The organism is Microbacterium sp. A94, from assembly GCF_051842855.1.
Classification (GTDB): Bacteria; Actinomycetota; Actinomycetes; order Actinomycetales; family Microbacteriaceae; genus Microbacterium.
This window is the reverse complement of record NZ_JBPXMU010000004.1, coordinates 283123-338071: the sequence shown is the minus strand read 5'-3', so window position 1 is coordinate 338071 and position 54949 is coordinate 283123. Positions and strand designations below refer to the sequence as shown.

General features: G+C 64.7%; 59 protein-coding genes and 1 tRNA gene (2 of these 60 running past the window's edge). 20 read left to right on the top strand and 40 right to left on the bottom strand.

The features are described 5' to 3' along the window. Window positions 1-377, top strand: the 3' portion of a protein-coding gene (locus ACSU1L_RS12895) for an ABC transporter ATP-binding protein (protein WP_439256062.1). It extends 397 nt beyond the left edge of the window; the window shows 377 of its 774 coding nt (coding positions 398-774); its start codon lies off the left edge, out of view; the stop codon is at window positions 375-377. Beyond that, window positions 374-1726 carry a hypothetical protein gene (locus tag ACSU1L_RS12890; RefSeq protein ID WP_439256061.1) on the top strand — a complete coding sequence of 451 codons (1353 nt, stop codon included), beginning with the start codon at window positions 374-376 and terminating at the stop codon, window positions 1724-1726. Before ACSU1L_RS12895 ends, ACSU1L_RS12890 begins: the two co-directional genes overlap by 4 nt. A 25-nt stretch (window positions 1727-1751) precedes the next feature. On the opposite strand, the gene ACSU1L_RS12885 is transcribed toward ACSU1L_RS12890, so the two are convergent. From ACSU1L_RS12885 to ACSU1L_RS12845, 9 genes are all read right to left on the bottom strand, one after another. After that, on the bottom strand, window positions 1752-2660 hold the full coding sequence (locus ACSU1L_RS12885; protein ID WP_439256060.1) for an endonuclease/exonuclease/phosphatase family protein: 909 nt from the start codon (window positions 2658-2660) through the stop codon (window positions 1752-1754). 119 nt (window positions 2661-2779) lie between these two features. Then, on the bottom strand, window positions 2780-3160 hold the full coding sequence (locus ACSU1L_RS12880; protein WP_439256059.1) for a hypothetical protein: 381 nt from the start codon (window positions 3158-3160) through the stop codon (window positions 2780-2782). 130 nt (window positions 3161-3290) lie between these two features. Then, window positions 3291-5789 carry a phenylalanine--tRNA ligase subunit beta gene (gene pheT, locus ACSU1L_RS12875; protein ID WP_439256058.1) on the bottom strand — a complete coding sequence of 833 codons (2499 nt, stop codon included), beginning with the start codon at window positions 5787-5789 and terminating at the stop codon, window positions 3291-3293. After that, window positions 5789-6829 (bottom strand): phenylalanine--tRNA ligase subunit alpha, encoded by a 1041-nt coding sequence (gene pheS / locus ACSU1L_RS12870; protein WP_438255195.1) that lies wholly within the window; start codon window positions 6827-6829, stop codon window positions 5789-5791. Before pheS ends, pheT begins: the two co-directional genes overlap by 1 nt. 42 nt (window positions 6830-6871) lie before the next feature. Continuing rightward, window positions 6872-7798: an amino acid ABC transporter permease gene (locus tag ACSU1L_RS12865; protein ID WP_438255194.1), complete on the bottom strand. Its 927-nt coding sequence runs from the start codon at window positions 7796-7798 to the stop codon at window positions 6872-6874. Beyond that, window positions 7795-8451, bottom strand: coding sequence for an amino acid ABC transporter permease (locus ACSU1L_RS12860; RefSeq protein WP_438255193.1), 657 nt, complete (start codon window positions 8449-8451; stop codon window positions 7795-7797). The genes ACSU1L_RS12865 and ACSU1L_RS12860 overlap by 4 nt, the downstream gene beginning before the upstream one ends. Before the next feature lie 64 nt (window positions 8452-8515). Further along, entirely contained in the window at window positions 8516-9427 is a 912-nt protein-coding gene (locus ACSU1L_RS12855; protein WP_438255192.1) for a glutamate ABC transporter substrate-binding protein, read from the bottom strand. A gap of 34 nt (window positions 9428-9461) precedes the next feature. Continuing rightward, the gene (locus ACSU1L_RS12850) at window positions 9462-10211 is read right to left on the bottom strand and encodes an amino acid ABC transporter ATP-binding protein (RefSeq protein WP_438255191.1); all 750 of its coding nucleotides are present in this window, start codon (window positions 10209-10211) and stop codon (window positions 9462-9464) included. A gap of 102 nt (window positions 10212-10313) precedes the next feature. Further along, complete coding sequence (locus tag ACSU1L_RS12845) at window positions 10314-11126, bottom strand: TrmH family RNA methyltransferase (protein ID WP_438255190.1); 813 nt, start codon at window positions 11124-11126, stop codon at window positions 10314-10316. A 94-nt stretch (window positions 11127-11220) separates the two neighbouring features. Between ACSU1L_RS12845 and ACSU1L_RS12840 the strand changes: the two genes are divergently transcribed. Continuing rightward, entirely contained in the window at window positions 11221-11640 is a 420-nt protein-coding gene (locus tag ACSU1L_RS12840) for a DUF2809 domain-containing protein (RefSeq protein WP_439256056.1), read from the top strand. A gap of 79 nt (window positions 11641-11719) precedes the next feature. Here the strand turns inward: ACSU1L_RS12840 and rplT are convergent, their stop codons facing one another. The 3 genes from rplT to infC form a co-directional block, all read right to left on the bottom strand. Further along, window positions 11720-12106, bottom strand: a complete 387-nt coding sequence (gene rplT / locus ACSU1L_RS12835) for a 50S ribosomal protein L20 (RefSeq protein WP_438255188.1) — start codon at window positions 12104-12106, stop codon at window positions 11720-11722. Between the two features lie 33 nt (window positions 12107-12139). Further along, window positions 12140-12337, bottom strand: coding sequence for a 50S ribosomal protein L35 (gene rpmI / locus ACSU1L_RS12830; protein WP_087133207.1), 198 nt, complete (start codon window positions 12335-12337; stop codon window positions 12140-12142). 71 nt (window positions 12338-12408) lie between these two features. After that, complete coding sequence (infC, locus tag ACSU1L_RS12825) at window positions 12409-13044, bottom strand: translation initiation factor IF-3 (protein WP_438255242.1); 636 nt, start codon at window positions 13042-13044, stop codon at window positions 12409-12411. A 244-nt stretch (window positions 13045-13288) separates the two neighbouring features. Between infC and ACSU1L_RS12820 the strand changes: the two genes are divergently transcribed. Continuing rightward, a complete protein-coding gene (locus ACSU1L_RS12820) occupies window positions 13289-13675 on the top strand; it encodes a DUF1844 domain-containing protein (RefSeq protein WP_438255240.1) in 387 nt (128 codons plus the stop codon). Between the two features lie 93 nt (window positions 13676-13768). Here ACSU1L_RS12820 and ACSU1L_RS12815 read toward each other — a convergent pair whose 3' ends face one another. Continuing rightward, the gene (locus tag ACSU1L_RS12815) at window positions 13769-14563 is read right to left on the bottom strand and encodes an SseB family protein (RefSeq protein ID WP_439256053.1); all 795 of its coding nucleotides are present in this window, start codon (window positions 14561-14563) and stop codon (window positions 13769-13771) included. Then, window positions 14547-15293 carry a bifunctional 1-(5-phosphoribosyl)-5-((5-phosphoribosylamino)methylideneamino)imidazole-4-carboxamide isomerase/phosphoribosylanthranilate isomerase PriA gene (gene priA / locus ACSU1L_RS12810; protein WP_438255185.1) on the bottom strand — a complete coding sequence of 249 codons (747 nt, stop codon included), beginning with the start codon at window positions 15291-15293 and terminating at the stop codon, window positions 14547-14549. Before priA ends, ACSU1L_RS12815 begins: the two co-directional genes overlap by 17 nt. 156 nt (window positions 15294-15449) lie before the next feature. Between priA and ACSU1L_RS12805 the strand changes: the two genes are divergently transcribed. Then, entirely contained in the window at window positions 15450-16640 is a 1191-nt protein-coding gene (locus ACSU1L_RS12805; RefSeq protein WP_439256051.1) for an AAA family ATPase, read from the top strand. A 14-nt stretch (window positions 16641-16654) separates the two neighbouring features. Here the strand turns inward: ACSU1L_RS12805 and hisH are convergent, their stop codons facing one another. The 4 genes from hisH to ACSU1L_RS12785 are packed head-to-tail and all read right to left on the bottom strand — an operon-like array spanning window position 16655 to window position 19358. Beyond that, complete coding sequence (gene hisH / locus ACSU1L_RS12800) at window positions 16655-17290, bottom strand: imidazole glycerol phosphate synthase subunit HisH (protein WP_438255182.1); 636 nt, start codon at window positions 17288-17290, stop codon at window positions 16655-16657. Further along, window positions 17287-17892 carry an imidazoleglycerol-phosphate dehydratase HisB gene (gene hisB, locus ACSU1L_RS12795; protein WP_438255181.1) on the bottom strand — a complete coding sequence of 202 codons (606 nt, stop codon included), beginning with the start codon at window positions 17890-17892 and terminating at the stop codon, window positions 17287-17289. The genes hisH and hisB overlap by 4 nt, the downstream gene beginning before the upstream one ends. Continuing rightward, window positions 17889-18974 carry a histidinol-phosphate transaminase gene (locus ACSU1L_RS12790; protein ID WP_438255180.1) on the bottom strand — a complete coding sequence of 362 codons (1086 nt, stop codon included), beginning with the start codon at window positions 18972-18974 and terminating at the stop codon, window positions 17889-17891. Before ACSU1L_RS12790 ends, hisB begins: the two co-directional genes overlap by 4 nt. 21 nt (window positions 18975-18995) lie before the next feature. Next, window positions 18996-19358: a LysM peptidoglycan-binding domain-containing protein gene (locus ACSU1L_RS12785; RefSeq protein ID WP_438255179.1), complete on the bottom strand. Its 363-nt coding sequence runs from the start codon at window positions 19356-19358 to the stop codon at window positions 18996-18998. 264 nt (window positions 19359-19622) lie between these two features. Between ACSU1L_RS12785 and lexA the strand changes: the two genes are divergently transcribed. Beyond that, window positions 19623-20309 carry a transcriptional repressor LexA gene (gene lexA, locus ACSU1L_RS12780; protein ID WP_438255178.1) on the top strand — a complete coding sequence of 229 codons (687 nt, stop codon included), beginning with the start codon at window positions 19623-19625 and terminating at the stop codon, window positions 20307-20309. 108 nt (window positions 20310-20417) lie between these two features. On the opposite strand, the gene metE is transcribed toward lexA, so the two are convergent. Both metE and ACSU1L_RS12770 read right to left on the bottom strand, forming a co-directional pair. Then, window positions 20418-22733, bottom strand: a complete 2316-nt coding sequence (gene metE / locus ACSU1L_RS12775) for a 5-methyltetrahydropteroyltriglutamate--homocysteine S-methyltransferase (protein ID WP_439256049.1) — start codon at window positions 22731-22733, stop codon at window positions 20418-20420. Between the two features lie 23 nt (window positions 22734-22756). Next, the gene (locus ACSU1L_RS12770; protein WP_439256047.1) at window positions 22757-23701 is read right to left on the bottom strand and encodes a methylenetetrahydrofolate reductase; all 945 of its coding nucleotides are present in this window, start codon (window positions 23699-23701) and stop codon (window positions 22757-22759) included. 222 nt (window positions 23702-23923) lie between these two features. Here ACSU1L_RS12770 and ACSU1L_RS12765 point away from each other — a divergent pair, with 222 nt between their 5' ends. Next, window positions 23924-25816, top strand: a complete 1893-nt coding sequence (locus ACSU1L_RS12765) for a prolyl oligopeptidase family serine peptidase (RefSeq protein WP_439256046.1) — start codon at window positions 23924-23926, stop codon at window positions 25814-25816. Between the two features lie 4 nt (window positions 25817-25820). On the opposite strand, the gene smpB is transcribed toward ACSU1L_RS12765, so the two are convergent. The 3 genes from smpB to ftsE all read right to left on the bottom strand — a co-directional run bounded on the left by smpB (window position 25821) and on the right by ftsE (window position 28309). Continuing rightward, a complete protein-coding gene (smpB, locus tag ACSU1L_RS12760) occupies window positions 25821-26297 on the bottom strand; it encodes an SsrA-binding protein SmpB (RefSeq protein WP_438255172.1) in 477 nt (158 codons plus the stop codon). Between the two features lie 84 nt (window positions 26298-26381). After that, entirely contained in the window at window positions 26382-27296 is a 915-nt protein-coding gene (gene ftsX, locus ACSU1L_RS12755; RefSeq protein WP_438255171.1) for a permease-like cell division protein FtsX, read from the bottom strand. After that, window positions 27293-28309: a cell division ATP-binding protein FtsE gene (ftsE, locus tag ACSU1L_RS12750; RefSeq protein ID WP_439256044.1), complete on the bottom strand. Its 1017-nt coding sequence runs from the start codon at window positions 28307-28309 to the stop codon at window positions 27293-27295. Before ftsE ends, ftsX begins: the two co-directional genes overlap by 4 nt. A gap of 178 nt (window positions 28310-28487) precedes the next feature. Between ftsE and ACSU1L_RS12745 the strand changes: the two genes are divergently transcribed. Further along, window positions 28488-29258 carry a DUF2510 domain-containing protein gene (locus tag ACSU1L_RS12745; RefSeq protein WP_438255169.1) on the top strand — a complete coding sequence of 257 codons (771 nt, stop codon included), beginning with the start codon at window positions 28488-28490 and terminating at the stop codon, window positions 29256-29258. A 58-nt stretch (window positions 29259-29316) separates the two neighbouring features. Here the strand turns inward: ACSU1L_RS12745 and prfB are convergent, their stop codons facing one another. Further along, on the bottom strand, window positions 29317-30429 hold the full coding sequence (prfB, locus tag ACSU1L_RS12740) for a peptide chain release factor 2 (RefSeq protein ID WP_438255167.1): 1113 nt from the start codon (window positions 30427-30429) through the stop codon (window positions 29317-29319). A gap of 109 nt (window positions 30430-30538) precedes the next feature. Here prfB and ACSU1L_RS12735 point away from each other — a divergent pair, with 109 nt between their 5' ends. Beyond that, a complete protein-coding gene (locus ACSU1L_RS12735; RefSeq protein ID WP_439256081.1) occupies window positions 30539-31768 on the top strand; it encodes an MFS transporter in 1230 nt (409 codons plus the stop codon). Here the strand turns inward: ACSU1L_RS12735 and ACSU1L_RS12730 are convergent. Genes ACSU1L_RS12730 through ACSU1L_RS12700 form a run of 7 tightly spaced genes read right to left on the bottom strand, consistent with a single transcriptional unit; the run spans window position 31765 to window position 36177 of the window. Next, a complete protein-coding gene (locus tag ACSU1L_RS12730; RefSeq protein WP_439256043.1) occupies window positions 31765-32184 on the bottom strand; it encodes a pilus assembly protein TadG-related protein in 420 nt (139 codons plus the stop codon). The two genes, ACSU1L_RS12735 and ACSU1L_RS12730, sit on opposite strands and share 4 nt — an antisense overlap. Beyond that, window positions 32181-32636, bottom strand: coding sequence for a TadE/TadG family type IV pilus assembly protein (locus ACSU1L_RS12725; RefSeq protein WP_439256042.1), 456 nt, complete (start codon window positions 32634-32636; stop codon window positions 32181-32183). Before ACSU1L_RS12725 ends, ACSU1L_RS12730 begins: the two co-directional genes overlap by 4 nt. Beyond that, entirely contained in the window at window positions 32605-33006 is a 402-nt protein-coding gene (locus ACSU1L_RS12720) for a TadE/TadG family type IV pilus assembly protein (protein ID WP_439256041.1), read from the bottom strand. Before ACSU1L_RS12720 ends, ACSU1L_RS12725 begins: the two co-directional genes overlap by 32 nt. 1 nt (window position 33007) lies before the next feature. Continuing rightward, complete coding sequence (locus ACSU1L_RS12715) at window positions 33008-33205, bottom strand: hypothetical protein (RefSeq protein WP_439256040.1); 198 nt, start codon at window positions 33203-33205, stop codon at window positions 33008-33010. Between the two features lie 31 nt (window positions 33206-33236). Continuing rightward, window positions 33237-34175: a type II secretion system F family protein gene (locus tag ACSU1L_RS12710; RefSeq protein ID WP_439256039.1), complete on the bottom strand. Its 939-nt coding sequence runs from the start codon at window positions 34173-34175 to the stop codon at window positions 33237-33239. After that, a complete protein-coding gene (locus ACSU1L_RS12705) occupies window positions 34172-35038 on the bottom strand; it encodes a type II secretion system F family protein (RefSeq protein WP_439256038.1) in 867 nt (288 codons plus the stop codon). Before ACSU1L_RS12705 ends, ACSU1L_RS12710 begins: the two co-directional genes overlap by 4 nt. Then, complete coding sequence (locus ACSU1L_RS12700; RefSeq protein WP_439256037.1) at window positions 35035-36177, bottom strand: CpaF family protein; 1143 nt, start codon at window positions 36175-36177, stop codon at window positions 35035-35037. The genes ACSU1L_RS12705 and ACSU1L_RS12700 overlap by 4 nt, the downstream gene beginning before the upstream one ends. 164 nt (window positions 36178-36341) lie before the next feature. Between ACSU1L_RS12700 and ACSU1L_RS12695 the strand changes: the two genes are divergently transcribed. Then, window positions 36342-36423 (top strand) — tRNA-Leu (locus ACSU1L_RS12695). Window position 36424: 1 nt separating this feature from the next. After that, window positions 36425-37099, top strand: a complete 675-nt coding sequence (locus ACSU1L_RS12690) for a DedA family protein (protein WP_439256035.1) — start codon at window positions 36425-36427, stop codon at window positions 37097-37099. Between the two features lies 1 nt (window position 37100). Here ACSU1L_RS12690 and ACSU1L_RS12685 read toward each other — a convergent pair whose 3' ends face one another. Continuing rightward, window positions 37101-37907: a non-homologous end joining protein Ku gene (locus tag ACSU1L_RS12685; protein ID WP_438255152.1), complete on the bottom strand. Its 807-nt coding sequence runs from the start codon at window positions 37905-37907 to the stop codon at window positions 37101-37103. 59 nt (window positions 37908-37966) lie between these two features. Between ACSU1L_RS12685 and ACSU1L_RS12680 the strand changes: the two genes are divergently transcribed. Next, window positions 37967-40300: an ATP-dependent DNA ligase gene (locus tag ACSU1L_RS12680; protein WP_439256033.1), complete on the top strand. Its 2334-nt coding sequence runs from the start codon at window positions 37967-37969 to the stop codon at window positions 40298-40300. 2 nt (window positions 40301-40302) lie between these two features. On the opposite strand, the gene ACSU1L_RS12675 is transcribed toward ACSU1L_RS12680, so the two are convergent. The 4 genes from ACSU1L_RS12675 to murI all read right to left on the bottom strand — a co-directional run bounded on the left by ACSU1L_RS12675 (window position 40303) and on the right by murI (window position 43508). Further along, window positions 40303-41220 carry a cation diffusion facilitator family transporter gene (locus ACSU1L_RS12675; RefSeq protein ID WP_439256032.1) on the bottom strand — a complete coding sequence of 306 codons (918 nt, stop codon included), beginning with the start codon at window positions 41218-41220 and terminating at the stop codon, window positions 40303-40305. Window positions 41221-41307: 87 nt separating this feature from the next. After that, entirely contained in the window at window positions 41308-41904 is a 597-nt protein-coding gene (gene rdgB, locus ACSU1L_RS12670) for an RdgB/HAM1 family non-canonical purine NTP pyrophosphatase (protein ID WP_439256031.1), read from the bottom strand. A gap of 4 nt (window positions 41905-41908) precedes the next feature. Next, a complete protein-coding gene (gene rph / locus ACSU1L_RS12665; protein ID WP_438255146.1) occupies window positions 41909-42646 on the bottom strand; it encodes a ribonuclease PH in 738 nt (245 codons plus the stop codon). Beyond that, window positions 42639-43508, bottom strand: coding sequence for a glutamate racemase (gene murI, locus ACSU1L_RS12660; protein WP_439256030.1), 870 nt, complete (start codon window positions 43506-43508; stop codon window positions 42639-42641). The genes rph and murI overlap by 8 nt, the downstream gene beginning before the upstream one ends. A gap of 64 nt (window positions 43509-43572) precedes the next feature. Between murI and ACSU1L_RS12655 the strand changes: the two genes are divergently transcribed. After that, window positions 43573-44898 (top strand): nicotinate phosphoribosyltransferase, encoded by a 1326-nt coding sequence (locus ACSU1L_RS12655; protein ID WP_439256029.1) that lies wholly within the window; start codon window positions 43573-43575, stop codon window positions 44896-44898. 6 nt (window positions 44899-44904) lie between these two features. Here the strand turns inward: ACSU1L_RS12655 and ACSU1L_RS12650 are convergent, their stop codons facing one another. The 3 genes from ACSU1L_RS12650 to ACSU1L_RS12640 are packed head-to-tail and all read right to left on the bottom strand — an operon-like array spanning window position 44905 to window position 48080. Further along, window positions 44905-45171 (bottom strand): DUF3039 domain-containing protein, encoded by a 267-nt coding sequence (locus ACSU1L_RS12650; protein WP_438255143.1) that lies wholly within the window; start codon window positions 45169-45171, stop codon window positions 44905-44907. Window positions 45172-45222: 51 nt separating this feature from the next. After that, complete coding sequence (locus ACSU1L_RS12645; protein WP_439256027.1) at window positions 45223-46752, bottom strand: hypothetical protein; 1530 nt, start codon at window positions 46750-46752, stop codon at window positions 45223-45225. A gap of 11 nt (window positions 46753-46763) precedes the next feature. Continuing rightward, window positions 46764-48080, bottom strand: coding sequence for an ABC transporter ATP-binding protein (locus ACSU1L_RS12640; RefSeq protein ID WP_439256026.1), 1317 nt, complete (start codon window positions 48078-48080; stop codon window positions 46764-46766). Between the two features lie 13 nt (window positions 48081-48093). Between ACSU1L_RS12640 and ACSU1L_RS12635 the strand changes: the two genes are divergently transcribed. The 4 genes from ACSU1L_RS12635 to ACSU1L_RS12620 all read left to right on the top strand — a co-directional run bounded on the left by ACSU1L_RS12635 (window position 48094) and on the right by ACSU1L_RS12620 (window position 50690). Beyond that, window positions 48094-48333, top strand: coding sequence for a hypothetical protein (locus ACSU1L_RS12635; protein ID WP_439256025.1), 240 nt, complete (start codon window positions 48094-48096; stop codon window positions 48331-48333). 236 nt (window positions 48334-48569) lie between these two features. Beyond that, window positions 48570-49262 carry an NTP transferase domain-containing protein gene (locus tag ACSU1L_RS12630; RefSeq protein WP_438255140.1) on the top strand — a complete coding sequence of 231 codons (693 nt, stop codon included), beginning with the start codon at window positions 48570-48572 and terminating at the stop codon, window positions 49260-49262. 93 nt (window positions 49263-49355) lie between these two features. Continuing rightward, entirely contained in the window at window positions 49356-50309 is a 954-nt protein-coding gene (locus ACSU1L_RS12625) for a hypothetical protein (protein WP_438255139.1), read from the top strand. Window positions 50310-50384: 75 nt separating this feature from the next. Next, window positions 50385-50690, top strand: a complete 306-nt coding sequence (locus ACSU1L_RS12620) for a hypothetical protein (RefSeq protein WP_439256024.1) — start codon at window positions 50385-50387, stop codon at window positions 50688-50690. Window positions 50691-50711: 21 nt separating this feature from the next. On the opposite strand, the gene ACSU1L_RS12615 is transcribed toward ACSU1L_RS12620, so the two are convergent. Beyond that, the gene (locus ACSU1L_RS12615) at window positions 50712-50978 is read right to left on the bottom strand and encodes a helix-turn-helix domain-containing protein (RefSeq protein ID WP_438255135.1); all 267 of its coding nucleotides are present in this window, start codon (window positions 50976-50978) and stop codon (window positions 50712-50714) included. 484 nt (window positions 50979-51462) lie between these two features. Here ACSU1L_RS12615 and ACSU1L_RS12610 point away from each other — a divergent pair, with 484 nt between their 5' ends. The 3 genes from ACSU1L_RS12610 to ACSU1L_RS12600 all read left to right on the top strand — a co-directional run. Continuing rightward, window positions 51463-53169, top strand: a complete 1707-nt coding sequence (locus ACSU1L_RS12610) for a DUF222 domain-containing protein (protein ID WP_439256022.1) — start codon at window positions 51463-51465, stop codon at window positions 53167-53169. A gap of 155 nt (window positions 53170-53324) precedes the next feature. Beyond that, window positions 53325-54923, top strand: a complete 1599-nt coding sequence (locus ACSU1L_RS12605; protein ID WP_438255132.1) for an acyl-CoA carboxylase subunit beta — start codon at window positions 53325-53327, stop codon at window positions 54921-54923. Continuing rightward, window positions 54920-54949, top strand: the 5' portion of a protein-coding gene (locus tag ACSU1L_RS12600) for an acyl-CoA carboxylase subunit epsilon (protein WP_438255130.1). It continues 189 nt past the right edge of the window; only the first 30 of its 219 coding nucleotides appear in the window; its start codon is at window positions 54920-54922; the stop codon falls past the right edge of the window. Before ACSU1L_RS12605 ends, ACSU1L_RS12600 begins: the two co-directional genes overlap by 4 nt.

Here is a 54949-nt window from a genome sequence, read left to right as displayed (position 1 = left end):
CCGCGCTGGCCGCTGTCGGGTTGGCGGATCACGGCAGGAAGCTGCCCGGGGCACTGTCGGGCGGTCAGCAGCAGCGAGTTGCCATCGCACGCGTGCTCGCCGCACAACCGGATGTCGTTTTCGCCGATGAGCCCACCGGAGCTTTGGACACGGCGACGGGCGTGCAGGTACTGGATCTCCTGCGCGAGCACGCGAGCGGTGATCGCAGCGTCGTGCTGGTGACGCATGATCTGGATGCCGCGGCTCGCGCCGACCGCACCCTCATACTGCGCGACGGCGTGATCGTGGCGCCGTTGGTTCAGGCCACGGCGTCAGAGATCCTGTCCGTGATGCAGGCGCCAATCGGCGCAGCCGATGTCGCTGGGGTCGTCGCGTGACCCGGTTGCTGTGGGCGGAGCTGCGACGCGGATGGGCCAGTTGGGCAGGGCTCATCGCCGTGACAACCATCAGCGCGCTGACGTTCTCAGTGGCCATCGCGATGTTGGAGCGCGGACTGCGCGAAGGCGGAGAGATTCTCGAGGCATCGACAAGCTTCCTGTCGGTCCTGCTCATATTCAACATCCCCGGCGGCGCGATCGTGATCGCTGCGATCGCACGCCTCGCTGTCGATCTGCATCGCCCGGTGTACGCGCGCTGGCAGCTGAGCGGTGTCGGGCCCGCACAGACATCGACCGTTGTCCTCGTGCAGCTGGCGTGCATGGGTGTCATCGGCGGAGTTCTTGGTTACGCTGCATCGATTGCGATCGTTCCCGCGTTCCTGAACGCCGTTTTCGCCCAGGACACCGGCTGGTGGGCCGATGCCACGATCACCCCGGGGACCTTCACTGCCTGCATCGTCATCCCACTCACAGTGATCGTCACGCTCCTGGGCGGATTGCGCGCAGCGGTGTCCGCCGGGCGCACACCCCCGCTCGCGGCACTGCGCGATCCTGAACCGCAGGCGAAGCGGATGCGGTGGTGGCGATGGGTGCTGTTTCTCATCGTGCTCTTCGCTGCAGGAGCCGGAGTGATCGCGCCGCTTCGGGCTGAGGCACGCAGTACCGTGATCTCGCAGTTTCCGCTGCTGCCTGCGTTTTTGATGATGATCGTCGCTGCAGCAGGCCCGGTGCTGTACCCGCTCGTGCTGCGGGGCTGGACCGCCGTCATCCCCGCACGTGCCTCGACATCGTGGTATCTCGCTCGCCATCAGGCCCGTTACCATCTGAGTCGCAGCACCGCGTCGATCACCCCGCTGTTCGTCGGCGCTTCCCTGCTGGGCGGTCTCATGACGATGTCTGCCACGACGAATGCCGCCATGGATGCCGCCGGCCTCGGCGGAAACTTTGATCTGGACATCATGCAGGTGATGCTGCTGGTCGGCGGACCGGTGCTGCTCGGAACAGTCGGCGCGGCCGTGGTGATCTTCATGAGCAACCGCACTCAGGGCGCCGAGCAAGCACTGCTGCGGGCGAGCGGGGCGACCGAGCGCACAGTCCTCGCGTCAGCACTGTGGCAGGGCGTCATCCATGTGGTGACCGCGTGTCTGCTCGCCGGTCTCGTCCTCGTCGGCACCGCTGTTGTGGCGGCCACCGCGCTGGCTCGGTTCATCCCCGCAATTCCCGTGGTCGATGTCGGTGCCGCATCGCTGTTGGCTGCGCTCGGTCTGGTGCTCACGGCATCCGCCACGGTGTTGCCTGGGCTTGTGCGCCTCAGGGAACCCGTCGCGCGCCAGCTGGCCGCGGCGTGATACTGCCATGTAGCGGCTCTGTCCGTTATCTCGCGTCGAGTACCGCGACGATGGGGCGATGATCGGCGCCCGCCTCGTCCAGTGATGTGACGACTTGGACTCCCCGAACGGTCCACGCGGCTCCAAACAGCACGTGATCGATCGGTGCTGCGAGCCAGGCCGGCGCGGACGTTGGCCAGGTGCCTATCGCTCCGGCGCCGGCCATTACCGCCGCGTCCTGGCAGTCGCCGACGAGCGCATCTCCGGTACCTAATCCGGACAGATGGTCGACAGTCGCGTTGAGGTCGCCCGCGACGATCACCTCGGGAGCGTCGCATTGCGCGGCGATCCACTGCAGCCCTGATCGCCATTCATCCATGCTCTCGGGAAGTGGAGGCGACGGGTGAGCTGCGACGATCGTCGGCCCGGTTCCGTCCACGGAACGCCACACGGCGCTCGGTAACCCGGGCGTCGAGCCCGCCGACGTGTCGACTCGATAGTCGCCGAGGTCATCGTGGATGAGCACGGATGTAGGGATCCACGAATCGCCAGTTTCTCCGTACGTGGTCGCGGCCTTCATCTGGTGTCCGTCTTTCGCCACCAGCCGCGCCACTTCCGACGCTGCGAGATCATCCATCTCGGGCAAGCTCACGATGTCTGCCTCGGTCGCCAGTATGAGTCGCGCGACGCTCTTCGGGGATGCAGCGCCACCCTGGGTATTCCACGCGATGACGGTCAGATCACCGTCCGGAATCGCGGCCTCGAACCCACGGGAGAGCAAGATACCGCCATTGGCGACTGATGCCAGACCGAGAACGATTGCGACTCCCGCGGCGATTCCGCACTGTCGTCTGAACACATCGACCGTTGCGACAAGAACAGCTCCGATCCCGAGAAGCAGTGCGAGCGGCGCACGGAATGCGATGAGCTGCGCCACGGGGAGCGACGTCTGCATCCCGAAAGCCTGCGGCCACGCAAGAAACACGGCGACGGGGGCGCCGACCAGCAGAGTCACACCGAGGCGGAGCGGGCGTATCCGGCGTGGCCTTTCGCCTCTAGACGCTGTGCGACGCTTCATGGGAGGTATTGGCCGCACGCGTTCCTCACGTCGACGCCCGCGTCGACATAAGCGACAGCGTCAGCGGAACTCACCGGGTTGTCAGTCGTACTGCCATCGGCCGCAACTGCCAGCGCGTCAGACCAGTCCGCCACCGCGTTGCCCAGCGACGTCGCAGCGATCTTGACGTCTCCCTCGGCGTCAATGCTTCTGGCGTCATCTGCGAGCTGATCAAGCTGAGCTGATGCCTCAGGCGATTCGCCCACGAGCAGGTCAAGTTCACCCTGGATGTTCAGCAGGTCCCGACAGGCGTCAGTGTTGTTCGAAGTCCCACTGCACCCGGTCATCGTGAGAGCCAGAACCACGACGACGAGTATCGAGCTCGTGCGATTCCTCATCTTGGCACTTTACCTCGGTCATCAGGCGCGACTATCCGCTTGCGGAACCTCGACCAGACAGGAGCGCCGGCATCCCTCACGGAACACCGGCGCTCATCATCTCAACCCGAGAGTCACTCCAAAACGAGAGTCACTCGCGCAGAGTCGCGCCGAACCGCTCGGTCGCCACAGCGACTCCGGCGAGCTTCGCTTCGGTTGCTTCGGCGGCGGTCAGCGTACGGTCGGCGCGGAAGCGCAGCGCGAATGTCAGGCTCTTCTGCCCGTCATCGACGCCCGGACCGCGGTAGTCGTCGACCAGACGCAACGATTCGAGCAGTTCACCCGCACCTTCCACGAGAGCTGCACGCAGTTCGCCCGCGGTCACCGTTGCCGGGACGACGAGCGATACGTCCTGCGTTGCCGCAGGATACGTCGACAGCGACTCGGCGACAACGCGCGAACCCGCGAGCGACAGAATGCGGTCGAGATCGAGCTCGAGCACGACGGCGCGGCCGGGAAGATCCGCGTCAGCTGAAACATTCGGGTGCAGCTCACCGACGTAGCCCACCTCGGTGTCACCGACGCTGAGCACGCCCGTGCGCCCGGGATGCAACGCCGCACGCTCACCCTGCGCGACGTCGATCTCCACTCCGGCAGCAACAGCGATCACGCGGACAGCATCCAGAGCATCCGACAGGCCAGCCGGCTCGGCATCGCGACCCGGCTGGCGTGCGGACACGTTGCCGGTGAAGAGTGCTGCCACGTGACGGTGCTGCGGCGGGATGGAGGCGTTCAGCGCGGCCAGTGTCTCATCCGAGGGTCGTACGCCCAACGGCGGCACCTCATCGGTGCCGTAGACGACGCCGGCTTCGGGAAGGAACACCAGGCCGGTCTCGAAGATCGCGAGATCGGTCAGACCGCGCGCGATGTTGCGGTGCGCAATCTGAAGCAGACCAGGCACCAACGAACGGCGCAGGAACGGCGACTGTCCATCCAGCGGGTTCGCCATTCGGATGCTGGGCAGGTGCTCCCCCGACGCCGACCCGTGCAGGTGATTCTGCTGCTCGGTCGTGAATGGGAAGGCCGGCGTCTCGACGAGACCCGCCGCCGCTAGCGCGTTCGCGACACGACGACGGCCCTGCTGGAGCACGGTGAGTCCTCGACCGGACGGCGGCGTCGGCAGCACCGATGGAATGCGGTCGAGGCCATGGATACGCGCAACCTCTTCGGCCAGCGTCCACTTGTCGGTGAGATCGGGTCGCCAGCTCGGCGGGATGACCTGCCAGCCCTCAGCGGTCTCAGTGACCTCTGCACCGATCGTCTCGAGTGCGCCGACGATCTCCTCATCGGTGTAGTCGACACCGATGAGGTCGGGGACGAACTCGGCGGGAAGATCGATGCCATCGATGGAGACGTCAGAGAACAGTGCCCCACCGACCTCATCGATTCGTCCACCGGTGAGGGAGACCATAAGGTCGGCGACCCGGCGAGCGGCCACGAAGGGCACCAGCGGGTCGACACCGCGTTCGAAGCGCTTGGATGCTTCGCTGGGAAGCTTGTGACGACGGGCGCTGCGCGCGATCGAGATGGGATCGAAGATCGCCGCTTCAACGAGTACGTTGCGCGTTTCAGCGCCCATCTCCGTCGTGCCGCCGCCCATGACGCCGGCGAGGCCGATCGGGCCCGAGTCGTCTGTGATGAGCAGGTCTTCGACGTGGAGGGTGCGTTCCTGACCGTCCAGCGTCTTCATCGTCTCGCCATGCTGCGCGCGACGCACAGTGATACCGCCGGAGAGCTTGTCGAGGTCGTAGCCGTGGATCGGGTTGCCGAGCTCGAGCATCACGTAGTTGGTGATGTCGATCAGCACACCGAGCGAGCGGATGCCGGCGAGCGACAGCCGCGCGATCATCCACGGCGGCGTGGGACGAGACGGATCGACATCGCGCACGATGCGCACGACGAACTCCTGCACCGCAGGGTTCTCGCGCAGCGGCTGGGCATCGACCGCAAGCGGGAAGCCGGTGCCGGGCTCGACGTCGGCCCATTCGTGCTCAGCCGGATCGCGGAAGTCCGTGCCGGTTGCATGCGAGTATTCGCGAGCAACGCCGCGGATGGAGAATGCGTAGCCGCGGTCAGGGGTGACGTTGATCTCGACGGCGACGTCGTCCAGGCCGAGAAGCTCGATCGCGTCCGTGCCGACAGGAGCGTCGATATCCAGCGAGGCCAAGACGAGGATGCCGTCGTGCTCATCCCCGAGCCCCAGCTCGCGGGCCGAAGCGATCATGCCGTCAGAAACGTGACCGTAGGTCTTGCGCGCCGCGATCGGGAATGGGCCGGGCAACACAGAGCCGGGCAACGTCGCGACGATCTTGTCGCCGACGGCGAAGTTGCTCGCACCACAGACGATGCCGCGGATACCTCCGTTATCGAGGCCGACGTCCACCTGGCACCAGCGGATCGTCTTGCCGTTGGACTGCGGCTCTTCTTCGAAGGAGAGCACCTGCCCCACGACGACGGGGCCGGAGATCTCGAAACCGTGGATCTCCTCCTCTTCGAAGCCCACCGACACCAGAGTCTCGAGAACATCCTCAGGAGTGGCATCCGGTGCCACATCCACGTACTCACGCAACCACGAAAGCGGGACGCGCATCACACCACCATCCCGAACTGTTCGCTGAAACGGACATCGCCCTCGGCCATGTCGCGCATATCTTGTACGTCGCTGCGGAACATCAGCGCACGCTCGACGCCGATGCCGAATGCGAAGCCGCTGTAAACGTCTGGGTCGATTCCCGCTGCGCGCAACACATTGGGGTTGACCATGCCGCAACCACCCCACTCGATCCAGCGGGCACCGCCCGTGAACGTCGGGTGCCACAGATCGAACTCGGCCGAGGGTTCGGTGAACGGGAAGAAGTTCGTACGCAGACGGGTCTTCGCCTCCTCGCCGAACAGCTGCTTGGCGAGGTGATCGAGCGTGCCTTTGAGGTGGGCCATCGTGATGCCCTTGTCTACGACCAGTCCCTCGACCTGCGTGAACACCGGCAGGTGCGTGGCGTCGAACTCGTCGGTGCGGTAAACCCGACCGGGGCACAGCACATAGATCGGCACCTCACGGTCGAGCATCGAGCGCACCTGCACGGGGCTCGTGTGCGTGCGCATGACGAGATGACGATCGACCGGATCGACGAAGAAGGTGTCCTGCATCTGGCGTGCGGGGTGATCGACGTCGAAGTTGAGCGCGTCGAAATTGAACCACTCGTGCTCGAGCTCTGGTCCTTCCGCGACCTCCCAGCCCATGCTGACGAAGATGTCGGAGATGTCATCCTGCAACTGCATGAGCGGATGCCGCGCGCCGACGCGCGTGCGTGACGAAACAGCAGTGATGTCCACGCGCTCTGACTCGAGGCGGGCAGCCGTCTCCAGCTCGGCGAGTTCTGCTTCACGAGCCGCGAGCGCCTTCGTGACCTGACCGCGGCCCTGTCCCACGAGTTTGCCAAAAGCGGCCTTGTGCTCGGGTGCGACCTGACGCATCGAAGCGTTCAAAACCGCCAGCGGCGATCCCTCGGCGACGTGCGCGGAACGAGCTGCTTTCAGCTCTGCGGTACTGGCAGCGGCGCCGATGGCAGCGAGTGCGGCTGCCACGGCGGTTTCCACCGCCTCGGGCGTGATTTCAGGAGCGTCAGACACAAGACATGAGTCTACTGGCGTGCATGGGATCCGATGGCCGAACTAGCGGGTGCCGCCGAGCCCGGATCCACCTTGATCGAAGTCCGTCGCCGGCTTCTGCGCTGCGATGAGCTCGGTATCAGTGCCCTCGTGCATAACCGCTGCGTTGTCGGCCGCGAGCGCCTTGAGCTTCGGCGAGTGGCGCGTTTTGATCTCTGCCCACTTCGCAATGCCCGACAGGATCAGACACATCACGATGTAGATGCCACCGATGACGAGGGCCGCCTGCAGAATGGGACGCCCCGGCTGAGAGCTGAGGAGCTTCGCGTAATACAGCAGTTCTTGGTAGGTGATGATGAACCCCAGGGCGGTGTCCTTCATCGTCACAACCAGCTGCGCCACGATCACGGGCAGCATGGCGCGCACTGCCTGCGGCAGCAGGATCAGCGTCATCACACCGCTCTTGCGCAGTCCGATCGAGAAACCGGCTTCTTTCTGCCCACGGGGCAGAGATTCGATGCCGGCACGCAGTGCCTCGGCGAGCACTGAGCCGTTGTAAACCATGAGCGCGACCACGACCGCCCAGTACGGATCCACCTTCACACCGAGCGTGGGCAGACCGTAGTAAAGAATCATCATCATGACGAGCACGGGCACCGCACGGAATGCTTCCGTGATCACCGTGACCGGCACGCGCACCCAGGAGTGATCGGACATGCGCCCGATCGCCAGCACGAATCCGAGCGCGAGGCTCAACACGGCAGCGAGTGCGAACGCGCGAAGCGTGTTCAGCAGCATCTCGCCGATCGAGACCCACACAGCGGTGTAGGTGAACACGCTCCATTTCGTGGCACTGAACTGATTGGTCAGCGAAAGGCGCCAGATGAGGAACGCGATGACCGCGACGACGAGGCCGACCGTCGCGATCGCGAGGATCATGTTTCGACGACGGGCGCGGGGGCCGGGGACGTCGAAGAGAACGGAAGTCATCGGACGATCCTCCAGCGATTCTCAAGAGTTCGTTGCAACCAGGTCAACAGCATGACCAGAGCGACGAAGATGGCGGCGACCCAGAGCAAAACTTCCATCGGGGTACCCGGACGCGTGTGCGAGTTGGAGATCGTCGCCTGCAGCTGCGGCAGCACTGCGATCGAGAACCCAGCGGCGACGGTGGTGTTCTTCAGCAGAGCGATGAACACGCTCATCATCGGAGGCACGACCGACCGGAAAGCCTGGGGAAGAACAACCTGAGTCATGACCTGACCGAACGGCAACCCGATCGCGCGAGCAGCCTCGGCCTGCCCGACCGGCACAGTGTTGATGCCTGCGCGCAGGGTTTCGGCGACGTAGGTCGCCGTGTACGTGCCGATCGCCAGAATGCCGAGCACGGTATTGGACAGCGTGGGCAGCGCAAGCGCGCTGTAACCGAAAACGAAGAAGAAGAAGACGAGCGTGAGTGGGGTGTTGCGCACTAACGTGACGTACGCCGTCCCGACGGCACGCGCGACCGGCACAGGCGAGACGCGCATCGCGCCGACGATGGTGCCCAGCACCAGCGCGATGATCCCGCCGAAGAAGAACACCAACAGCGTGTTCGCTATACCCTCGCGCCACAAGTCGAGGTTGCCGAAGATGGCGTCCACGCGCCCTCCTTCTTAAATATCAGGTGCGGGGCGGCCTGTGGGACCGCCCCGCATCAGGCGATCGTCAGTCGACGGCCGGCTGCTCGACAGAGATGCCCGACTGACCGAGGGTCGCGTCGAAGATCGCCTGCCAGGTGTCGCCACCGTCGGTGAACAGCGTGTTGATGTGATCCAGCAGAGCGGTGTCGCCCTTCGGGATGCCGACGCCGTAGCGCTCTTCGGTGAACAGGCCATCGAGCACCGTCAGCTCATCGGGGTTCTGCGCCGCGTAGCCGATGAGGATCGCCGCGTCCGTGGTGACCGCGTCGACCTTGCCTGCGAGCAGGTCCTCGACGCACTGGGAGTAGATGTCGTACTCCTGCGTCTTAATCTCGGGGAAGTTCTCCTTGATGTTCGAGATCGGCGTGGACCCCGTCGCCGAACAGACCATCATTCCGTTGAAGTCGGAGACGTCGTTCACCTCGGTCATCTCACTGTCGGCTGAGACCAGGAAACCCTGCCCTGTGATGAAGTAGGGACCGGCGAAGTCGATCTGCTCCTTGCGGGAGTCGGTGATCGAATAGGTGCCGACGTAGTAGTCGATGTCGCCGTTGACGAGCGCCTGCTCGCGGTTGGCAGAGGCGATCGGCTTGTATTCGATGTCGCTCTCTTCGAAACCGAGCGATGCCGCGATCCAGCGAGCGATCTCAATGTCGAAACCGCTGCGCTCGTTGGTGGTGGCGTCGAGGTAACCGAGGTTGGGCTGGTCCTCCTTGACGCCGATCACCGGTCCCCCGTTCTCGACCATCGCGTCGAATGTCGGGCTGCCTTCGAGAGTAACGTCCTGGGCGACCTCGAACAGCGCGTCGCCGCTACCACCGTCGCCACCATCGCCGCCACCGGCGGGTGTGCTCGGGCTTCCGCTGTTGCAGGCGGTCAGGGCGAGCAGCGTGACCGCCGCGATCCCGATTCCTGCCAGTGTCCGTGTACGTCGCATGAGCGTCTCCTTCGTTTGCTGTGTATGAAGTAAGTCAGTGAGTGAGGAGCTTCGAGAGGAAGTCCTTGGCGCGGTCGCTCTTCGGGTTCGTGAAGAACTCCTCCGGAGTGTCTTCTTCGACGATGTGCCCGTCCGCCATGAACACGACACGGTCGGCGGCCTTGCGCGCGAAACCCATCTCGTGGGTGACAACGATCATGGTCATGCCTTCTTTGGCGAGCTGAATCATCACGTCGAGGACCTCGTTGATCATCTCGGGGTCGAGTGCGCTGGTCGGCTCATCGAACAGCATGACCTTCGGATGCATCGCCAAGGCGCGTGCAATCGCAACGCGCTGCTGCTGACCGCCGGAGAGCTGCGCGGGAAGCTTCGAGGCCTGCTGTGCGACACCGACGCGCTCAAGAAGCTGCATCGCTTCTTTGTCAGCATCCGCTTTCTTGAGCCCACGAACCTTGATCGGCCCGAGCGTCACGTTCTCGAGGATCGTGAGGTGCGCGAAAAGATTGAACGATTGGAACACCATGCCGACATCCGCACGAAGGGTAGCCAAAGCCTTGCCCTCAGCAGGAAGCACCTTGCCATCGATTTTGATGGTGCCGCTCGTGATCGTCTCCAGACGATTGATCGTGCGGCACAGCGTCGACTTTCCGGAGCCTGAGGGCCCGATCACCACAACGACTTCGCCCTTGTGGACGGTGAGGTCGATATCGGTCAGCGCCTGGAACTCGCCGTAATGCTTTTGAACGTTCTCCACCACGACAAGGGGTGCACCAGTCTCGGTCATGACCCCACACTAGGAGTACACGGACCCCGGAGCCAGCACTAAGCTCGTCGGGTTATCGAGTTGTAACCGACCAGAAACATGCGGCGGCAGCGGCTCGAGCGCTCAAACCCCGTCAGCCGCCCGCTGCGTGAACGCGCTTTCGTACAGGCAGACGCTCGCTGCCGTTGCGAGGTTGAGCGATTCAGCCCGTCCGAAGATCGGCAGTTTGAGCACGTGATCGGCAAGCTCGAGAGCATCCTCATCCAGCCCGCGCGCCTCATTGCCGAACAGCCACGCCGTCGGCTGGGCAAGCACACCCTCAGCGCGCGCCTGCAACAGATCGTCGCCCTTTACGTCCGCGGCCAGCACGGAGAGTCCGGCCGCGCGTGCCCGCGTGATCGCGTCTTCGAGTTCGCCCCCGACCGAAATTGGCAGATGGAACAGCGAGCCCGTCGTCGAACGGACGACCTTGGGGTTGTACAGATCGACCGTACGTCCGGTGAGCACCACGGCATCCGCGCCCGAGGCATCCGCCGCCCGGATAATGGTGCCGAGGTTGCCCGGATCCCGAATCTCGTGACAGATCGCGATCAGGCGCGGAGATCCTTCGAAGATGTCTCGCACCGACGCTGGCGTCTGCCGAGCGACGGCGACCACGCCCTGCGGGGTGACTGTGTCGGCAATCGCATTGAGAACTTCTTCGGCGACGTATTGAACCTGAACGCTATTCTCGGCCGACGCTGCACGCAGATCCGGATGTCTCTCCCACCCGGACGGTGTGGCGAAGAGTTCGACGATCGCCTCAGGATGGTAAGCCAGTGCCTCGCGAACCGCTTGCGGCCCCTCGAGGAGGAACAGACCCGTCTCCGTACGCGCGCTGCGCTTGGTCAGCTTCGCTACGGCTCGGACACGGGGGGACCGGGGATTCTCGAGCACGCTCCCAGTCTAGGGACATCGACCTCGCTCGCGCGCATCTGTGCCCCCGTCGCCATCCCGGCGATCACGCAGTTTGCCGGATTAGAGTTCCCGCGTGCCTGCGCCCGATCCTCGTTCCTCGACTCCCCGTCGCCTCATCGTGGGCACCGTCGCCGTGCTGACCGTCGCGGTCGGGCTCATCGTGCACGAGCTCGGCAGTGGCATCCCCGGTGACATCGCCGGAGACGCGCTGTACGGCGTTCTGATCTACCTGCTGTTCGTCTTCCTCATCCCGCGCAGTGCCCGCTCTCTTCCTGCGGCGCTGGCGATCATCTTCTGCACCGGGATCGAGTTCCTGCAGCTCACCGATATCCCCGCGCGGGCCGCGGCCGCGTTTCCCCCGGCTGTTCTCGTCCTGGGTGCCGGTTTCGATCAGCGCGACCTTCTCGTCTACGCGTTCGCCATCATCAGCGCCATGATCGTGGATGTTGCGATCTCGAGGGCGATGCGGCGCCGGAGTGCCGATCGCAGCTGACGACCGTCCCGGCGAATGTCCCCCAGAACACAGAAACGGGCGCCTCCCCGAGGGGAAGCGCCCGTTATCCGAAAGATGCTTACGCAGCCGACTTCGGAGCGTTGACGTCCGAAGGCAGAGCCTTCTTAGCCGTCTCGACGAGCGAAGCGAAAGTCGCCGGCTCGTTGACCGCGAGCTCAGCGAGCATACGACGGTCAACCTGGACTCCGGCGATGCCGAGGCCCTGGATGAAACGGTTGTACGTCATGCCGTTCTGGCGTGCAGCAGCGTTGATGCGCTGGATCCACAAGCGACGGAAATCACCCTTGCGCTTGCGACGGTCACGGTACGAGTAGACGAGCGAGTGGATGACCTGCTCTTTGGCCTTGCGGTAGAGGCGCGAACGCTGACCGCGGTAACCCTTGGCGCGCTCGAGGATGACCCGACGCTTCTTGTGGGCGTTTACCGCCCGCTTGACTCTTGCCATTTTCCTGTGTTCCTATTCGTGCTTGCGTCGCGCTTAGCCGCGACCGAGAAGCTTGTTCGCGACCTTGGTGTCAGCCTTCGACAGCACCTGGTCCTGGTTGAGGCGGCGGGTGCGGCGGCTCGACTTGTGCTCGAGGTTGTGACGCATGCCGGCCTGCTGCTTCTTCAGCTTGCCGCTTCCGGTGATCTTGAAGCGCTTCTTAGCACCCGAGTGGGTCTTCTGCTTCGGCATCTTCTCTTCCTTCGTGTGGCGCCTTTTCAGGCGACGGTTTCAACCCGCGGTGCGGGAGTGCGTGGGCGGAATTATTCCGCGGGCTTCTCAGCCGGGGCATCCGCTTCGTGTGAACTGCGCGCGGCCTGCTTGGTCGCAACGCGGACAGCGTTCTGCTCGGCCTTCGCATCAGACTTGTTCTTCAGCGGGGCGACGACCATGACCATGTTGCGTCCGTCGATCGTCGGGTTCGACTCGACAATGCCGAGTTCGGCGACGTCCTCAGCGAACTTGCGCAGCAGACGAACGCCCTGCTCGGGGCGAGACTGCTCGCGTCCGCGGAACAGGATCATGGCCTTGACCTTGTCGCCAGCCTTCAAGAAGCCCTCAGCGCGCTTGAGCTTCGTCGTGTAGTCGTGTGCTTCGATCTTCAACCGGAAGCGGACTTCCTTGAGGATCGTGTTCGCCTGGTTACGGCGAGCTTCCTTCGCCTTCTGGGCAGCCTCGTACTTGAATTTGCCGTAGTCCATGATCTTGACCACAGGCGGCTTCGAGTTGGGTGCGACCTCGACGAGGTCAAGATCGGCTTCCTGCGCAAGGCGCAACGCTGCCTCGATGCGGACGACGCCGATCTGCTCACCCGCGGGACCGACGAGGCGGACCTCGGGGACGCGGATGCGCTCATTGGTACGGGGATCGCTGATGCGGAACTCCTTAAACGATGGGATCTGGCCACCATGACGCTGACTGCATCACGGGCGAAATCGGAATCGTTCCCCACCCACCGGTATTCAGACACCGGCTTCGCACCCTGAACTCCGGACAGTGTCCGGTCTACCGACGTGAGCCGGTGGAGTGCAAGACCCGGTAGCCTGGAACGGCAAGCGCGGGTGGGAAGTGAATCCTCTTTCGTTTCAGAGCGTACTGCTCTGAAGCCCGACAAAGTCTAACAGAAGGCAAGGCAAAGTGACGATTCCGGTTCAGGGCGACGGCCACGATGAGCGCCACGAGCGCTGGCAGCAACAAGAAGAGGCTGCTGCATCAGCTACGCGAGACATTGCGGATGTCCCCGCGGTCGAGGTGATCACCACCGCGGCCGTACATCTCATGAGCGCAGCGGCTGTGAAGGTGGGCCTCGCCGACGACCCGGGCACCGAGATGGATCTCGATGAGGCGCGAAAGCTGATCAATGCCCTAGCCGGCCTGATCACCGCTGGAGCTCCCGAGATCAGCGACATGCACGCGCGCTCCCTGCGCGATGGACTGCGTTCGCTGCAGCTCGCGTTCCGCGAAGCATCCGTCATCCCCGACCCGATCGGCAAGGGTCCCGGCGAAAAGTACACCGGCCCGGTCAACTGAGCCGCGAGCTAACCGACGTCGAGAAATACTTTCCCGCATGAGAAAGGTGCTCCTACGCCCTGTTTCATGCGGGAAAGCATTTCTCGCGGCGCGCTACGCGCTGCGTGTGAGCTTCACAGACAGCGAGTCCGCGAGCACCGCGATGCGGTCATCGCCGGCCCAGCGCTGAGCCAACCGCGCCAGCACGGCGTCGAGAGTGTCGCGCTCCAGGCCGTCCATGAGTTCGAGAATGACCACCAGTTCGGGGCCCTCTAGGCGCGCGTCCGGATCACCGGATGCCACCGACACGTCGATCACAGCAAGCTCATGCGCGACGCTCTCCTGAAGTGCAGCGAAGACCTCGGGCGAATGGAAGCTCGGCTCCCACGCCAGCCCCTGCGCAATCGCCCAAACCGCCGGGCGACGGAGGATGAACTCGGTTTCGGAAGTCGGGTCCACAACGATGAGATCGGTATCCTCCGAGGATGCCGCCAGCGCTGCGCGCACAGCCTCAACGGGGATCGGCCGGGCCGAGGTATCCCATTTCTGCATCGCAGTGACCGAGGAGAACACCGGCTGCACCGTGCGCCCGTCGGGCGCGGCAACCGTGACGATCGAGAGCTCCTGCGTCTTGTCGACGGCGAGCCCGTGCGGCCCAACGCCCTCCTCGCCCTTCTCAGCGATGAGCGGGATCAGCACCCGCGCCGAGCGAAAGGCGTCGACCACCTCGACCTGACTGCCCTCCCCTGCACGGAAACGCAGCAGCGCCGCGAGCAGCGCAGGGTCGGCAGAACCGTCATCGCCGGCGTGCGGGTTGGACTCGAAGCTGCGCCCCTCCCAGGGAACACCCGCCGAATCACCCGGCGTCTCGGCACCGTGGCCGCAGGCGTCGTCAGTCTCCTGCGACATCCAGAGCCTCAGCCAGTGTGAACGCACCGGCGTAGAGCGCCTTGCCGACGATCGCACCTTCAACACCGAGGTGCACAAGTTCGCGCAGCGCCGCGATGTCATCGAGGTTGGCAACGCCACCGGATGCGATGACCGGCTTCGGCGTACGCGAAGTCACCTCACGCAGCAATTCGAGGTTCGGGCCGCGCAAAGTACCGTCCTTGGTGACATCGGTGACGACGTAACGGCTGCAGCCGGCGTCCTCGAGGCGCTCGAGCACCTCCCAGAGGTCACCACCCTCCTTCGTCCAGCCGCGCGCCGCCAGCGTCGTGCCGCGCACATCCAGCCCGACGGCGACGGCCTCGCCGTAACGAGCGATGACGTCAGCGGACCACTCCGGATTCTCCAGTGCCGCGGTGCCGAGGTTGATGCGACTGGCTCCGCTTTCCAGGGCTGCCTCGATGCTCGCATCATCACGGATGCCGCCGGAAAGTTCGATGTTCACGCCGCGGAACTGCTTGATGACCCGGCGGAGGATCGCGGTGTTGTTGCCACGGCCGAATGCGGCGTCCAGATCGACCAGGTGGATCCACTCAGCACCCTGATCGACCCATTCGCCGGCCGCATCGAGCGGATCGCCGTAGCTGGTCTCGGTGCCGGCCTCGCCCTGTGTCAGACGGACCGCCTTGCCGTCGGCGACATCGACCGCCGGAAGAAGGGTGAGTTTAGGTGTGGACGCGAAGTCGTTCATGTCATCCTCGGGTGGGGTGAAGAGCGCCGTAGACGGGCACGAGAACTGAGGCTACCCCGCGCCCGAGCACGCTTCAAATGCGAGACGCTCGGTGACGCGCAGATGACGTGGATTTATGCAGGCGTAGTGCAGGCCGGAGCGGTAGGCTCTCAGGCGATGTCTGGTGATACTGAAGCAGCAAAGCCTGCCGGCGAACTTCCGATTCGAGTGGGCGGCGACGATTATGCCGTCATCAGCTCCGTCCCGCTTGCGGAGTCGCCCCTCCCTCCCGCTCCGACGCAGCCACGGGGCGAGGCATCCAGCATCCCGCAGTACCGCAGGAGCAGCTCGTTGCCCGAGCCAGCCGACGCGGAGACCCTCGGAGCCGGTCCGGCCGATTCTTCGGTTTCGGATGCCATGCCACCGTCACGGCGCGAACGACGCGAAGCCCGCGAGCGGCAGTCCTTCCTGCAGACCGACCGACCAGAAGAGCCGGCGCGCCACGGTGCACGCGGAGCACTGAACAAGCTGGGGTTCAAGGTCTCCCCCAACGCCACCGAGCAATCCGAGCGCGATGATGAGACGGCCGTCAGCCGCCACTGGCCAGGCCCCCGCACGATCGCCGTTGTCAACGGCAAGGGCGGCGCAGGAAAAACCCCGACGACGATTCTGCTGTCCGCGGTCTTCGCTCGCTACGGCGGTGCGGGCGTTCTCGCCTGGGACAACAACCAGACGCGAGGCACGCTGGGCTGGCGCACCGAGGCAGGCGCCCACGACCGCACCCTGCTGGAGATGCTGCCGGAGACCGAGCGTCTGCTCGGCACTGGAGCACAGTCGGCAGACTTGGCGCATTTCGTTCACCATCAGCCGCGTGAGAAGTACGATGTGCTTCGGTCGAAGCCGATCCGGCTCGCGCATGAGAACCGTCTGCATCCGCAGGACGTCGACGCCATTCACGCGGTTGCCGCGAAGTTCTACCGACTGATCATCATCGATTCCGGTAACGACGAATCCGACCCGATGTGGCTGCGCATGATCGACCAGGCCGATCAGATCGTCGTGGCGACCACGACGCGCGATGACCACGCCGAAGCCGGCGCGCTGCTCCTGGAAGCCCTCGAAGATCGCGACGAGCGTTCCGCACGCCTCGCCGAGCAGTCGATCGTCGTCGTGTCGCAGGCAGACCCGAAGGCGACGGCCGCGGACGTCGATCACATCGTCAATGGCTACCAGGAACTCGCCCGCGAAGTCGTCAGCATCCCCTTCGATCACGAGATGGTCGACGGGCACCTGCACTACGGTTCCCTGGCCAAGCGCACTCAGCGCGCCTGGCTGTCAGCTGCAGCAGCAGTTGCGCGCGGGCTCTGACGCCAGCGCCCTGATCAGAGGTTGTTGACCCAGTTCGTCAGCAGACGGATGCCGGCATCGCCGGACTTCTCCGGATGGAACTGTGTCGCAGAAAGCGGCCCGTTCTCCACGGCTGCCAAAAACGGCTTGCCGTATGTGGTCCAGGTCAGCTTCGGCCCGGGAAACGGCGGGATGACGTCGAGTTCCCACTGCTGCGCAGCATACGAGTGAACGAAATAGAACCGTTCGTCGGCAATGCCGTCGAAGAGCACGCTGCCGGCGTCGGGTGTCACCGTGTTCCAGCCCATGTGCGGCAGCACCGGCGCCTCAAGCTCAGTCACCGTTCCCGGCCATTCGCCGAGACCGTCGACGTACTGGCCCCGCTCGACACCGTGCGAGAACATCACCTGCATGCCCACGCACACACCGAGCACGGGACGCCCGCCGGCGAGGCGGCGGTCAATGATCTCGTCTCCGCCCTGGGCAACGAGAGCCTCACGCACCGCTGCGAACGCGCCCACCCCGGGCACGAACAGACCATCCGCCGCGAGGGCTTCGGTGCGATCACCTGTGAGAGTCGCATCGGCTCCAGCCGCGATCAACGCTTTGACCGCGGAGTGGACGTTTCCTGACTCGTAGTCGTAGACCGCAACAGTGGGTCTGCGCGTCACAGTGCGCCCTTTGTCGACGGAATACCCGACACCAGCGGATCATGCGCCTTCGCCTGACGGAACGCGCGAGCGAATGCCTTGAACTCCGCTTCAGCGATGTGGTGCGGGTCGCGGCCGCCCAGCACACGAACGTGCACGGTGAGTGCCGCGTTGTAGGTGATCGCTTCGAAGACGTGTCTGACGAGTGACCCCGTGAAGTGACCGCCGATCAAGTGGTGCTCGAAACCGACTGGCTCTCCGGAGTGCACCAGGTACGGACGGCCGCTGATGTCGACGACGGCCTGGACGAGCGCCTCGTCCAGGGGAACGAGCGCATCGCCATAGCGGGAGATGCCCGCTTTGTCGCCCAGAGCCTCGCGAATCGCCTGGCCGAGGACGATCGAGATGTCCTCCACCGTGTGGTGTGCATCGATGTTCGTGTCACCGGTCGCGCGCACCGTCAGATCAGTCAGCGAGTGCTTCGCGAATGCGGTGAGCATGTGATCGAAGAATGGCACAGAGGTGTCGATCTGGCTCTGGCCCGACCCGTCGAGGTTCAGTTCAATCTCGACGGTCGATTCGGAAGTGCTGCGGCCACGGCTCGCGATACGGGAAGCGGTCATAACGCTGATTCTATCGAGGCCAGAGCGTCGAGGAACGCCGTGGTCTCGGTCTCGGTGCCGGCGGTGACGCGCAAGTGGTTCGGGATGCCGACATCACGCACGAGGATGCCCCGTTCATACAGCGCCTGGAACGTCGCCTGCGGGTCGGCCACTCCCCCAAACAAGACGAAGTTCGACCACGATTCATGCGGTGTGTAACCGAGAGCTTCTAGAGTCGCTGTGATGCGGTCACGCTGTTCAACGATCTCGTCGACCATGCCCAGCATGGTAGACGCGTTGCGCAACGCTGCCACGGCAGCCGCCTGTGTCAGAGCACTGAGGTGATAGGGCAGGCGTACCAACCGCAGTGCATCGATAAAGGCAGGGTCCGCTGCCAGGTAGCCCACCCGAGCCCCGGCGAATGCGAACGCTTTGCTCATCGTGCGCGATACCGCCAAGCGGGGACGCCCAGGCAAAAGAGTGAGGGCAGACTGCGCTTCGCGAGGCGCGAACTCCCAGTAGGCCTCATCGACGATGACCACGCCACGGGCAGACTCGTAGACCGCTTCGATCACGTCAAGACCGAGAGGAGTTCCCGTCGGGTTGTTGGGGCGGCACAGCAGCACGACGTCGGCGTCTGCCTCGCGGACCTGCGCTGCGGCATCTTCTGCCGTCAACGTGTAGTCGGGTTCGCGGGTGCCCGTGACCCAGCGTGCCCCGGTGCCCTGCGCGAGCAGCGGATACATCGAGTACGTCGGTGCGAACCCGAACACGGTGCGTCCAGGACCTGCGAAGGCCTGCATGATGTGCTGCAGCACCTCATTGGAGCCGTTACCAGCCCAGATCTGCGTGGCGTCGAGTCCGTGACCGAGATACTCGGCGAAACCCTCACGCAGCGTCGTGAACTCGCGATCGGGGTACCGGTTCACGTCGCGCAATGCGACAGCGATGTCATCGAGGATGTCGCTGGCCACCTCGTCGGGAACGGGATGAGTATTCTCATTGACGTTCAACGCAACCGGAAGCGGAGCCTGAGGTGCGCCGTAGGGTGTCAGCCCGCGAAGATCGTCACGAAGAGGTAAGTCGTCAAGAGAAGCAGTCACCCTCCCATGCTAATGCTGGGTTCAGTTGGTGTACTGCGCGGGGATGGCCAGGCTCTGACCCGACTGCAGCGATCCGCCGCCCAGCAGGTTCAGCTGCTGGATGTCATCGATCACCGTACGCGGATCGGCACCCGGTGCGATTGACTCCGCGATCGACCAGAGAGTGTCACCGGGCAGCACTGTCACACTCTCGAACTGCACGGGCTCGGCGGCTTCTCCGGATGCGAGCGCTGATCCTCCGCTGAGCGCGGCGAATCCGATCCCGGCGGCCAGCGGCAGGGCAGCAAGAGCAAGCAGCACGCGGCGCCCGCGCGTCGTCAGCCGCAGGCGCGTCGTGGCGCGGACGGGGCGGACTGCGGGGGCGGTAATGCTGATGGTGCTCATGAGTTTCTCCTCTGCCTCTTTGGCGTAGCGTTCGCATTCACCACTCGGCCGGGAGCGGCGAATGCGAAGCTACGTACCGAATGTATCTTCGAATTCGAACATCTGTCAAGACTTATTCGAAACCTCACCGTGAATTTCACCGACACGCTCGAACGGATCTTCCGAATGTGACCGTTTCTCGGATACGGTTTCGATAGAGACACACCATCACGGACCTCAGACATTCGAAGACGAGCACCGACAGCGCGCACAAAGGAGCCACTCATGAGCGATAACTCAGCCCCTGACCCGGGGGCACCGCGCACACGTCGGCGCAAGAATCTCAGCCCGAAGCAGCTGGCGATCCTCGAGGTCATTCAGACCTCGATCGCAAAGCACGGCTACCCGCCGAGCATGCGAGAGATCGGCGATGCCGTGAACCTCAAGTCACTCTCGAGCGTCACGCATCAGCTGGGCCAGCTCGAGCTCAGCGGCTACCTACGCCGCGACCCCGGTAAGACGCGCGCGATGGAGGTGCTGATCGATCTGCCGGGTACCAGCAGCGAGAGCCCCGCAGATACGAGCACGCCCGTCGGTGATGCCGCGATGGTTCCTCTGGTCGGCCAGATCGCCGCCGGCGTGCCGATCACCGCCGACCAGCAGGTGGAGGAGATCTTCCCGCTCCCCCGTCAGCTCGTAGGCAAGGGCGACCTGTTCATGCTCAAAGTTTCCGGCGAGTCGATGATCGACGCCGCCATCTGCGACGGCGACTGGGTTGTCATCCGCACGCAGAACACCGCGGAGAACGGTGAGATCGTGGCCGCAATGCTCGACGGCGAAGCGACCGTCAAGACGTTCCGCCAGCGCGATGGCCACACCTGGCTGCTCCCTCGTAACTCCTCCTTCGAGCCCATCCTCGGCGACGACGCCGTCGTGCTCGGCAAGGTCGTGGCGGTGCTGCGCGCGGTCTGAGCCGCTCATCTGATCCACAACGCAGAGACCGCCCTTCCCCGGCCTGGGGAAGGGCGGTCTCTGCGTTCTCGGTGCAGCAAGACTCCAGAGAGCGCGGACTATCCGGCGTCAGGCGGTCACCGCTACCTCGGCGCGCACGCGGCGCGTCGCCTCGACGATGTTTTGCAGCGACTGGGTCGTCTCCTCGTAGCCACGAGTCTTCAATCCACAGTCGGGGTTGACCCACAGTTGACGCGTCGGGATCTCATCGACGGCCCGACGCAGCAACGATTCAATCTCGTCGGTGGTGGGAACACGGGGTGAGTGGATGTCGTACACACCCGGCCCGATGCCGTGGGTGAATCCCACCTCGGCGATGTCTGTCACCACATCCATCCGGCTGCGGGCCGCCTCGATCGAGGTGACATCAGCATCCAGTGCACGAATCGCATCGATCACCACGCCGAACTCCGAGTAACACAGGTGCGTGTGCACCTGTGTCGCTGGCGCCGCCCCACCGGTCGCCAAACGGAACGATGCCACCGACCATTCCAGGTACGCCGCCTGGTCATGCTTCTTCAGCGGCAGCAGTTCCCGCAGCGCGGGCTCATCGACCTGGATGATCCGGATTCCGGCGTGTTCCAGGTCGCTGATCTCATCACGGAGAGCCAATGCGACCTGGTTGGCGGTCGCCTGCAGCGGCTGGTCGTCGCGAACAAACGACCACGCGAGAATCGTCACCGGGCCGGTGAGCATCCCCTTGAGGTGCTTCGCCGTCTTCGACTGCGCGTAGCTTGACCATCCCACGGTGATCGGGGCAGGACGCGACACATCGCCCCAGAGGATCGATGGCCGGGTGGCGCGCGAGCCATACGACTGGACCCAGCCGTGCTCGGTCACTGCGAAGCCGTCGAGGTTCTCCGCGAAATACTGCACCATGTCGTTGCGTTCTGGTTCTCCATGCACCAGCACATCCAACCCCAGGTTCTCCTGCAGCTCGATGACCGTGTCAACCTCGCGGCGTAGGAACTCTTCGTACTCATCATGCGAAAGCTCGCCGCGAATGTACTGCGCACGGGCACGTCGGATGTCACCGGTCTGCGGGAAGGAGCCGATCGTCGTCAGCGGCAGTGCCGGCAGGCCGAGTGCTTCGTCCTGCGCGCTCTCACGCTGTTCGTACGGCACCCGTGAGAAGTCGCCTTCGGCGAGTTCACGTGAGCGCACCACACCGTCTCGTACCCCCGGAGCATCTCCACGGTCGGCAAGGGCTGCGGATGCAGCATCCAACGCGTCCTGGATCGCGGCGCGCCCCTCGGAGAGTCCGCGAGCCAGCGTCACCACCTGCTCGACCTTCTGGTCGGCGAATGCGAGCCAGCTCACCAGACGGTCATCGAGCTTCGATTCGTCGGCGATATCGTGCGGAACGTGCAGCAGCGACGTCGACGTGGATGCGATGACCTGCCCAGCACCGAGCGCCCCCAGAGCCTCGAGCTTGTCGAAAGCGGCGGAGAGGTCACCGCGCCAGATGTTATGGCCGTCGATGACGCCGCCGACGAGCGCCTTGCCGGAGAGACCATCGACAGCTGCGGGTATATCCCCGCGCACCAGGTCGATTCCGATCGCTTCGATCGGTGCAGCGGCCAATACGGCGAAATTCGCGTCGAGCGCGGCGTAGGGAGCCGCAACGAGGATCGACGGGCGATCAGCTGCGGCGCCGATGACCGCCAGCGCACGCGCGGCAGCATCCCCCAGCTGCTCCACCGAAGCGGGCAGCGATTCGCTGACCAGCGCCGGCTCATCCAGCTGCACCCATTCCGCGCCGGCGGCACGCAGGCGGGCGAGCAGGTCGACGTACACCGGCACGAGATCATCCAAGCGCGACAGCGGGTCAAAGCCCTCCGGCGCGGCATCCGACGCCTTCGCCAACGCCAGCAGCGTGACCGGACCGACGATCACCGGACGGCTGACGTAGCCTGCGCTGATGGCTTCGGCGACCTGCTGAACCAACCGGTCGCTGGACAGCGAGAACGTCGTCTCCGGGCCGATCTCCGGCACCAGGTAGTGGTAATTCGAGTCGAACCACTTCGTCATCTCCAGCGGCGCCCGCTCACCCTCGCCGCGGGCGATCGTGAAGTACGCCGGCAGTCCGATCGATCCGTCCGCTTCACGCAGACCCTCGAAACGAGCGGGGATCGCACCGACGGTGACGGCGGCGTCGAGCACCTGGTCGTAGAACGAGAAGGATTCCGGAATGGCGGAATCGGCGCGACCCAATCCACGTGCTGTCAGTCGCTCCCGCGTTGCAGCGCGCAACTGTGCTGCGGTGGACTCGAGTGTGTTCAGATCGCTGCGGCCTGACCAGAATGCCTCGACAGCCTTCTTGAGTTCGCGTCGGGGTCCGATGCGCGGATAACCGAGGATCGTCCCCTGTGGGAGTGCGGTCATGATGTTTCCTTTCGGGGATGGGTTCAGCGACGCAGAGCAGGAGTCACGCCTGCTTCTGCCAGGACGGTGAGCACGGTTTCGTGCTGGTTGAAGGCGTACAGATGGACGCCCGGTGCGCCGCCGTCGACGACTTCGCGGGTCAGCCGGGCTGCCCATTCGATGCCGATCTCGCGACGCCCCTCGACGGTGGGTTCCACTTCCAGCGCGATGGACAGCTCGCTCGGCAGGTCCTCGCCGGTGAGCTCGAGCACCCGGTTCAGCCGAGCGGGAGACGTGATCGGCATGATGCCGGGGAGAATCGGGATGGTGATTCCTGCAGTGCGCGCCCGTTCGACGAATGCCAAGTAGTCGTCGGCATGGAAGAACAGCTGGGTGATCGCGAAGGTGGCACCGGCCGCCTGCTTCGCCAGCAGGGCTTCGACGTCCTGCGTACGGTGTGCTGAGCGCGGATGCCCCTTCGGGAAGGCTGCCACGGCGATGTCGACCCTGCGGCGCGGAGCGACTTGAGCGGCGCCCGGGATGCCCGGAACAGGCGTCTCCTCATAGGGGGCATGCTCTGCCTGGACCCGATCTATGAGCTGCACGAGTTGCGCAGAGCTCTCCAGATCGCCGAGGAACCCTTCCGGCTGATCGTGCGGTGGATCCCCGCGCAACGCGAGGAAACTGCGGATGCCGGCATCCAGGAACTCGCGGATCAACGTGGCCGCTGCGGCGTACGTGTTGCCCACGCAGGTGAGGTGCGCGAGAGGCTCGACGTCGGTGTTCTCCCGGATGAAGCGAAGAACCTCAAGCGAGCGCCCGCCAGTGGAGCCACCCGCGCCATAGGTGACCGACAGGAATGCCGGCCCGCTCTCAGCCAGTCGCAGGACCGTCTCGCGCAGCGCATCGTTACTCGCGGAGGAGCGTGGCGGGTAGAGCTCGAAGGAGAACGGCACGCGCGCGGCGGCGGGTGAGGACTCAGAAAACATGGTGCTCCTGGATGACAGAGTGGGCAGTGCACAGCCACGAATGACGCCGGTGGATCCGGACCGTTCGCGGGCGGGTGCCGGGCTCGGCTGTCGCTCCACAGCCAGGGTGAACCGGCCGTTTCCACGAATTTATGGCACCGGCACCCGGACGCGCACTGTGTGTGACGCCATGTGTCGAAGCCTCAGCTCCGCGCGCCCGGCGGCACCGCCTAGGCTCGAAGAATGCAGCCGTACGGTACTTGGCCATCGCCCTTTCGAGCCGCTGACATCGCGTCCGCCACCCCGCGCATCGACGGCGCGCGATTCGTGGGCGAGGAGATCTGGTGGGGCGAGTCCGTTCCCGACGAGGGGGGCCGCTTCACGGTGCGAAGCTCGAGCGGTGAGGTGCTGCTGCCGGCACCCTGGAGCGCTCGCTCTCGCGTCCACGAGTACGGCGGCGGAGCGTGGACGGCGGATGCCGAAGGCACGCTGTTCTTCGTCGACGCGCGGGACCAGCGGGTGTATCGGATGCGCCGGGGCGAGCGCCCGCAGCCGTTGACGCCGGCGGGCCCCAGTCACGGTGGATTGTCAATGCAGCAGGGGCGCCTGCTCGCCGTCCGCGAAGACCTCACCGTGCAGCCGCATCTGCGGGCGCTCGTTCAGATTCCCACCGACGGCTCTGCCGCCACCGAGGCGTCGGCGGTCCATGTGTTCGTACAGGGCACCGCTTTCTTCGCGCACCCGGCGCTTTCCCCCGATCGCACACGGATCGCGTGGGTGGAGTGGTCCGGCCGGCAGATGCCCTGGCAGAGCGCCCTGCTACGCATCGCGACGGTGGGCGACGACGTGTTCGCCGATGTCCGCACGCGTGCAGCCCTGCAGCCGGAGTGGGTCAGCGATTCCGAACTCCTCTACGCCGATGATCCGAGCGGGCGATGGGCGCTGTTCCGGCTCCGCATCGACGGCCTCGATGCGGCAGAGCCCGAGCCCGTTGCCGCATCCGATGCCGACACCGGCTACGGGCTGTGGGTGCTCGGCAACCGGTGGTATCGTCCGCTTGCCGACGGACGGATCGTTGCCGTGCGTACCAATGGCTCTGATGAGGTCGTCGTGATCCAAGCCGACGGCACGGTCGACACGCTGGACACACCGGCAAGCGGGCACGTCAGCGTCGACGATGTCTCCGGCAGCCGCGTGCTGCTCACGGGCGGTAGCGCGACCGCCGCTGCTGGGCTGTGGTGCGTCGATGTGGATTCCGGCGTCGTGACGAGCATTCGCGGCGGCACCCCGGCAGATCCGGCATGGATGCCACCGGCCACGCCCGTCCGTTTTGCAGGCGCGTACGGCTCGGTGCATGCGTTCGACTACGCCCCGGCCAACCCCGATGCCACGGCCCCGGCTGATGAGAAGCCGCCCTATGTCGTGTTCGTGCACGGCGGCCCCACCGCGCACGTGACCGGTGCCGCGTCCGCTGCGATCGCGTATTACACCAGTCGTGGAATCGGCGTGCTCGATGTCAATTACGGCGGATCCACTGGCTACGGTCGCGCCTTCCGCGAACGCCTCGACGGCGAATGGGGCGTCGTCGACGTGGACGATGTGCTCGCCGCTGCGCGCGGCCTCGCCGAATCCGGACGCGCACACCCGGAGCGAATCGCTATCCGCGGCAGTTCAGCAGGCGGCTGGACCGTGCTCTCCGCCCTCGTACGCGGTGGCGTGTTCGCCGCGGGTATCAGCCGGTACGGCGTCACTGATCTGCGGATGCTGGCACAGGACTCGCCCGACTTCGAGAAGTACTACATCGACGGACTCGTCGGCCGGCTTCCCGACGCCGAGCAGCTCTACATCGACCGCTCGCCGCTCACCCACGCGGAACGGATCGACGTGCCGGTACTGCTGTTGCAGGGTGCAGATGACCGGGTCGTTCCGCCGTCACAGTCCGAAGCGATTCGCGATGCGCTTGCCGCCGGTGGAATCGACCACGAGTACGTGCTGTATCCCGGTGAGGGGCACAGCTTCCGCCGAGCCGAGACAATCGTGGATGCACTGGAGCGGGAACTGACGTTCCTGGGCCGGGCCTTCGGGTTTACCCCGTCGATCCCGGCGCCCCGCTCAGGGAGTGAATCCGACGCCTGACGTTCTACTCGCCGGTGCGGTTACGCAGGCGCATGGCACGTTCGGCTTCGCGCGTGTCCTGACGTTCGCGCAAGGTCTGACGCTTGTCGAACTCGCGCTTGCCCTTAGCGAGAGCGATTTCGACCTTGGCGCGGCCGTCGAGGAAGTAGAGCTTCATCGGAACGAGCGTGTATCCGCCCGCCGAAACGGCATGATCGAGCTTCTGGATCTCTTCGCGGTGCATCAGCAACTTGCGGATGCGCTTGGCCGAATGGTTCGTCCAGTGCCCCTGCGAGTACTCCGGAATGTGCACGGAGTCAAGGAAGATCTCCTTGCCCTTGATGAAGGCGTAGCCGTCGGACAGGTTCGCCCGCCCCTGCCGCAATGACTTCACTTCGGTGCCGGTGAGCACCAACCCCGCCTCGTACGACTTTTCAATGTTGTAGTCGTGACGTGCGCGACGATTGGTCGCGATGACCTTCTCCCCGCGTTCCCTGGGCATGATGGTTCCTAACTTCCGGTGAACAGCCCTTCAGCCTACCGTCCGATCGCTGAGCTTGTCGAAGCGGCGGGAGCGGCCGTTGGATCAGGTGCGCAGCCAGCGACGGATCGCGAAGCCGGCCGACAGCGCTGCCAGGATCACACCGATGCCGATGAGCACCGGTACGACAAGGATCGCATCCGGCATCGACACCCACGTGGTGATGAACGGTACCCGCCCCTTGAGATAGCCGTTCACACCGAAGTGCATCCCGGCGATCACCGCGGCGCTGGCCAGGGCCGACCCCAGGAAGGCCGCGAACACGCCCTCAAGCACGAACGGGGTCTGAATGAAGCGGTTCGATGCGCCTACCAGACGCATGATCCCGATCTCTTTGCGGCGTGCGTAGGCCGAGAGACGGATGGTGGTCGCGATCAGCAGGATCGCGGCGATCAGCATGAGTACCGCAATACCCACGGCGATATAGGTGGCAACGGTGAGAGCGGAAAACAGCGGGTCGAGATACTGCAGTTGATCTCGGACCTCTTCTACGCCGTTGACACCGGCGAAGGCTTCGACGATCACCTGAGACATACCGGGATCCTTGAGCGTGACGTAGAAGCTCTCCGACATCTGCTCTTCGGTCAGGACGCTGGCCTGCTCCTCGCCGAGCAGTTCGGTGAGGTTGGCGTAGGCCTCAGCCTTCGTCTCGAATCGCAGATCGCTGATCAGCGAGCCCAGAGCACTGCCTTCCAGCTCGCCACGCACCTGTTCGAGCTGTTCCTCGGTGGCGGGGCCGTCCACACAGGTCTCCCCCTGCGAAACCGGGGAACACATCGAGACCGACACCTGCGCGCGCTCGGTCCAGTATCCGCGCATGGTGCTGATCTGCCCCTGCATGAGGATCGCAGCGCCGACGAACGTCAACGAGACGAAGGTGACCAGCACAACCGAGATCACCATTGAGATATTGCGCCTCAGGCCCCCGAGGGCCTCCATGAGGATCAGTCCCACCCTCATGATGTCGGCCCCACTTCTTCGTCGCCGTCCGTATCGGACAGGCCCAGACGGTCGGCGACACCGAGTTCAGCGACGTCGACCTCAGGAAGGGCGAGGGGATGCGTTCGGGGACCGGCCGACGCCGGCGCGGGGGTTTCCTCCGCTGCGGGCGCTGTCTCGGGTGCGCTCACGTGGTTCGGAGCATCACGAGCAGATTTCATCGAGGCGAGCATCTCGGCGGTGAGCGGCTCCAGCGATTCGGTCTGGCGCTGTACTTCGAGCATTGCGGTGAGCGCGGCCGTCGCAGCCACACCGCGCTGCTGCTGGGGCGCCAACTGCGGAATCATCGAGCGATCGCCGTAACCGCCCTGGACCTCGTCACGGACGATCTCACCGTCGCGCAACTCGATCACACGACGTTGCATCTGATCCACGAACGCGGCCTCATGCGTGGCCATCAGCACAGTGGTGCCGCCAGCGTTGATGCGGGCGAGCAGTTGCATGATGTCTACGGATGTCGCCGGGTCCAAGTTTCCGGTCGGCTCGTCTGCGAGCAGCACCTGCGGACGGTTCACGAGGGCGCGAGCGATCGCGACACGCTGTTGCTCACCGCCAGAGAGCTCATGCGGCATCCGCTTCTCTTTGCCTGCGAGACCGACGAGAGCGAGCGCTTCCGGAACCGCCTGCTGCACGAACCCCCGCGACGATCCGGTGACCTGGAGCGTGAAGGCGACGTTCTGGAAAACGGTCTTGGAAGAAAGCAGACGGAAGTCCTGAAAAACCGAGCCGATGTGGCGCCGGAAGTAGGGAACCTTACGGTTCGCGAGCGAGCGCAGATCACGCCCGAGCACAGCGACCCGCCCGGACGTGGGGACATCCTCACGAAGGATCAGACGGAGGCAGGAGGACTTCCCTGATCCCGACGCTCCAACGAGGAATACGAACTCGCCTCGCTGGACTTCGAAGTCGACGCCAGCAAGGGCCGGGCGCTTCGTTCCGCGGTAGCGTTTGGTGACGTTCTCGAACCGAATCATGGCGTCTACGAGCCTAAGCGCGCGTTCGTTCCTAACTGCGAGCGACACCCCCTGTGCGCTGTGACGAGCAACCATGGGGATCGCTCCCCATGTGCACTGGCATAGTGTCGCTGGTAACCATGAATGTGGGGGCGACTGTGTCACTCCCGATCTGTATCCCTAATCACGAAGGACTCTCATGAACACCCCTGCAGGCTGGTACGACGATGGATCTGGACGCCAGCGGTGGTGGGATGGACAGCAGTGGAGTGAGCACTACGCACCCGAGTCGGGCGAGCCGGGCGCTGTGGCAGCACCCGCGATGCCTGTCGAGCCGGCCGCAGTCAAGCCCGTGGCCACGAAGCCGTCGATCATCGGACTCATCGCGCTCGGTGCTGCCGTGCTGGGAACGATCCTCGCCTGCATCCCCTTCACGATGGTCGTGGGCTGGATCCTGCTGCCGATCGCCTTCGTGCTGTCGATCATCGCGTTCTTCATCGCGGGCAAGAAGTGGGCTCCGATCACGGCCATCTCGATCTCAGTGGTCGGCACCATCATCGCCATTGTCGTGGCTATCGTCGCCGCCGCGGTCGCACTGACCAGTTACGTCGAAGAGGTCGCAGTCCCGTCGCCCTCGGCGTCTTCGGCGCCGTTGGATTCACCGTCAGATGCACCGTCAGACGCACCCTCAGATGCGCCGGATCTTCCCGAGAGCGACACGGATGCCTCACAGCGCCCGACCGGCGAAGAGGTCGGCATCGGGCTCGGTGAGATCTTCGCCTCCAGCGGTGCGGGCGCCTACCCTGAGGAGCAACTCACCTGCCTCGGCGACGCGCTGGTCGAATCCGACATCGACAATGAGACGCTGCAGACGGTCGCGGACGGATACGATGCCGTCACCGACGAGGTGGCCGCAGAGGTCTTGGGCACGACGCTGGCCAGTGCCATGGTTACCTGCCTGATGCCGTAATCGGCCAGGCGACGATGAAGGCCTCGGGAGTCGAACTCCCGAGGCCTTCGCTGTGCGGTCAGTCGTCGTCGTCGCGGCGCTTTCGCCAGCGGATTCCTGCGGAGATGAAATCGTCGAGGTCACCGTCGAAGACAGCTGCCGGGTTGCCAGATTCATGTCCGGTGCGCAGGTCCTTGACCAGCTGCTGGCCGTACAGGAAGTACGATCGCATCTGGTCGCCCCAGCTCGCGGTGATGTTGCCGGCCAGCTGCTTCTTCTTCGCAGCCTCTTCTTCTTTCTGCAGCAGCAGAAGGCGGGTCTGCAGCACGCGCATCGCGGCGGCGCGGTTCTGGATCTGCGACTTCTCGTTCTGCATCGACACGACGATGCCGGTGGGAAGGTGGGTCAGTCGCACAGCGGAGTCGGTGGTGTTGACCGACTGTCCGCCGGGGCCGGAGGAGCGGAACACATCAACGCGAATGTCATTCTCCGGGATCTCCACCGCCGTGGCCTCTTCCATGAGTGGAATGACCTCAACCGCGGCAAAGCTCGTCTGCCGCTTGTCCGCCGAGCCGAAGGGGCTGATTCGTGCCAGTCGATGCGTTCCCGCTTCGACCGACAGCGTTCCGAAAGCGTAGGGGGCGGTGATCTCGAAAGTGGCGGATTTGATTCCGGCGCCTTCCGCGTAGGAGGTGTCCATGACCTTCGCCGGATACTTGTGGTGTTCGGCCCAGCGCAAGTACATGCGCATGAGCATCTCGGCGAAGTCGGTGGCGTCATCGCCGCCGGCGCCGGAGCGGATCGTGATGATCGCGTTGCGATCGTCGTATTCGCCGTCGAGCAGCGTCTGCACCTCGAGCTGGTTGATGGTGGCCGTCAGCGCTTCGAGCTCGGTGCGGGCCTCCTGAGCGGAGTCCTCGTCTTCCATCTCATTCGCGAGTTCGACGAGAACCTCGAGGTCATCGAGTCGCCGGGCGATTCCCGTGATGCGCCCGAGCTCGGACTGCCGGTGACTGAGAGCGCTGGTCACCTTCTGCGCCTGCTCGGGGTCGTCCCAGAGGTCGGGAGCGCCGGCTTCTTCGCTGAGTCGGGCAATGTCCTCACGGACGCGCTTGACATCGACGACCTCGCTGATGTCGGCGAAGGTGTGCTTGAGCGTCTGGATGGCGGCGGAGAGATCGAGTTCGAGCATGACACCCCAGCCTATCCTGGTTGGCTGTGTGCGTGCATGCGTGCAGTTGCGAGGGAGGTAGCGTGAACCCGTGAGCAGTGCATCGTCGGTCCTGAGGCAATTCGGACCCATGGTGTACCTGCCCACCATCCTGTTCGCGATGGGCGAGGGCGCCGTCATCCCGCTCATTCCCGTGATCGCGGCCGCTATGGGCGCCGATATCGCGGCGGCAGCGTTGATCGGCGCGGCACTCGTCGTCGGCCAACTCTGCGGCAATCTCCCCGCGGGCTGGGCTGTTGCCCGTATTGGCGAGCGCTTCACGATGGTGATCGCTGGCGCGACCGCGATGGTCGCAGTGATCGGGATGATTCTCGCTCCGGTGATCGGGGTGTTCGCGTCCGGGGTCTTTCTGCTGGGGTTCTGTGCGGCCGCATTCGGTCTGGCCCGGCACACATTCATGACGACCCGGGTGCCGCTGCCGTATCGAGCCCGCGCGCTCGCGCTTCTGGGCGGCAGCTTCCGTTTCGGCACCTTCGTCGGGCCGTTCGTCACGGCCGGGCTGCTTCAGCTCTTCGGTGATACCAGCACGGCGATCTGGTTCTTCCTCATCTGTCTGCTGGTCATGATCGTGCTCGTGCTGTTCGGCCCGGATCCGGAGAAGACGGTCTCCGCCGTCGCGGTTTCGGTCTCGCTCACCGAAGATTCCGGCGAGGTGGTGACCGGATCGATTCCCACGCTCGAGCGCATCGGGGTGTTCCAGACGATGTGGCGCTACCGCGGGGTCCTCGGCCGTCTCGGACTCGCCGCGGCCAGCCTGTCTTCGCTGCGCTCGGCACGACAGGTCGTCCTGCCGCTGTGGGGCATCTCGCTGGGTCTCGATGCACAGACGATCGCGTTGGTGGTCGGCGTCTCCGGTGCGATCGACTTCGCGCTGTTCTACGCCAGCGGCCAGGTGATGGACCGTTTCGGCCGACTGTGGGCGGCAATGCCGGCAATGCTGCTGATGGGGTGTGGCTTCCTCGCCCTCTCGCTCACCCATGACGGCGATGCCGCGATCTTGTGGTTCGGGATGCTGGCCGGTGTGCTCGGAGTGGGAAATGGTCTCTCCAGCGGCATCCTCATGACGCTCGGCGCGGATGCTGCGCCTCGACAGAATCCGGCGGCCTTCCTGGGGTCGTGGCGCACGCTGACGGATGCCGGCGGAGCACTGGCTCCGCTCCTTATCGCTGGAGTGACAGCGGTCGCATCGCTGTCTGTGGCCGCCGCCTTGATGGGCGCGATCGGGCTGATCGGAGCGTACGGGTTCTTCCGTTGGATTCCGCGGGGCGAGCCAGAACGCGACCCCGGCGAGACCGATTAGCGCAGCGCGGTGCGGCTGCTCGCCGTCGCCTCGAGCCGGATGCCGTCGGGCACGAACGGCGAGATCAACGGCGGATGCCACGCCGCGGCGACGGTCACCCGCGCGGTGGAATCATCAGCTGCGGATGCCGATACCACCGTCGAGGGTAGCGAAACAGCATCCACAATGGCGACGGCCTGCTCGAGAACACCCTCATCCGTGAGAACCGCGTGGACGGCATCCCCGTCGACCACGAGCGTGAAACCGTCAGCTCCGGCGAGCGCCGCAGAGTCAGCCAGCGAATCCAACCGCTTCTGCGCGATGTGCAGGTCCGTGGCGCAGACGCACACGGTGATGGCTGCCAGCGCGATTACGACATAGCCGAGCAGCAGGGGCAGGATGCTGCCGTCGTCGTTGTTCCCGGGCATCATTCTCATCCGCTCCCCCACAGCCTCGACATCTTGTGCGCGGCCTCTGCCTGCAGGGGGATCTGTGCAAGCTGGTCCAAACCGAATGCGGCCGGCACGAACGGCAGCGACACCACGGCATCCACGGTGACCAAGACGGTCACGCCGGCTGACGGGCACGGCAGGCCGGCTGGAGTGCACGAGATAGATACCCCGACATCGTCGGCGCCCAAGCCGTACTCATCGACCACATTGGCCAGCACTGCGGCACTGCTCCGGGCGGCGGATTCCTGATCATCTGATTGGCCGATCACGCGGGCGGTGTGGCGGGCGGCGGCCTCAACACCCAGGGTGCTCTGCTGGATCACTCCGAGCGTGATGACCAGGTACGCCAGCGGCACGAGGAAGATCACTCCGGCTGCCAGGAACTCCAGCGCGGCCGAACCGCTCTCATCCCCCGTCCAGCGACTCCATCGGCGCATCGGCATCCACCTCCAATCCCAACGGCACGCCCAGCAGTCCGATGATCGGCAACGTCGTGCGCACAGTCACGATGGCCGTGGGATGCCCCAATCGATCGCTTTCGATCACGCTGATGTCTTCGGCGAACCCCTCTCCGACAGCACGGACGATCGACATCCGGGTGCGTTCGGCACCCTCGGCGAGAGTGGTGTCGGCGAGGGCCGCGTAATGTGCCCCTTCGACGGCGGCATCGTGCACCACGTTGCGCACATACACGGCGAAGCCCAGCTGCAGGACGGCCAGAGTGAGCACAGTGAGCAGCGAGCCGACGAGAATGAAATCAACGGGACTGGACCCGCGCTCATCCTGCGCCCACGCTCGCCGACTCACATCAGATTCCGGACACGCTGGAGATCGCTTGCTCGAACACTCCGACCAGCGCAGGGCCAGCCACCGCCCAGATCACGAAAACAAGGCCGGCGGTCATCAACGTGACCAGAACCCAGCCCGGAACGTCGCCGGTATCGTCCTCGGCGAAGTTTCGTGCCTCGGCGGTCGCTCGCTGCCACCAGTTCGCAATTTGATTCATTATCGATCCTTTCTTCGGTGATTGGTCCGGCTCAGCCCACGCCGAGCCGGAGAATGAACATCCCGGGAAACACCGCAAACAGCACCGACAGCGGCAAAATCAGAAAAACAAGCGGCATCATCATAAAAATTTCGCGTCGCCCGGCCTGTTCGATGAGCAGTCGCTTCGCTTCGTCGCGTGCGTCGGATGCCTGAGCATGCAGCACCGCGGCCAACGGTGCACCGTGCTCGAGCGCGGCGATGATCTGATCGGTCGCTCGCGAGAGCCCGGGCAGGCGCAGACGGGTGTCCATCTCAGCAAGAGCTTCAGCCAGAGGCGATCCGGTTCCAGCAGCCAGCACGACCTGCCGCAGCTCAGCGGTCAACTCGCCCGAGCCGATCGCGGCGACCCGGCGCAGCGCATCGAGGAATCCCTCTCCGGCAGACAAGCACAGCGCGAGAAACTCCAGCGTCGTGGGCAACTCGTCACTGAGCCTGGCCAATCGGGTCTTGACACGACTCGTCAGCAGAACGTCCAGTGCCACCGCCGCTGCGGCACTGAAGACCACCGGCAGCACGGCTGCGGGCGGCGTCATCCGTCCGGTCAGCGCGAGGAAGATGACAACGACACTTCCCCCGCCGAACCCGGCGAGCGCCCATCCCAGTTGCCGCGCTCGAAATGCGGCCGGCTGCTCACTGCTGCCGGCCTGCGAAAGCCGTTGCGCGAGCGCGTCGCTGTCGCCGAATCCCTGCAGCAGAGCCGTCTTCACCCGAGCGATACCTGTTGCCGCGTACGCAGGCAGAACCCCGAACCGCGGCAAGACCCCCGCGGGCAGTACCGCGTCGTCGACGGCATCGCGCACATACGGAGCGATGCGAATGGTCAGCGATGCGGCCCTCCATCGCGGCGCCGCCGCGAAGATGCACAGGATGCCGGCAGCCAGCAGTCCGCCCAGCAGCACTGCCATCGCAGCATCCGTGATCGCGTTCATGCGAACCACCGCCGGGGTTCGGGAAGGCGGCCGATACGTACCATGATCCGAAATGCGACCACAGAGACAACCGCGCCGCCGCCGATCACCAAAACGCCTTCCGGACTGGCATAGGCCTCGGCTCCCTCCGGCCGCATCACGAGTAACGCCAGAATCACCCAGGGCGCAACGACGCCCAGCACCGCGGCTCCGCGGATCCAGGACTGACGTGCTTCGACCTCTCCCCGCAGCGCCGCATCGGCGCGGACCGACGATCCCAGTGCCCGAAGCACACCGGTGAGCTCGGTGCCACCGACCTGCCGCGCCATCTTCAACGACTCGACGATTCGGTCTGCGATCGGATCGGCCAGTGCGCTCTTGAGCCGCTCGATACTGCTCTCGAAGCGTCCGGTGGCACGCAGATCTCTGGCGAACACCGCGAAGGCCGGTCGCACCATCACTGGGGCCGAGTCTGCGAGGCTCGCCACAGCATCCGGCAGTGACAACCCCACCCGAATCGAGGCGATGAGCAGATCGCACACATCGGGCCACAGTTGCCTGCGCGCCTTCAGCAGTCGGAGCTTGCGAGATCGCAGGAAGGCGATCGGCGCGGACCCGGCGGCGATCGCGGCGACCACAGCAAGCACGACGATCCCGGTGAACAGCCACACCAGGGACGCCGCCACAAGCCCGACGGCCGCGATGACCGCAATCACGGTGCGCTGCTCCACCGACCCGAAGCCCGCTTCTTCGATCAGCCGTGCCAGGCGACCGGACGCCGACGGCGTGCGGGTGTCTTCTTCCTGCGGCAGTCGCGGCCACAACCATGGTGACGCGCACAACAGCAGACCCGCGGCGAGCAGCGCGCCAACGAATAGTGTCATCTGCGCTCCTCTGCCCGGTAGAGCGTTCGACTGATGAGGCGGCCCTCGACCACCTCGCCGGTCGGCGCGATCACCTCACCGATGAAGCGCCTGCCTGCGGCATCGCGCGCGCAGTGCACAACCAGCGAGACGGATGCTGCGAGCGCCGGTGCGATGAAGGATCGATCGATGTTCCGCCCGGCGAGAAGCGGCAGGAGCGTGAGCTTCTCGAGCGCCTCGACGGCTGAATTGGCGTGGACGGTACCAGCGCCGGGAACACCTGTGTTCAGAGCAAGCACGAGATCCAGCGCCTCGGCGTCACGCACTTCACCGACGACCAGTCGCTCCGGTCGCATGCGCAGGGCCTCTTTGACGAGGCGACGCAGCGTGATCTCCCCCGTCCCCTCCAAACTGGCCTGTCTTCCCTGGAGCGCAACGACGTCCGGCCCATCGACGGCGAGCTCGAATGTCTCTTCTACCGTGATGATCCGCTGCGTGTGCGCGCAGGCTCCCAACAACGCTCCCAGCAGCGTTGTCTTCCCCGCATGCGTCGCGCCCGAGACGATGACGCTCTGACCATCGTGCATCGCACGATTCAGCAGTTCGGCAACGTCGGCGGGTACGGAGCCTGCCTCGACCAGCGACTGCAGCGTCCGATGACTCGGCAGGAACTTGCGAATGTTGACCGCCCACGAGCCCCTGACCACATCCGCGATCGCAACATGCAGGCGTGACCCGTCCGGTAATGAGGCATCCACAAACGGCTGGCTGATATCTACGCGTCGACCAGTGGCCTGCAGCATCCGCTCTACGAGGTCGCGCACGATCGCGTCGGTCAACCGCAATGCCACACGTTCGGACACACCACCGCGTGCGACGTACACTCGGTCGGGTCCGTTCAGCCAGATTTCCTCGATTTCGGGATCATCGAGAAGAGGCTGTAGGGGCCCGAAGCCGCTGACCGAGGCGAGCACATCTCGCACGCAAGCAACCTCATCATCAATCGTCGCTTCCCCACGCGACAGTGCGAGATCGTTGTGCCGTCGCACTTCTGCTTGTGCAATGCGCCTCGCCTCCTCCGGTGCGAGGGACGGATCCGTCTGCTCTGTCCGCAGGCGACGGCGCACGCGCTCGGCGACAAGGACGGAGGGCTGACTCACTCTGGCATCCTCGCAAGGATCGGCGATCAGCCTCGGAAGTTATCCACAGGGCCATCTTTTTCACACGAGATGATGCCGCCAAGATTTCTGGTTTTCCCGAATCGCCCGGCGGGGCTTACCAGCTATTGGGATGTCGGATCACGCACATAGAATGGGTGAGCCGCGCGGAAGTGGTGGAATTGGTAGACACGCAGGATTTAGGTTCCTGTGCCTTCGGGCGTGTGGGTTCAAGTCCCATCTTCCGCACATGCAACACATCGCACTCATCCCTTGGCTCGATCCTGAGGTGATCATCGGGGCGGCAGGGCCGTGGGCGCTGCTGGTGGTGTGCTTCATCGTGTTCGCCGAAACCGGGCTGCTTGTCGGGTTCCTTCTGCCGGGCGACACACTGTTGCTGATCGCCGGGCTGCTCACGCACACCAGCGACGTGTTCGGGCTCAACGTCTGGTGGGTTTCCCTGCTCATCGCCCTCGCCGCATTCGTCGGTGGCGAGGTCGGCTATCTCATCGGGCACAAGGGCGGCCCCGCCGTGTTCGAACGCAGGGATTCCGGGCTGTTCAGCCGCAAGAATGTCGAGCGGACGAATGCGTTCTTCACACGCTACGGCGGTATCACCGTCATCCTGGCGCGCTTCGTGCCCATCGTGCGCACCTTCGCCCCGGTCGCGGCCGGCGTCGGCCATATGCCGTGGAGGCGATACAGCCTCTACAACCTCATCGGCGCGCTGCTGTGGGGATTCGGGCTCACGATGCTCGGCTATCTGATCGCCTACATCCCCCCGGTGGCCTGGTTCGTGACCGAGTACATCGACCTCATCCTGCTCGTCGCCGTCGGCGGTACTGCGGTGGTCACCCTGTGGCATTACTTCGCGGAACGCCGCCGGGTCAGACAAGAACGCGCAAGCGAGGTCAGCCCCGGCTGAATCACGCCGTATCGGCGCGCTTCTCCTTCGAGCGCGCGATACTCGCCCGCAGCGCCTCCATGAGGTCGATGACTTCGCCACCGGTGTCCTCGGTGTCTTCAGACTTGAAGGTCTCGGCGACATCGAAGGTCTCACCGGCCTTGATCTTCGCGTCGATGAGGGTCCTGAGCTCTTGCTGATACTCGTCCACGAACGATTCCGGATCGAAGTCGGACGAGTAGCTCTTGACCAGGCTCGCCGACAGTTCCAGTTCCTTCTTCGAGATCTTGACTTCTTCGTTCAACGACTCGAATGAGGCCTCGCGCACCTCGTCAGCCCACAGCAGCGTTTGCAGCACGAGCACGTCACCGCGCACGCGCAGCGCAGCCAACCGCGTCTTCTGCCGGAGCGTGAAGCGCACGATCGCCGTGCGATCAGTCTGTTCGAGCGTCTGGCGCAGCAGCACGTAGGCCTTCGGGGACTTCGAATCCGGCTCGAGGTAGTAGGCCTTGTCGAGAGTGAGCAGATCGACCTGCTCGCTCGGCACGAACTCGACGACGTCGATCTCACGGCTTCGTTCGGCGGGGAGTGCCTCGAGATCTTCCTTCGTGAGAACAACCATCTGGCCGTCGTCCTCGAACGCCCGGTCGATGTTGGAGTATGCGATGACCTCGCCGCACACCTCACAGGTGCGCTTGTAACGGATGCGCCCGCCGTCCTCATCGTGCACCTGATGCAGCGAGACATCGTGATCCTCGGTGGCCGAGTAGACCTTTACCGGCACGTTCACGAGCCCGAATGTCAGGGCACCTTTCCAGATCGTCCTCATGACACCATGAGACACCGTAAAGTCCGCCGATGCCAGGGGCTTGTGGATAGTCTTTCGTCATGTCACGAGCCGCGCAGGTCGTCGAAGTCGACGGCAGACGCCTGCGCCTGACCAACCTCGACAAGGTTCTCTACCCGGAAACCTCGACGACAAAGGGTGAGATCATCGCCTATTACACCGCCGTCGCTCCGCGGATGCTGCCGTTGCTGGCCGGACGGCCGGTCACCAGAAAGCGCTGGGTGAACGGCGTCGGAACAGCGGATGCCCCGGGCGAGGTGTTCTTCGCGAAGCAGCTGGAGCGGGGTACGCCGGATTGGGTGCAACGGCGAGCGATCGAGCACTCCGGAGGGCCCAAGGACTATCCCCTCATCGCGGATCTGGCCAGCCTGGTTTGGTTCGCGCAGGTCGCAAGTCTGGAACTGCACGTGCCCCAGTGGCGCTTCAGCGCTGACGGCTCGCGGCAGAACCCGGATCGGCTGGTGCTGGACCTCGATCCCGGCCCGGGTGCCGATCTGGCACAGTGCGCCCAGATCGCACGCTTCGCTCGCGCGATCCTGACAGACATGGGTCTGGACCCGATACCGGTCACGAGCGGCAGCAAGGGGATCCACCTTTATGCCCCGTTGGATGGCACCTCCACCAGTGATCAGGCCTCCGCCGTAGCCAAGGAACTCGCCCGGGCGATCGAAGCCGACCACCCGGACCTCGCGACCAGCACCATGGCGAAGGCCGAACGCGGTGGCAAGGTCTTCATCGACTGGAGTCAGAACAGCGGGTCGAAGACGACTATCTCGCCGTACTCGCTGCGCGGTCGCACAAGGCCGACCGCGGCGGCGCCACGTACGTGGGAAGAGCTTGAGGAGCCGGGGCTCCGGCAATTGACATTCGATGAGATCACCGCCCGTCTCGACGCGGGGATCGACCCTTTCGCTGCGATGTTCCTGTCGCAGCAGAACGCCGCACTCGAGCCGTATCTCGCCAAGCGAAGTGCCGAGAAGACGCCGGAACCCATGCCACAGCAAGCCTCCGCGCTCCAACCGAAAGCGGCTCCCCGTTTCGTCATCCAAGAGCACCACGCCAGGCGCCTGCACTTCGACCTGCGCATCGAGCGCGACGGGGTGCTCGTGAGCTGGGCTGTGCCCAAAGGTGTGCCCGAGCGCAGTGATCGCAACCACCTCGCGGTGATGACCGAGCCGCACCCGCTGGAGTATCTGACGTTCCACGGCGAGATCCCGAAGGGCGAATATGGCGCTGGTGCCATGACGATCTGGGACACCGGCACAGTCGAGATCGAGAAATGGCGCGAGGACGAGGTCATCGGAACCTTCCTCGGCACCGGACCGCTCGGAAGCGCGCGACTCGCGTTGATCCGTACCGGCGGATCCGGCGAGAAGTCCTCGTGGCTGCTGCACCGGATGACACAGAGGTCACACACAGCACCGCGCCCGATGCTCGCCGAATCAGGCACGCCGGGCCTCGCGCGATCGCTGCGTGCGCCGTGGAGCGAGATCAAATGGGACGGGATCCGCGCGATCGGTGTGTGGCGAGAAGGGCGCATGCGCCTGTACGCCCGAAGCGGCACAGACATCACGGCTCGCTATCCGGAGATCACCGCTGACGGCGCACCGCATCTCGCCTCACCAGAGGCGATGGTCGACGGCGAGATCGTCGCATTCGACTCCTCCGGGCTCCCGAGCTTCAGCAAACTCCAGAGTCGGATGCACCTGACCAATGCGAGGGAGATCGAACGCGAGGTGGTGCGCACTCCGGTCGCGTACCACCTGTTCGATCTTCTCAGCCTCGACGGTCAGGATCTCACAGCGCTCCCGCTGCGTGATCGTCGAGAGTTGCTGGAGAGTCTCGCGGAAACAGCGGACGTACCGGTTGTCGTGCCGCCGGTGTTCGACGATCTGGATGCTGCGATGCAGCTCAGCTGCGACTTCGGGCTCGAAGGCGTCGTCGTCAAGGAATCGGGCTCTCGTTATCGGCCGGGTACGCGTTCCGGCTCCTGGTTGAAGATCAAACACACCCGCATGCAAGAGGTCGTGATCGCGGGCATCCGTCTCGGCAAGGGCAGCAGATCCGGTGGCATCGGCTCGCTTCTGCTCGCGATACCCGACGATGATGGCCTGCGCTATATCGGGCGCGTGGGCAGCGGCTTCGACGATCGGATGCTTCACGATCTTGATGAACGCTTGACACCACTGCGCATCCAGAAGAGTTCGATTCACGGTGTCCCTCGCGCGGATGCGAGCGATGCGCTGTGGGTCCAGCCGGTCATCGTCGGCGAGGTGGAGTTTGCGAACTGGACTCCGGACGGCGTCCTGCGCCATGCCCGTTGGCGGGGTCTCAGGCCAGACAAGAAGGTCGAGGAGATCACGCTCGAGCAGTGAGATCAGGCGTGAGCCTCCTCGCAGTCCGCTGCCGCGTCAGACTCGATCTGGAATGTCGAGTGCGCGACGTCGAAGTGGTCGATGAGGCAGCTCTGCAGGTGCTCGAGAAGCTCGTCGGTGCGCCCTTCGGCCAGGAGTTGCTGCGAGACCTTGACGTGTGCGGTAAAGACTGGAGCTCCTCGGGTCAGCTGCCATACGTGCACATCATGCACGCTGGTGACGCCGTCGAGCGCGAGCAGATGATCGCGGATCTCGCTGACGTGCGTATTCGCTGGCGCTGATTCGGCCAGCACCGAGAACACTTCCCGCAGCAGCACGATCGCTCGCGGAATGATCATGACCGCGATGAACAGGGAGGCGATGGCATCGGCTGGCATCCAGCCGGTCGTCACGATGATGATGGCTGCAACGATCACCGCGGCAGAGCCGATCATGTCGCCGAGCACTTCGAGGTAAGCGCCGCGGACGTTGATGCTGGTCTTCTGAGCGGAGCTGAGCAACCACATCGCAATCGCGTTGGCGATCAGGCCGATGACGGCCACGACGAGCATGAGCGGCCCGGCAACCTCGGTCTCGGTGGGCTCCAGCAGCCGTTTGACACCCTCGACCCCGACCGTCGTTGCCAAGACGATGAGGATGATCGCGTTGATCAGCGCGCCGAACACCTCGGCACGCTGATAACCGAACGTGCGGCGATCGTCCGCGGGGCGGGCAGCGACCGTGCTCGCGATCAGCGCGATCACCAGCGCCGAGGCATCGGTGAACATGTGCGCCGCGTCGGCCAGCAGCGCAAGCGAGCCGGTCAGAATTGCGCCGATGACCTGCACGATCATCACCGTGGCAGTCAGGCAGAGCGAGATGGTCAGCAACCGGCGGTTGCTGAAGGCGCGAATTCCTCCTCGCGGTACGTGATCGTGCATGCCACCAGGCTAGCCCGGGCCAGCACGCGGAGAGGCCCCTTATGACTAGTCGGGAAGGGTAACGATTCTCAGTAGGGCCAGCGCGGTTCAGATGGCCTGCAGCAGCGGAACGAACGCTTCGAAAGCGCGCGCCCGGTGTGACTGCGATTGCTTCTCTTCACTGCTGAAGTCTGCCGTGGTGCGCTCGGCGCCAGCAGGCTGACCGTCAGGGATGAAGATCGGGTCGTATCCGAAGCCGTTCGCGCCGGAGGGTTCGTGCGAGAGACGCCCCGGCCACACTCCTGCCACCGTATGTTCGGTGCCATCGGGCGTCACGAGTGCGATCGTGGAGATGAACTGCGCGGTGCGGTGCGGATCGGCGATGTCGGCGAGTTGGTCGAGCAGCAGCTCGAGGTTCGCCGTGGCATCCTTCTTCTGCCCGGCCCAGTACGCGGAGAATATGCCGGGCGATCCGCCCAGCACATCCACGCAGATACCGGAGTCGTCAGCGAACGCGGTGAGTCCCGTGAGTTCTGCCGCGGCGCGCGCTTTGAGCAGCGCGTTCTCGGCAAACGTCACACCGTCTTCAACCGGTTCCGGACCGTCATAGCCGATGACTTCGAGGTCGGGCCTCGTCATCGCGATGATCTGTTGAAACTCGGCGATCTTATGCGGGTTGTGCGTAGCGAGAACGACTTTGGTCATGCCGTCACTCCCCCGCGAGGGCAGCGAGCTGCCGTTCCTTCAGATCGGCACAGCCGTTGACACCGAGCTCGAGCAGCGCATCGAGTTCGCGCTTGTCGAACGGCGCGCCCTCGGCGGTGCCCTGCACCTCGACGAACAGACCGCGGCCGGTGACGACGATGTTCATATCGGTCTCTGCGCGAACATCCTCGACATATGCCAGATCGAGCATGGGCTCACCGTCGATGATGCCGACCGAGACAGCTGCGACCGAGTCCAGCAGCGGAGTGGCGTTCTTGCCGATGAACTTCTTCGTACGGCCCCACTCGATCGCGTCCGCGAGCGCCACGTACGCGCCGGTGATCGCCGCGGTGCGCGTGCCGCCATCTGCCTGCAGCACATCGCAATCGATGACGATCGTGTTCTCGCCCAGCGCCTTGGTGTCGACGACGGCGCGCAGCGCCCGACCGATCAGGCGCGAGATCTCGTGGGTGCGACCGCCGACCTTGCCCTTGATGCTCTCGCGGTCGTTGCGGCTGTTGGTCGCCCGGGGCAGCATCGCATACTCGGCGGTGACCCAGCCCTTGCCTTTACCGGTAAGCCAGCGCGGAACGCCGTTGGTGAACGACGCCGTGCACAACACCTTGGTGCCGCCGAAGCTGATAAGAGCCGAACCTTCAGCGTGCGAGCTCCAACCCCGTTCGATCGTGATCTCGCGGAGCTGGTCAACGGAGCGGCCGTCCGCACGAACGATGTCAGTCATGAAGTTCCTTTGCATTGGAGATGCCGGCCTCGGCCAGCTCGGAAAGATCGGGAAGAGTGATGACGCCGGTCTGCACATGCTGGACATCGCGCACCTCGGCGCCCATGAGCCGGTTGGCCAGAGCGGTGAACTCCTCAGTGGATTCGCCGGTGGCTTCGTACTTGTACCGTGCCACAGCATCCGGAGGCGCGAGCAGATCACCGCGCATGAGCTGCCGGTACACGTCACCGGCGGTCTCATCGTCGCTGGAAACGAGCGAGACGCCCTCACCCATGACGTAGCTGATCGCGCCGCGCAAGAACGGGTAGTGCGTGCATCCGAGCACGAGGGTGTCGACGTCGGCTTCGCGCAGCGGCGCGAGGTAGTTCTCCGCGGCGGCGATCACCTCAGGGGTGCCGGTGATGCCCGCCTCGACGAACTCGACGAAGCGCGGGCAAGCGGCGGTGAACACGTCGAAACGCTCATCGACCTCGAGCATGTCCTGATAGGCGCGGGAACCGATCGTGCCGACCGTGCCGATGACGCCGATGCGGTTGTTGCGAGTCGTTGAAATGGCCCGGCGCACAGCCGGACCGATGACCTCGACGACGGGGACGTCGTAACGCTCACGCGCATCGCGCAACATCGCTGAGGACGCCGTGTTGCACGCGATCACGAGCATCTTCACGCCCTGGTCGACCAGCGTGTCGAGCACCTCGAGCGCATAGCGGCGGACGTCGGCGATGGGCTTCGGCCCGTAGGGCGAGTTCTGAGTGTCACCGATATAGATGAAGGATTCTCGGGGCAGTTGAGCCCGGATCGCGCGAGCCACCGTGAGCCCGCCGACACCGGAGTCGAAAATTCCGATCGGCGCATCGTTCATGACTCACCAGCCTACCCGCGCCCAGAAGTCATGGCGGCGTCGCCACGCTCACTAAACTGAGCGCATGAACTCGTCGACGGCTCTCCTGACGGACCGATACGAACTCACCATGCTCGGTGCCGCACTTCGCGATGGCACCGCAGCGCGCCCCAGCGTGTTCGAGCTGTTCTCCAGACGGCTCTCCGGTGGTCGGCGCTTCGGTGTGGTCGCTGGCACCGGGCGGCTGCTGTCGCTGCTGCGAGAATTCCGGTTCGGTGACGATGAGCTGCGCTTCCTCCGCGATAGCGACGTGGTGGATGCTGAGACGTTGAAGTATCTGGAGAACTACCGCTTCACCGGGTCGATCCACGGATACCGCGAAGGTGAGCTGTACTTCCCTGGTTCGCCCATCCTTACCGTGGAGGGCAGCTTCGCCGACGCCGTTGTGCTCGAAACGCTCGCGCTGAGCGTGCTCAACCATGATTCCGCAGTCGCGACAGCTGCCTCACGCATGAGTATCGCCGCCGGCGAGCGTCCCCTGGCGGAGATGGGCTCGCGCCGTGCGGCCGAGATGTCAGCGGTGGCTGCGGCCCGCGCCGCCTATATCGCCGGTTTCAGTGCGACCAGCAATCTAGAAGCAGGTCGCCAGTGGGGCATCCCCACGATGGGCACGGCAGCACACTCCTGGACGCTGTTGCACGACACCGAAGAAGACGCATTCCGCGCGCAGGTCGAAAGCCTCGGCACCGACACCACGCTGCTGGTCGACACCTACGACATCCGCACCGGCGTCGAGACCGCGATCCGCGTCGCCGGCACCGGCCTCGGCGGTGTTCGCCTCGATTCCGGCGACCTGCCTACAGTCGCCGCCGCGGTGCGCACACAACTGGACGAGCTGGGAGCGGTCAACACGAAGATCACCGTCACCAGCGACCTCGATGAGTACGCGATCGCAGCGCTGGCAGCATCCCCTGTCGACTTCTACGGTGTCGGCACGTCGGTCGTGACCGGATCGGGGTATCCGACCGCGGGTATGGTCTACAAGCTCGTCGCACGGCAGGATCCGAGCGGCGGCTGGGTCGCCGTGGCGAAGGCGTCGACTGACAAAGGGTCCAAGGGCGGACGCAAGGCAGCGTTCCGCACGCTCAGCGGCGGTACGGCCACCGCGGAGACGGTTGTCGTATCCGACGGCTTCGAGGCGCTCGGAAGCGCCGCAGAGTACCCGGATTCGCGGCCGCTGCAGGTCAATCTCGTCGATGGCGGCGAGATCGACAGTTCCTACGAGGGTGCTGCGGGTGCGGCATCCGCTCGTGAGCACCATATGAGCGTTCGCGAGGAGCTGCCCGTGCGGGCACTTGCGCTCAGCAAGTCGGATCCGGCGATCCCGACACGGTTCGTCGACGCCGGGTAATCGGCCTCAGCCGACCATCGACTCGTAGATCTCCTTGCAGGTCGGGCAGATCGGGAACTTCTCCGGATCGCGTCCCGGTGTCCACTTCTTGCCGCACAGCGCGCGCACCGGCCTGCCGGAGATCGCGGATTCGAGGATCTTGTCCTTCTTCACGTAATGGGAGAAGCGCTCATGATCGCCCGGTTCGACGTTCTCCTCCTTGAGAAGTTCTTCCAGTTCGCGATCAAGTGTTGCAATGCCGCCTTGATCGGGGCTGTCCAGCGGAGTACTCATAGCGCCGATTCTAACTGGCATCGCGACGTCGCGGGTCGCGGATGCCGTCTCTCACGCTGTCTCGACGAACTCCATGAGCCGTTCACCGCTGCGGTCGTAGATCCGTCCGCCGATGACCGCTCCGACTCCGAGAATGACGATGCCGGTGCCGATGCCGACCCAGAAGGTGAGCGGGTTGTACACCCCATCGGCTATTACCGTCATGATGAACAGCCACAGGGTGGGTGCGCTGACCACGATTGCGCCCATGAAGGCGGCTGCAGGTCCGAAACCGCCACGGGATGCTGATCGCTGCGGTTGCTCGAACGGGCTGTCCCCGGGACGTGAAACCGCGTACGGCGAGACGACAGAGGAGATGCTGGACAGTCCCAGGCCCGAGAGGAAGAGGCTGGCGGCCAGTCCGATCATCGGCAGCAGCAGGTACCAGCTTTCGACCGTGGCCAGCGTCAGGGGGATGGCGATCGCCAGCACCGGAAGCGCGACCAGAAGGATCGGAGCGAGTCGGCCGAGTCGATCGGACAGTCCGCGCACACCGCTGGCCACATGCGTCCACAGTGCGGTGGAGTCATAGGCGACGTCGTTGTGTGGCAACCAGCCGAAGAACAGCGCCATGAGTGGAACGGGGACGAGCGCTGCCAGGTACAGCGGCACCCCGGCGACCAGCAACGGGAACACCGTCAGTACACCGGCTATCGGCACGATGACGAAGTTGACGATGTAGCGGCGATCGCGCAGCCAATAGATGAGGCTCCGCGCGGCGACTGCGCCGAGGGCGTTTGCAGGCAGCAGAGCGAACCAGCCGAGGCCGGAGCGCTCACGAGACGTTACCGGGCGGTCGGTGGTGGTCAGCAGGCGTCGAACCAGCCAGGACCACAGCATCCACAACCCGACGAGTGTCACGACGGAGAGGATGGCGGTGATCCAGATTCCGAGGGCGTCGCCGCTTGCGACTGCCAGCGGGAAGGCTACGAGCGCACCGAGCGGGGTGAAGCCGACGACGTCTGCGATAGCGGAGAGTGCTTCAGGTGCCTGCTGGTCCCATTCCAGCGAGGCGAAGAAGACCGCGGCGGGAAAGGCGACGACGACGAGAATCAGAACGAACAGCGCCGTCAGTTCACGCGAGCGGCGTTCAGGAAGAAGCAGTGCGCACACTGCCATTCCGATCCGAGCGGCAACGGTCGGCGCCAACAAGCGCACGACGCCCACTGCGGCTGCCAGCGGCCACGGGATACCGAGCTGAATGGTGACGATGGTGGAGCACACGATGATCGCGAGCAGTGCGAACGAGGGCACGCTGACCAGCGAGGCAAGGGCGAGGATCCACGGCATCTGCCGCTCGCTGACGCCGAAGACACCGAAGCGCCGCGGGTCGAGCTGATCGGTGGCACCGGTCAGGATCGGTCCCAGCAGGAAGCCGAGGAAGATCGCCGCGCCCCCGAGCACGAGCACCGTACGCGCGACGGGCAGCGGGGCATCGCCCAGGCTCAGGATGGCGGTGCAGACGGCAGCCGTCGCCGATACGAGAATGATGAAACCGATGACGGTGCGCACAGTCCGCTCGCCACGAAGCGCGCCGAGCATCAACGCGACTCTCAGTCGGAGAACGTGTGCAACCATTCCAGGCCCTCCACCTCGCCGATGCCGCCCGAGAGTTCAACGAAACGAGACTCAAGCGTCTGCCCAGCGCGCACTTCGTCGACTGTTCCTTCGGCCAGCACCTCACCGCCGACGATAATCGCGACACGCGAGCAGACCTGCTGCACGAGGTCCATGCCGTGGCTGGACAGGATGACCGTGCCGCCGTGGGAGACGTAAGCGCGGAGGATGTCGAGGATCACAGCAGAGGACACGGGGTCGACGGCCTCGAACGGCTCGTCGAGTACGAGAACGCGTGGTGAATGGATCATGGCCCCGGCCAGCATGATCTTCTTGGTCATACCGGCGGAGTAGTCCGAGACGACCCGGCCGACGGCGTCGACGAGATCGAAGGCGCGCACCAGGTCGGCGGCGCGCTTCTCGATCACATCGGCGGAGAGTCCGCGCAGCAGACCGTAGTAATGCAGCAGCTGACGCCCGGTCAGTCGATCGAAGGTGCGCAGACGATCGGGCAACACACCCATGACGCGCTTGGCGCCCTGGGAGTCAGCGGCCTGGTCGATGCCGCACACCACCACCTCGCCCTCATCAGCACGCAGCAGTCCCGCCAAGATCGACAGCGTGGTCGTCTTACCCGCGCCGTTCGGGCCGACGATGCCGTAGAAGCATCCGGTCGGGATCGTCAGATTGATGTTGTTGACAGCGCGGTGGTCACCGAAGTCCTTGATGAGTCCGCGGATCTTGACCGCGTCAGTGGCGGATGCCGCGCCGACGGCATCTGCTACGACCGCGGTGAGGGCCTCAACAGCGTCGGATGCTGTGTCTGCTGCGGTTGCGGTATCTGCGGCCTGTTCCGAGGCTGGCTCGGCCGGCTCGGAGGCTGACTCGGCCGCCGGCTCGGCCGCGGGTTCCGTGGCCGGATCTGCGGCGGGTTCGGATTCGGCGAGCTCCGCAGCAGATTCGGGTTCGGCCGGTGCTCGGACTGCGTCGGCGATGGGGGCCGCGGCATCGGCGGCCACGGCGGACTTCGCACGGGGCTTCCGCTTGGCCGGCGTCTTCTCGGTGGCAACCTCGAGTGCGGCATCCTGCTCGGGAGCTTCGACGACGGCGTCGTTTGCGACGGCATCCGTCTTCTCAGCAGTCTTGGTCGCTTTCGCCTCGTCAGCAGCCTGCTCGGCTGCCTTAGCGTCCGCTGCCCTTTTCGCCGCGGCAGTCTTGGCTGCCGTCGTCTTTGCTGCTGCGCTCTTGGCCGAAGCGGTCTTGGATGCTGCTTTCTTCGCCGCCGTCTTCTTCGCCGCGGATTGCGCTGCCACAGTCTTCGCCGCGGTGGAGGACGTTGCCGCGGTCGACTTCGCAGGCGAGGACTTCGCCGCGGTCGACTTCGGGGTCGACTTCGGGGTCGAGGACTTCACAGTAGAGGCGTTCGATGACGACTTTTTCGGAGCGGCAGCCTTCGCCGAGGTCGTCGTGGATGCTGGCTTCTTCGCCGCCGTCGTCGAACGCGCTTGCGCCGCCTTCACCTCGGCAGATCTTGGCGCACGGGCGGCGGTCGCCTTTTTCTGCTGATCAGCACGGTCATCGCGGGGAGAAGTCACTGTCTTACGCTATCAATCGGGATGGACTTTCTCCGGATCGAGCGAAATAATTGCCACCTGTGCATCTGGTGTGTACCTGATCACGAAATGGCAACGTCGCCGTCATCCCCCGCGGGTTCCCAGGGGTCGTCGCTAGCATAAGGGCGGCACGAAGAAGTGTCTGGTCGATTAACCGACCGTGAACACAGATTCTTTTTAGGAGTATTCGTGACTCTTCAGACCGTCATTCTCGCTGCTGGCATGGGCTCGCGCCTGGGCCGTGCCCTGCCCAAGCCCCTCACTGAGCTCGGCGACGGCCGCACGATCATGCAGCAGCAGCACGAGAACATCCGCGCTGCTTTCGGAAGCGACGCCCGCATCACTGCTGTTGTCGGGTACCGCGCTGAGACCATCATCGAGGCCTTCCCCAACGTCAACTACGTTCACAACGAGCGCTACGACGAGACCAACACGTCCAAGAGCCTGCTGCGCGCTCTCAGCGCGACCGGCAAGGGCGGCGTGCTCTGGATGAACGGCGACGTGGTCTTTGACCCGCGCATCCTGGGACGTGCAATTGAGTTCATCGAGCGCGACCAGTCGTTCGTCACCGTCAACACCTCCAAGGTCAGCGACGAAGAGGTGAAGTACACGGTCACGGCCGAGGGCTTCATCAACGAGCTCTCCAAGACCGTCAAGGGCGGGCTCGGCGAGGCTGTTGGAATCAACTACATCTCCTCGACGCACAAGAAGGCGTTCATGCGTCAGTTGCAGCGCGTCGAGGACCAGGACTACTTCGAGCGCGGTCTTGAGCTCGCGATCGCAGAAGACGGTCTGCTGCTCGAGCCGATGGACGTCTCGGACCTGTACGCCGTCGAGGTCGACTTCGCCGAAGACCTGGAGCGCGCGAACCTCTTCGTCTGATCTTCATACTTCGCTGCACCACGCAGAGCCCGCCCCTTTTCGATGGGGCGGGCTCTCTGCGTTTTCCCGGACGGCGATTCTAAGATCAACATGATGGCTAAGAAGGTGCACACGATCCACTCCCTTCCCACGGATGCCCCGTGGGATACGGGAGTTCCTCCCGTCGGCTCCGACGAGCATCCGTTCACCGTGCGCGGGCTGGATCGCGTGCTGTCGATTCAGCGGCCCCTCGTGATCGCTCATATCCGCAGCATCCGCCTGCGCAATCCGGATGCCACGCCGGCTCAGCTCGTGCGTATTCTCGAACGTCGATATCTCGCCGCGGTCACCACCGGGGGCGCGGCGGTCGGCGCGACAGCGGTCGTCCCGGGAATCGGCACCGGAATCACGCTGGCCCTGTCGGGCGTGGAGACCGTCGGATTCGTGGAGTCGACGGCGCTGTTCGCGCAGTCGGTCGCCGAAGTCCACGGCATCGCCATCGAGAACCCGGATCGCGCGCGTGCGCTCGTGATGACGCTGATGCTCGGCAAAGAGGGCGTCGATCTCGTCGGCCAGCTCACCAAGCAGGCGACCGGACGAGGCGCGAGCCGCTCCGCCTACTGGGGCGAGCTCATCACGAAGTCGCTCCCGCGCGCGGCGGTCGGGCCCGTGGTCGATCAGCTCAAGACGATGTTCATGAAGCATTTTGCGGCGGCGGGTAGTGCGTCCTTCCTCGGAAAGGCACTGCCGTTCGGGCTCGGGGCGGCGGTCGGTGGAGCCGGAAACCATCTTCTTGGTCGTCGTGTGCTCACGACATCGCGGCGTGCGTTCGGCGTTGCCCCGGCCGTGCTGCCGGACGCCCTGGAACCGGTCGCAGGAGCTGAGAAGCTGGAATTACGGATGCTGCGTGGTGCGCGCTACGCCGGCGGCGCCGTTGCGGGTGCTGCCGGAAGCATCGCCCGAGGCGCCGGATGGATCGGGCACCAGGTCGGTTCCGTGGCACGGCGAAAGCCGAAGGCAACGGAGATCGAAAGTCTCGACTCCTCCTCCACAGATAGGGATTCTTAGGACTTATCCCCCGCCCGCGTAGCATGTCCATCTCCGGGCGAACTGGCGTCGGATGCCACTCCTACCGTGGCGGGCATGCTGAGACCGCTAGATCTGACCGAGCTCCCGCCTCCACCCGCCTACCGTGTTCCGTGGCGTGTGCTGCGCAACGATCCGGAGCATCCGATCATCGTGAACGACGGACGGGATTCCGCGGATTTTGTGCGGGTATTTCACGACGATGATGGTGCCACCGGCCCGCCCCAGCTGTGGGGGCAGGTACTTCCGGCAGAACAGATCGAGCTGTGCCTGTGCGCAGTCGACACCGACAACGCGACGGTTACTCTCGCGTGGTTCCGCCAGGCTGACGGGCTGGAGTACGTCTGGAGGTTCGTTGTCTGAGGATGCGCGGTCGCGCAGCGACTATTCGCCTTCGCGGCGGCGCAGCTCACGCCGGAAATCTGCCTCGGAGTACGGTTTCAGATCTTCAGGGAGATCTGACGCGGTGAGCCCTTTCAGGAAAACCGTGGGCTCAACCTCGAGTGCAGTCGCGAGCTGGATCAGCACGAAGAGCGTCGGGTTACCGTTGCCACCCTCGATCCGGGCTAGGTGCGACACGTCCATGTCGGCACGCTCGGCGAGCTTCGCCCGACTGATCGTCGCTTTGGAACGCAATTCCCGAACGAGCATTCCAACATGCTCAGATGCTCGAGACCGGGGCGCTTTCATCCTTTAAGCATCCCGGCGCTAGGCGCTCCTTCCGCAGGCCTATAGCCTTGGGCTTATATGCCATCGTCTGGCGTGCCTGTTTTGATCTGGTTCTTCTCGATCTGTCGCGTCCTTACGCATGGGTATGTCGTGAACCAGAAGTCCGTCTTGTGAGCAGTCTCGGATCATTTCGATTTCTCCACGGTCGATGAACCCCGCGGGCTCCGGCTGGGACAGGGTCCGCGAAAGACCCACTCCTCGTGCGGCTCGCCGAGATCCTCGTACGGCTGAACGAACTGTGCGCTGACGACGACTTCACCACAGGTCAACTCGCAGAAGCAGTTCCTCGAATCACCCGATCTGACGGATGCCGTCACCGGCGCCGTGCTGAGCAATCAGGACACGAACAACCGCATCGCCTATCGTAGATTAAAACGAATGTCTGAGGTCAATGCCAGTATGAACTATGGCAGTTTTCAGCGACGTACTCGACCTGATCCCCGCGTTGCGGGGACAGTGCGCTGGTGTCGCATGCACGTTGCCCATCGAACTGAACGCCATGGATGACGCGGCGATCGTCGCCACCCTCACCGAAGCCACCGAACTCGTCAACCAGCTAGAGCAGATCCGACTCGCAGCGAGCGGCGTCGTTGCCGTCCGGTCATCACGCGGGACGGGGCATTCCGGACTCGCACAGTCGCGTGGTCGTCGCAGCGCGAGCGCGCTGATCCAAGACATCACCGGCTCAACCCGTGCCGAAGCTCACCGCATGGCGCGGGTAGGCCAGACGCTCCTGTCCGACGGCCAAGCAGATGCCAAAGGCTGGGCCACCGGCACTGGCACCGGCCCTGGTGAGCCTGGCTCTTCTAGCTGGCTCGGCGGACCGGGCGAAGCACCGAACTATGGCAACGGCGACGCGGCGACACCTGGTAACAATGCCGGGACGGGAAGCGGGAGCAGCACTGGGGCTGGCGCTGGAGATGGCGGGGATGACCCCACCATCTCGTGGGGCACCGATGACGGCAGCTCAGGCAGCGAAGACGCTCCGAGCAGCGACGGCGCGTCCCAGCCGACACCTCCCCCACCCAATTGGCACGCACCATTGAGCCGAGCGCTGCTGAACGGCGCTATCACTGGCGCGCAACACGACGTGATCCGTCGCGGCCTGGGCGAACCACCGACGATTGATCGTGCAACGCTCAACTCACCCGAAGATGCCGCGAGACTCGAAGAGACGTGGCGCGAAGCATGGCAGCTTGCCGCCGAACAGCTCATCACCGAAGCAGCGGATCGCACAGTCGAAGAACTCGGCTCCACTGCGCGGATGATCCGCGACCAACTCGACCCCGAAGGCGCAGCCGCTCGCTTCGAAGAGCGCTACGCGAGGCGCTCATTCCGGCTCTGGACCGACGCCGACGGCGTGCACCACGGCAGTTTCATCTTCGACGACGATGCAGCCGCCCTCGTCCGCACGATCCATGACGCAGCCCTTCGCCCACGCCGCGGCGGACCGCGCTTCATCGACTCCGATGAACGAGCCGCAGCAAAAGACCTCGCAGACGACCCGCGCACCAACGATCAACTCGCGCACGACCTCATGATCGACGTGCTGCGCGCTGGCGCGCTGGCCGATGCGAAAACAGTGTTCGGCGTCCGGCAGGCCGGATTGCGGCTGGTGCAGACCCTGAACTCCGACGGCACCCACGGCCCTGCCCACACCGAGGACGGCGTGACACCAATCCCCGCGGCGTTCGCTGCACAACATGCATGCAACATCGGATTCATACCGATCAGCGTAGACAGCGACGGCAATCCACTCGACGTCGGCAGAGAACAGCGCCTGTTCACGACGAAACAGCGCATTGCGCTCGCGATACGCGACGGCGGTTGCCGGTGGAAGGGATGCGATAGACCCGCCTCCTACGGCGAAGCCCACCACATCGATCATTGGTCAACTGGCGGACGCACCGACATCGACCGGGGCATACTGCTGTGTCGATTCCATCACCTGCAACTGCACAACGGCGGCTGGTCGATCACACGAGATCCGGACGGCGACTTCGTGCTGCACGATCCATCCGGCGGCAGTCGCATACTCCATCGAAGACTCGCCCTCCGCTATGCGTTCAACGACATCGATCCACCGCCACGACGATTCCGGCGAGTCGCATGAACTGTTCGCGTGCGGCTTCCGGTGCAAATGCAGAACACTCGAACTCGACGAATCCGATGCGTACATCGTTTTGCATCGGATGGGTGGAATCCTGCAAAGGATCCGGCAACCCATTGTGCGAGGCATCCAACGCCCGGCGCCATCCCCCTACTAGTGTGGAATCCGTGACGGACACTCCTGACCTCTTTACCACCGCCGGCAAGATCGCCGACCTCCGCGCCCGCTATACCGAGGCCGTGGTCGACGCTGAAGAGGTCGCGAAGGGGAAGCAGCATGCCAAGGGCAAGATGACCGCCCGCGAGCGCATCGAATGCCTGGTCGACCCGGGCAGCTTCGTCGAGTTCGACGAGTACGTGCGCCACCGCACCACCGCGTTCGGCATGGATCGCTCCCGCCCCTACGGCGACTCCGTCGTCACCGGCGTCGGCACGATCCACGGCCGCACGGTCGCCGTCTACTCGCAGGACTTCTCCACCTTCGGCGGCTCGCTCGGAGAGGTCGCCGGCGACAAGATCATCAAGATCATGGAATACGCCCTCGCCGGTGGCATGCCCTGCATCGGAATCCTCGACTCGGGCGGAGCGCGCATCCAAGAGGGCGTCGTCGCCCTCGGCAAGTACGGCGAGATCTTCCGCCTGAACACTCGCGCATCCGGTGTCATCCCGCAGATCTCCATCATCATGGGGCCGGCCGCGGGCGGCGCCGTGTACTCCCCGGCTCTCACCGACTTCGTCATCATGGTCGACAAGACGAGCCAGATGTTCGTCACCGGCCCCGACGTCATCAAGACCGTCACCGGCGAAGACGTCGGAATGGAAGAGCTCGGCGGCGCATACACGCACAACACCCGCTCCGGCGTCGCGCACTACCTCGCCGAAGACGAGGACGACGCGCTCGACTACGCACGCACCCTCCTCAGCTTCCTGCCCGACAACAACATGGCGGAGCTCCCCTCCTACGAGGGCGTTTTCGAGTTCGAAACCACGGATGCTGATCGCACGCTGAACACGATCATCCCGGACTCCGCGAACCAGCCCTACGACATGCACACGGTCATCGAGCACGTCGTCGACGACGGCGACTTCCTCGAAGTTCAGCCCCTGTTCGCGCCGAACATCCTCATCGGCTTCGGTCGCGTCGAAGGACGCACCGTCGGCATCATCGCCAACCAGCCCTCGCAGATGGCGGGAACCTTGAACATCGAAGCCGGCGAGAAGGCCAGCCGCTTCGTCCGCTTCTGCGACGCGTTCTCCGTCCCGATCGTCACCCTCGTCGACGTTCCCGGATACCTTCCCGGCACCGACCAGGAATGGACCGGCGTCATCCGCCGCGGCGCGAAGCTGCTCTACGCCTACTCCGAGGCGACCGTGCCGCTGGTCACCGTGATCCTCCGCAAGGCCTACGGCGGCGCGTACATTGTCATGGGCTCCAAGCAGCTCGGTGCCGACGTCAACCTTGCCTGGCCGACCGCCGAGATCGCCGTCATGGGTGGCCAGGGCGCCGTCAACATCCTCTACCGCGGCGAAATCCGCAAGGCGGAGGAAGCCGGCGAAGACGTCGCAGCAGTGCGCACACGCCTCGCCAACGAGTACACCTACAACGTCGCATCGCCCTTCCTGGCTGCGGAACGCGGAGAGCTGGACGGCATCATCGAGCCGGCCAACACCCGAGTCTCGATCGCCAAGGCGCTGCGCTCGCTGCGCGGCAAGCGCGAGGAGCTGCCTCCCAAAAAGCACGGGAACATCCCGCTGTGACCGATCCCGATCACGCACCCGACGTC

Bases quoted from the DNA above. Each gene is read 5' to 3' on its own strand.
- ACSU1L_RS12885 (WP_439256060.1), bottom strand. From the start codon at position 2,660: ATGCAGACGTCGCTCCCCGTGGCGCAGCTCATCGCATTCCGTGCGCCG.
- ACSU1L_RS12880 (WP_439256059.1), bottom strand. From the start codon at position 3,160: ATGAGGAATCGCACGAGCTCGATACTCGTCGTCGTGGTTCTGGCTCTC.
- pheT (WP_439256058.1), bottom strand. From the start codon at position 5,789: ATGCGCGTCCCGCTTTCGTGGTTGCGTGAGTACGTGGATGTGGCACCG.
- ACSU1L_RS12865 (WP_438255194.1), bottom strand. From the start codon at position 7,798: ATGACTTCCGTTCTCTTCGACGTCCCCGGCCCCCGCGCCCGTCGTCGA.
- ACSU1L_RS12855 (WP_438255192.1), bottom strand. From the start codon at position 9,427: ATGCGACGTACACGGACACTGGCAGGAATCGGGATCGCGGCGGTCACG.
- ACSU1L_RS12850 (WP_438255191.1), bottom strand. From the start codon at position 10,211: ATGACCGAGACTGGTGCACCCCTTGTCGTGGTGGAGAACGTTCAAAAG.
- rplT (WP_438255188.1), bottom strand. From the start codon at position 12,106: ATGGCAAGAGTCAAGCGGGCGGTAAACGCCCACAAGAAGCGTCGGGTC.
- rpmI (WP_087133207.1), bottom strand. From the start codon at position 12,337: ATGCCGAAGCAGAAGACCCACTCGGGTGCTAAGAAGCGCTTCAAGATC.
- ACSU1L_RS12815 (WP_439256053.1), bottom strand. From the start codon at position 14,563: ATGTCGCAGGAGACTGACGACGCCTGCGGCCACGGTGCCGAGACGCCG.
- priA (WP_438255185.1), bottom strand. From the start codon at position 15,293: ATGAACGACTTCGCGTCCACACCTAAACTCACCCTTCTTCCGGCGGTC.
- ACSU1L_RS12805 (WP_439256051.1), top strand. From the start codon at position 15,450: ATGTCTGGTGATACTGAAGCAGCAAAGCCTGCCGGCGAACTTCCGATT.
- hisB (WP_438255181.1), bottom strand. From the start codon at position 17,892: ATGACCGCTTCCCGTATCGCGAGCCGTGGCCGCAGCACTTCCGAATCG.
- ACSU1L_RS12785 (WP_438255179.1), bottom strand. From the start codon at position 19,358: ATGAGCACCATCAGCATTACCGCCCCCGCAGTCCGCCCCGTCCGCGCC.
- lexA (WP_438255178.1), top strand. From the start codon at position 19,623: ATGAGCGATAACTCAGCCCCTGACCCGGGGGCACCGCGCACACGTCGG.
- metE (WP_439256049.1), bottom strand. From the start codon at position 22,733: ATGACCGCACTCCCACAGGGGACGATCCTCGGTTATCCGCGCATCGGA.
- ACSU1L_RS12770 (WP_439256047.1), bottom strand. From the start codon at position 23,701: ATGTTTTCTGAGTCCTCACCCGCCGCCGCGCGCGTGCCGTTCTCCTTC.
- ACSU1L_RS12765 (WP_439256046.1), top strand. From the start codon at position 23,924: ATGCAGCCGTACGGTACTTGGCCATCGCCCTTTCGAGCCGCTGACATC.
- smpB (WP_438255172.1), bottom strand. From the start codon at position 26,297: ATGCCCAGGGAACGCGGGGAGAAGGTCATCGCGACCAATCGTCGCGCA.
- ftsX (WP_438255171.1), bottom strand. From the start codon at position 27,296: ATGAGGGTGGGACTGATCCTCATGGAGGCCCTCGGGGGCCTGAGGCGC.
- ftsE (WP_439256044.1), bottom strand. From the start codon at position 28,309: ATGATTCGGTTCGAGAACGTCACCAAACGCTACCGCGGAACGAAGCGC.
- ACSU1L_RS12745 (WP_438255169.1), top strand. From the start codon at position 28,488: ATGAACACCCCTGCAGGCTGGTACGACGATGGATCTGGACGCCAGCGG.
- prfB (WP_438255167.1), bottom strand. From the start codon at position 30,429: ATGCTCGAACTCGATCTCTCCGCCGCCATCCAGACGCTCAAGCACACC.
- ACSU1L_RS12735 (WP_439256081.1), top strand. From the start codon at position 30,539: ATGGTGTACCTGCCCACCATCCTGTTCGCGATGGGCGAGGGCGCCGTC.
- ACSU1L_RS12730 (WP_439256043.1), bottom strand. From the start codon at position 32,184: ATGAGAATGATGCCCGGGAACAACGACGACGGCAGCATCCTGCCCCTG.
- ACSU1L_RS12725 (WP_439256042.1), bottom strand. From the start codon at position 32,636: ATGCGCCGATGGAGTCGCTGGACGGGGGATGAGAGCGGTTCGGCCGCG.
- ACSU1L_RS12715 (WP_439256040.1), bottom strand. From the start codon at position 33,205: ATGAATCAAATTGCGAACTGGTGGCAGCGAGCGACCGCCGAGGCACGA.
- ACSU1L_RS12710 (WP_439256039.1), bottom strand. From the start codon at position 34,175: ATGAACGCGATCACGGATGCTGCGATGGCAGTGCTGCTGGGCGGACTG.
- ACSU1L_RS12705 (WP_439256038.1), bottom strand. From the start codon at position 35,038: ATGACACTATTCGTTGGCGCGCTGCTCGCCGCGGGTCTGCTGTTGTGC.
- ACSU1L_RS12690 (WP_439256035.1), top strand. From the start codon at position 36,425: ATGCAACACATCGCACTCATCCCTTGGCTCGATCCTGAGGTGATCATC.
- ACSU1L_RS12685 (WP_438255152.1), bottom strand. From the start codon at position 37,907: ATGAGGACGATCTGGAAAGGTGCCCTGACATTCGGGCTCGTGAACGTG.
- ACSU1L_RS12680 (WP_439256033.1), top strand. From the start codon at position 37,967: ATGTCACGAGCCGCGCAGGTCGTCGAAGTCGACGGCAGACGCCTGCGC.
- ACSU1L_RS12675 (WP_439256032.1), bottom strand. From the start codon at position 41,220: ATGCACGATCACGTACCGCGAGGAGGAATTCGCGCCTTCAGCAACCGC.
- rdgB (WP_439256031.1), bottom strand. From the start codon at position 41,904: ATGACCAAAGTCGTTCTCGCTACGCACAACCCGCATAAGATCGCCGAG.
- rph (WP_438255146.1), bottom strand. From the start codon at position 42,646: ATGACTGACATCGTTCGTGCGGACGGCCGCTCCGTTGACCAGCTCCGC.
- murI (WP_439256030.1), bottom strand. From the start codon at position 43,508: ATGAACGATGCGCCGATCGGAATTTTCGACTCCGGTGTCGGCGGGCTC.
- ACSU1L_RS12655 (WP_439256029.1), top strand. From the start codon at position 43,573: ATGAACTCGTCGACGGCTCTCCTGACGGACCGATACGAACTCACCATG.
- ACSU1L_RS12650 (WP_438255143.1), bottom strand. From the start codon at position 45,171: ATGAGTACTCCGCTGGACAGCCCCGATCAAGGCGGCATTGCAACACTT.
- ACSU1L_RS12645 (WP_439256027.1), bottom strand. From the start codon at position 46,752: ATGCTCGGCGCGCTTCGTGGCGAGCGGACTGTGCGCACCGTCATCGGT.
- ACSU1L_RS12625 (WP_438255139.1), top strand. From the start codon at position 49,356: ATGGCTAAGAAGGTGCACACGATCCACTCCCTTCCCACGGATGCCCCG.
- ACSU1L_RS12620 (WP_439256024.1), top strand. From the start codon at position 50,385: ATGCTGAGACCGCTAGATCTGACCGAGCTCCCGCCTCCACCCGCCTAC.
- ACSU1L_RS12615 (WP_438255135.1), bottom strand. From the start codon at position 50,978: ATGCTCGTTCGGGAATTGCGTTCCAAAGCGACGATCAGTCGGGCGAAG.
- ACSU1L_RS12610 (WP_439256022.1), top strand. From the start codon at position 51,463: ATGGCAGTTTTCAGCGACGTACTCGACCTGATCCCCGCGTTGCGGGGA.